Raw genomic sequence first — 57,671 nt, forward strand, 5'->3', positions numbered from 1 at the left:
CTATGATTTCAGTGATATTTTCTTTTTTTGAAGATCCAAAAACCCCAAAAACTTTTCCATTATCAAAAAGTTCTTTTCCTCTACTTATTGCACCACAACCTGTTAAAAAAACTTTTTTACCATTTTTATTAGCTTTATTTATATAATTTCTTACATCACTATCTGCACCATTTGTAACGGTGCAAGAATTTACTACTATTACATCAGCTTTTGTTTCATCATCGCAAATTTCATGATTTTTAAGTGAGTTTTTCATAACTTCACTATCATATATGTTTGTTCTGCAACCAAAAGTTTTAAAGTAAATTTTCAAATTTATTATCCTTTGTTATTAAACTCTTTATTTTTAAGTTCTTCATTTAAAGCTTTTTTTATCATCTCTTTTTTACTTTCTAAAAGATCTTCTTTTCTAAAAAGTAAGGTTTGAGTTGGGTATGCTATTTTAATATCGTCTTCTTTTTCGAAAGCTTCTAAAATTTCACCAGAAATTGTGCTTCTAAGTCCTAAAGTAGCGTAAGAATCGGTCATATACCAAATACTTATTAAAATACCATATGGTTCAAAAAAATGAAATATCCTTGGTTCAACACTTGGACTTTTTATACTATATTGAGTTCTTAATTTATTCATCTGTTTTTTTGCTATATCTGTATAGCCTTTTGAGTATTGTCTAGCTATATTTTTAACTATGTAAGTTGCTTTTTTATAGTTGCTATCAAAAGTAAGAAGTATGTCAATGCCGTCCCAAACTGTTTTCATACCGCTGTGAGTGTAGTTTGATATTAGTTCAGTAAAAATATAATTATTTGGTACAAAAATAATTCTTCCAGCTCTTCTATTTTCTCTTGTAGTCATTGTAACATCTTCATAAATTGTCATTCTAAGAAGTGAAATATCTATGATGTCTCCAACATAAATTTCACCATTTGCCTTTCTTGCTTTTATTCTATCACCAACTCTAAATGTTCCGCCTATCATTATAACGCCCCAACCAAGCATACTCATAAACATATCTTTCATGGCAATCGCAAGACCAGCTGATGCAAAACCTAAAACTGTTACTAAATAAGAAACATTGTCAATATATGCAAAAATTAAAATTAAAATAATTAGTGTAAAATTTAAAAAATTTATAAATTTATTTGCCATATATGATCGTTCGTTATCTTTTATTGATTTTTTAACTATAAATTTAAATATAAAAGATAAAAGAAGTATAAAAATAATCCAACCCGCAATACTAAAAGCTCTTTTAAGTTGAATTTTAATATCGGATCTTACTAAATTTATTCTATCATCAATCCTTTTTCCATAAACATCATATGTTGTTTTTCCAAGACTTTTTGCTGATTTAAACTCAGTTATTGTAAAATTTAATTCACTTAAACTTTTAGTTGTATTTTCATCATTTGGAATATATGAATTTATTGTCATTAAAATATCATTTTTTTCTTTTAGTTTCTCTACTAAAGTTATAATTTGATTAAGTTTAGATTTATACTCGTCTTTTTGTGAATTTAATTGCTTTATATATGAAAGCCCCGATAAAATAGTAAAAGGAGTTGATATTTTTTTGTACTCAGGTATATCTTTTGTTTCAAGAAGCCTAGAAAAAGGCATACTTTCAAATTCGCTTAATAATAAGATTTGCTCATCATAAATTTTAATATCATCAAGTATAGTTTCTCGTTTATCTTTATTTCTTATATTTTTAAGCTGTTTTTCAAGCTCATTTCTCTCTTTTATAAGCTTTTGATAACTTAGATGATTTTGATATTGAGTAAGCCAAATATTATCTTTTATAGTTTCGTTTATGTTTTTTAAATCCTTTTGCAAATTTTCAATGATATTTTTAGTAATATTTGCTTCTTTTGTTTGTGCCAAGTCTAAATTTGTCAAATTTTGATCCAAGTTATTTTCGGTTTTATTTACATCAGCAAAAATAGCTACAAAACTTATGAATAATAAAAATAAAACTCTCATTTGAACTCTTTTAAAACTTCTAAAACAATATCTTTTTCGATATCATCTTTTATAATAAAATTTCCGATACTTTTTGGAAGTATAAATTTTATCTTTCCAATATTAGTCTTTTTATCTAAGAAAAATAAATTATAAAAAAGATTTTCATCTTCTATTTTATAACTAATAGGAAGGTCAAATTTCATCAAGGTTTTTTTAATCAAATTTAATTCATTTATATTAATTAGGTCAAGCTTATAGGCTAAATGATTTGCCATATTCATTCCAATTGCTACAGCTTCACCGTGAAGATATTTTTTATAATTTGTTTCGTTTTCTATAGCGTGAGCAAATGTGTGACCATAATTTAAGACTGCCCTTATGCCACTTTCTTTTTCATCAAGGCTTACAACTTTTGCTTTTATTTCGTTGCATCTTTTAATTATATAGCTTAAGTCCAACTCATCTTTTATAAAAAAATCAAATAAATTTTTATCAAATGTAATAGCCATTTTTATAGCTTCGCTAATTCCAGCACTAAATTCCCTTTTTGGAAGTGTTGATAAATATCTTTCTTCGCAATAAACTGCAATCGGCTGATGAAATGAGCCAATTAGATTTTTACCAAATTTATTATTAATGCCTGTTTTTCCACCAACACTTGCATCAATTTGAGCTAAAAGTGTAGTTGGGATATTTATAAAATTTATTCCTCTTTCGTAAATACTTGCTGCAAAACCAGTTATATCACTTACTACACCTCCACCAAATGATATAAGTGTGCTTTTTCTATCAAGTTTTGCTATAAAGAGTTGTTCTAAAATATCATTTAAAGTTTTAAAATTTTTATATTCTTCACCATCAGGAATTGAAATTATATGCAAGTTGTCGCATTTTATCTTCGGAAGTAAATCTTTTAACCAAAGTCCAGCAACTGTTTGGTTTGTAATGATTGCTACTTTTCCTTTTAAATTTATTTCATCTAGCTCATTTATAAAAATTTTATAACTATTTTCTTTTAAATCTATATTGATTGCCACTTTTTTACCTTTTAAATTTCATAAAAATCTGGGATGAAAAGCTGATAATTTTGACTTATTGCAAAATATAATTCATCTAAATCCTTACTAAAAACAGAGGTTGGTTTCCTATGTAAAACTTTATCATTAAATGGGACAAAATGCAAGAAATTTTCTTCATTTTTTAATTTTAAAAATGGATTTTGCGCATCATCTTCTATTATAAAAAGTTCTTTTTTAAAAAGTTCTGCTAGGTCTTTATATCTAGCTATTAACTCTTGATTTTTTTCTTGTGCATAATAGTGCAAATAAACATCAAGTCCAAGTTGTCCACAAAGATCAAAAACAACACTTGCTTCACTTGCATTGCTTTTATCGCTCATTAAAACAACACCTTTTTTAAGATCTTTTACATCGCCTTTTCCAAGTGTTAAAACAGGAACCTTTAGCTCATACAAGCTTTTTTTATGTTTTTCGAAAAATGCATTATCTGAAATAACCATACCAACTTTATGTTTTACAATATCACTTTTCATAACTTCTGGACTATTTTTTGAATACTCTATTAAAATTTCACAACTTTCATCATCATCAAGTTTTTTTATTTCTTCAAACATTTTCGTTAAAGTAGGGTTTATAACCCTTATATAAAGTTTGTGATTTGTGACAGATTCGTTTAGATATTTTACATTTTTAATTATTTTTTCAAAATCATCTTGGCATAAGTTTATCATATCTACTATCAAGTAGAAATTTATTCCAAAAGGAGATGGAAACTGACCTTTTGACTCTTTTATGGCTTTGTAAACATCTTGCAATACATTTGGCTCGCCTACAACAAGTAGCGTGTCATTTGGAAAAATCATAGTACCAAATTGTGCTGTAATAGCTTTATTATGTCTATAAATCATCGGTATTTTAAACTCTTTTTGAGTACTAAAAAGTCCAATTTTTTTATACGAGAAAGAACTTCCTATTGGAACTTTAACTTCCATTATTTCGCCTTTTCCAAGCCCTATACTGTCAGCTAAAATAGGGTGATCTGGAAGATAGCCAATAAGTCTTGAAGTAAGAATTGATAAAGCATCTATTATTTTAGTGTGATTATCATCATCTATTTCGTCTAAAAGCCCCCATTTATCTAAAAGATAAATTTCTTTATTCTTATCTATTTTTCTTAAATTCTGATATACACTAAAAGTATCAATTTTTTCATCCATTATAACCATAAAAATATCAAATTTTTCATGTATGCCAAGTCTTAATTTTTCAAAGCTTGTTGGATCAAATCTTTGAATTGTTATATTCTCGCCTTTTAGCTTTTGGCTTATTGTAATGTCTTTATAGCTTATTATTGTATATTTATGTTTTAATGTTTTAAGCTCTATGATAGTTTCTAAGAAATATTTAGCTAAAATGCCATCAGCAATGATTAAAATATTTTTCATTCTTTACTCCAAAATTTAAAAGGATATTATAGCAAAATGGAATTTAATATAGATAAAATAGATGGCAATGCAAGGGCTTGCACGATAAAAACAACTCATAGCACTATACAAACTCCTATTTTTATGCCAGTTGGCACTGTTGGAGCAGTAAAAAGTTTAGATGCATTTGATTTAATGCAAACCTTAGATGCTAAAATAATTTTAGCAAATACCTATCATATGTATCTTCGCCCAGGTTCAAAAATAGTAAAAAATTTTGGCGGACTTCATGGTTTTACTAAATTTAATAGAAGTTTTTTAACAGATAGTGGTGGATTTCAAGCTTTTAGTTTAAGTGATATTTCAAAACCAGATGAAAATGGAATTAAGTTTAGATCTCATATTGATGGAAGCAAACACTATTTTACTCCTAAATCGGTTCTTGATACTCAATATGATTTAGGAAGCGATATTATGATGATTTTAGATGATTTAGTAGGACTTCCAGCAACCAAAAAAAGAGTTGATGAGAGTATTAAAAGGACTATTAAATGGGCAAAAGAGGCCATTGATTATCATAAATTAAACCAAAACAAAGGAATTGGTATAGGTCAAAATCTTTTTGGAATCATTCAAGGAGGAACTGATTACGAAGCAAGAAAATTTTGTGCTCAAAAGTTATGTGAAATGGAATTTGATGGACTTGCTATTGGTGGACTTAGCGTTGGAGAAAGCAATGAGGAGATGTATGATACGGTTGAAGGAGTAATGCCATTTATTGATAAAAATAGACCAAGATATTTAATGGGGGTAGGAACGCCTGAGGATTTGATAGAAAACATAGAAAGAGGCGTTGATATGTTTGATTGTGTTATGCCATCAAGAAATGCAAGAAATGGGACTTTATTTACAAGTTTTGGAAAAATAAATATCAAAGGTGCTAAATTTATAAATGACCATGAGCCAATTGATAAAGCATGTAATTGTCATACTTGCAAAAATTATAGTCGTGCATATTTAAACCATCTTTATCGCTCAAAAGAACTTACTTTTTACCGTCTTGCCACGCTTCATAATTTACATTATTATTTAAATTTGGTAAAAGATGCTAGAGAAGCAATTTTAAAAGGAAAATTTAGCGAGTTTAAAAAAGAGTTTTATAGTTTAAGAAGTTAGATTTTTGCATCTAAAGAAATGACTTTGTAAGTTTTATAAATTCTTAAAATTCAAAAATAAAAAATTTAAAATTAGAGTTTTAAAAGACAGAGTTTTTTCTCTGCCTTTTTTTGTTTTAGAAAAAGCCTTTTAAAAGATTTTTAACTCCATCTTTTAGTGAATCTTCTTCTCTGTTTTCATTACTATTTAAATTATTATTAGCATTGTCTTTTTTGCCACCCAAAAGCTTATCAAGCCCCTTATCTATGGCTTTTTCAAGCTTTTGTTCTAAATATTTTGAGCTAACATTTACTTTTGGATCTTTTGTAGTTCCTGTAACATTAGCAGCAATATCTGTTTTTTCCACATTTATTAAAACTGGGATATTTATTTTTGATGTTTTTGTATCAAGAGTTCCTTTTGTTACATTTAAATCCATTTTAGGAGCTTTCATTTGAGATTTAAACTCAACTAAGCCTTGATTTATAACACCTTTTACATAAGAGTCATTAAAAATTTCTTTTGTTATATCTTTTTGGGTTGCTATGCTTATAGCTGTTGTTAACTTACTTGGAGTTAAACGACCATCGTTTATGTCAACATTAAAATCTCCTTTTTGAGCTAATGTGTTATAGTTAAACACCAAATCACCAATCCCCTCATAAAATTCACCAAAATCAAGCATATGAGTTAGTTTTTCAATTTTAAATTTGTCAAAAGTTGCTTTTAAATTTTCATTTGTTAAATTTGCTTTAAAATTTCCATCAAAAAGATTAGAGTTTGCAGTTGCAACTAGATTTTTAGCATCTTTTTTGATTTCACCATTTAAACTAACACTTCCTATCATCTTTTTTCCAGTGGCAAAAGCTAGTTTTGATAAGTCATTTACAAAAGCTTCATAATTTGCATTTAAAGAGTTTTTATTTATATCAAAGCTTCCATTTAGCTTTTTCAAATTTGCTAAGTCTGAGTTGATAACTGCGTTAAAATTTGCTATGGAATTTGCTATGTTTATATCAGAATTTGCATTTAGTTTTATATTTTTTGGAAACTCTTTATTTAGCATTTTGCTTAGTTCTTTATCATTTAATACGCTATTTGATAAATTTATATTAGCAGTTCCGTTTAAATTTTTTATATCAATGCTTGAAAGGTTAATTTTAGCTTTTAAATCTCCACTTGCAAGAGGATTTTGACCGATTAAAGCAAATATATCATTTAGTTTTAAGTTATTAACATCAGCGTTTAAATTTAAACCGTTTGAACTGGCTTTGATTTCTCCACCTAAGGTATTAACATTTAAATTTAGACCTTTTAGGGCATTGTTTTTCATGTTAACATCACCACTAGCTTTTAAATTTCCTTTTAAAGTTTGCTTTGTAAATTCCTTTAATTTGCTTAAATCATCAATACTAGCCTTAAAATCAGCCTTTAAGTCTTTTTCCTTTAAATTATAAATAGCTTTTAAATTATCAATTTTAAATAAATTTGATACTAAATTTGAAACTGAGTTTACAATTCCATTTTCTATTAAAGTTTTTGATGCAATTTCAAAATTATTATTTTGTGGAAAATCTAAATTAGTCATTTTTTTAAGCTCTACTGGATTTATTTTACCATCCATTACATTTAAAATTGCACTTCCTTGAATATTGTTAAAATCATAAACATCATTTATTTTTATTTCACCATTTATTACGCCACTTACAGCTTTTGGCATTGATGCAACTCCCATTAATTCAGCTATTTTAATTGAGTTTATCTTTGCATCTAAAATTTTATCTTGTAAATTTGCATCAACTTCTCCGCCAAACCCAACTAAATTAAACTTTACAAACTCAGGCTTGTTATCAACAACTTTTGTAAAACCATCAACTTTTAAATTTCCATTAAGTTTTTGCTTTGTGAATGGTTCTAAATTTGCCAAATCCAAAATATCAAGGCTAAAATCACTTTCTAAATTTTTGTTATCTAGATTAAATTTAGTCTCTTTTGCTTCTATATTTGCTAATTTTGAGTTTAAATTTGAACTTGCTGTAATGATATTATCTTTTAAAGTAATATCTGAGTTTAGATCTAGTGCGATATTGTTTGGAATTGTGATGTTTTTATCTTTTAAGCCATCTTTATTAATAGCTAAATCATTTGATGTGATATTTGCTTCACCAAAACCGTTTTGTATATTTGCAACTGCGTTTATCTTTCCAGTTAAAAAAACTGGTTGGTTTGCTATCTTCATAGCTTTTTGTACATTTAGCCCTTTTGCATCTAAATCAACATCAAAAGGCTTAAGGTCTTTTAAAACAGCTAAAAATCTAACATCACTATCAAGTATTTTACCAACACCATTTGCGCTAAAATCTTTCATTTTTCCTCTAATTTGACCATTTAAACCCATAGGTTCATCAAGCTTAATTTTAAAGCTATTTAAATTTTGAACATCAACACTGTAGTCTAGGTCAAAACTTTGTGAAAAAAGCGAATATTTACCTTTAACATCAGCACTTATTTCACCATTTATAATAGCACTTATATCAAGGCTTTTAAAATTTAGATCAAATTTTGTAAGTTTTAAATCAAATCCTGATTTATCTTTTACAGTTTTTTCAATATAAGGTTTTACTAAGTTATTGCCAAAACCTGTAAATAATAAGCCGTATAAAACAACTATGATAAGTATTAAAAAAATACCCAAATATTTGAGTAACTTCATACTTTACTCCTTTTTAAAATTAAATATTAAAAATTATATCTTATTTTGGTAAAGAATTAGTTAAGTTGTTTTTATATAAAAAGCTGAGTGTTAAAGACTAAAATATTATGATAAAAATATAGATAAGTATTGACATGTTTTAAAAAATTGATTATAATTTCATCACTTTAAAACTTAGAGTGCTAAAAAATATAACACAAGAAAGGAAAAAAATGAATTTTCAACCATTAGGAAAACGTGTTTTAGTTAAACGCGAAGAGGAGACAAAAACAACTGCTACAGGTATTATTATACCAGATAATGCAAGCAAAGAAAAGCCATCAAGTGGCGAAGTTGTCGCTGTTGGATGCGATGAAGAGTGCAAGGCTATAAAAGTTGGCGATAAAGTTGTTTTTTCTAAATATTCAGGAAGCGAAATTGCTCTTAATGATGAAAAATATTTAGTTTTAAATTTAGAAGATGTTCTTGGAATAATTAAATAGATAAAGGATAAATAATGGCAAAAGATATAATTTACTCAGATGACGCAAGAAACAAACTTTATGAAGGTGTAAAAAAATTAAACGACGCTGTTAAAGTTACAATGGGACCAAGAGGAAGAAATGTTTTAATTCAAAAATCTTTTGGTGCCCCAGCTATTACAAAAGATGGCGTAAGTGTTGCAAAAGAAGTTGAACTAAGTGATACATTAGAAAATATGGGTGCAAGCCTAGTAAAAGAAGTTGCTAATAAAACAAATGATGAAGCAGGTGATGGTACAACAACAGCTACTGTTTTAGCCCATGCAATTTTTAAAGAAGGATTGAGAAATATAACTGCTGGAGCTAATCCAATTGAAGTAAAAAGAGGAATGGATAAAGAAGCTGCTGCAATTATAGAGGAGCTTAAGAAAATTTCAAAACCTGTTAAAGGAAAAAAAGAAATTACTCAAGTTGCAACAATTTCAGCAAATTCAGATGAAAAAATAGGAAATTTAATTGCTGATGCAATGGAAAAAGTTGGAAAAGATGGTGTTATAACCGTTGAAGAAGCAAAATCAATAGATGATGAACTAAGCGTAGTTGAAGGAATGCAATTTGATAGAGGATATTTAAGTCCTTATTTTGTTACAAATGCTGAAAAAATGACAGTTGAGTTAAGCAATCCTTATATTTTATTATTTGATAAAAAAATTACAAATTTAAAAGATTTATTACCAGTTCTTGAAAAAGTTCAACAAAGTGGAAAACCTCTTTTAATTATTGCTGAGGATATTGAAGGTGAAGCTTTAGCTACTTTGGTTGTTAATAAATTAAGAGGTGTGTTAAATATATCAGCTGTTAAAGCTCCTGGATTTGGTGATAGAAGAAAAGCAATGCTTGAAGATATTGCTATTTTAACAGGTGGAAATGTAGTAAGTGAAGAGCTTGGAAGAACACTTGATAGTGTAACTTTAGAAGATTTAGGTGAAGCAGAAAGCATAAATATAGATAAAGATAACACAACTATTGTAAATGGAAAAGGTGATAAAGCTGCAATTGATGCAAGAATCGCTCAAATAAAAGCACAAATAATAGAAACAACAAGCGATTATGATAAAGAAAAGCTTGAAGAAAGGCTTGCTAAATTAAGTGGTGGTGTAGCTGTTATAAAAGTAGGTGCTGCAACTGAAACTGAAATGAAAGAGAAAAAAGATAGGGTTGATGATGCACTAAATGCTACAAAAGCTGCTGCTGAAGAAGGTATAGTAATAGGCGGTGGAGCAGCACTTGTTTGCGCAAGTAAAAAAGTAAATTTAAATCTTTGTGGTGATGAAAAAATTGGAGCTGATATAGTAAGAAGAGCTTTAGTAGCTCCACTTAGACAAATAGCTTCAAATGCTGGATTTGATGCTGGTGTGGTATCACATGAGATTATGAATTCAAAAGACGATGAATCAGGCTTTGATGCAGTTAGCGGAAAATATGTAAATATGTTCGAAGAAGGAATTATTGATCCTGTTAAGGTATCAAGAGTTGCACTTCAAAATGCAGTAAGTGTTGCAAGTATGCTTCTAACAACAGAGGCTACAATTAGTGATATAAAAGAAGATAAACCAGCAATGCCAGATATGAGCGGCATGGGTGGTGGAATGGGAGGAATGGGTGGAATGATGTAGTTTTAACTACTATCAACCAACCTATTTTTCTTATTTGGTGTGAGAGTTTTACTCTTGCACCGCTCTTCTTTTATTTTTTGATGGTTTTATTTTGATTTATTTTACTTCTGATTTACATTTTGGGCATAAAAATATATTAAAGTATTGTCCAAATTTTAGGAATTTTCAAAGCGTTGATGAGATGGATGAGTATCTCGTATATTTATGGAATAAAACTGTAACGCCTGATGATGAAATTTATAATTTAGGTGATTTTTCATTTTACAATAGTGTTGAAAAAATAAAGCAAATTTTAACAAGACTCAATGGCAAACACAGTTTAATCCTTGGAAATCACGATAATTTAATAAATGAAAATAAAGACTTATTTAAAAACAGATATAAAAATGATGGAAATTTGCTTTTAGAAGAAATTTTAAATTATAAAAAATTAAGCATTAAAATTAATGATATTAAAGAAAATTTTATTTTATTTCATTATCCAATTTTAGAATGGGATAAAAAAGATCATGGAAGTGTTTTGCTTTATGGGCATTTACATAATAATTTGGCAAGCATAAAGGGTAGGGCATTAAATGTTGGATATGATTTACACGGCAAAATTTTAAGTGTTTATGATGTAATTGAGTTTGTAAAAGATGTAAAAACTTTAACAAATCACCACTTATCAGGAATGTTTTTAGAAAATCAAAATTTAGAAGATATAAAAAATTTAATTAAAACAATTATAAAAAAGATAAATAAGTAAAACAAAATTACAAATTCACAAAGATATAATGCGTATAAATTTACGCATTATATTATGTATTATTCTAAATTTAAGCTATACTGTTAGTTTTTCAAAAATTTAACTAGGTCTGCTTTGGCATCACCACTTATTAAAGATAGATTGAAATTTTTCACTAAAAAATCAAGTATTTCGTCATTTATAAACTTAGGTAAACTTGGTCCTATATGGATATTTTTAACGCCTAAATACAATAACGCAATTAAAATAATAACTGCTTTTTGTTCCATCCACATCAAAACTATGGAAATTGGAAGATCGTTTATAGCTATTCCTGTCGCCTCGCTTAGTGCTGTTGCGATTTTAACGGCACCGTTGCTGTCGTTGCACTGCCCTAAATCAATATATCTTGGAATTTTTGTGCCTTCTATTAAGCCAAAATCAACATCATTAAATCTAAATTTGCCACAACTTGATGTTAAAATTACGCAGTCTTTTGGCAGACTTAGAGCCAAATCCCTATAGTAATTTCTATCATTTCCAGGTGCATCACATCCTGCAATTACAAAAAATCTTCTAATCTTACCAGAAGTTATAGCTTTTAAAATTTCATCGGACATATTTAAAATGCTCTTATAATGCCCACCAGTTACCAAAGTAGCATCACTTTGAAAGCCACTTATATCATCACATTCTAAAGCTTTATTAATTAGTGGTGTAAAATCATCATTTTCAATATGCCTAATTCCATCTGTTCCAGCGATACTATAACCAAAAAGTCTATCTTTATACTCGCAACTTTTTCTAAGTGGAACTATGCAATTTGTTGTCATCAAAATCGCACCTTTAAACTCATTAAAAAGTTTTGTTTGATCAAACCACGCCTTGCCAATATTCCCCTTTAAATGTGGATATTTTTTAAGTTCTGGATAAGCGTGAGCTGGCAGCATTTCAGAGTGGGTGTAGATATTTATACCTTTATTTTTAGTAGCATCAAGCAATTTTTTTAAGGCAAAAAGGTTGTGTCCGCTTACTAAAATAGCTTTTCCACAAGCTTTGTTTTGTGTGATTTTAACAGGTGATGGAATGCCAAAAGCATTAGTATGAGCTTGGCTTAATATATTCATTATTTTAACTCCTGCCTCACCAACTTTTAAAAGTTGTTTGATATGCTCATCAAAATTAAAATTTGAATTTGTCAAGGTAAAATAAAGCGTATCAGCTATGACTTTATCAACTTCGCTTGTATTTGCACCAAGTTCGTTTGCGTGGTGACGATACGCACTCATTCCTTTTAATCCAAAAATCATCATATCTTGCAAATTTGCTAATGTGCTATTTTTACCACAGGTACCTTTGCTTTGACCTTTTGAGCCACAGCCATTTGGAGCACTCATTTCACATTGATGACAAAACATTTCTAAATCGCTCATCTGTTCTCCTTTTAAATAAAATTAAACAATAATATATTAAAATTTTTGTTAAGTCATTGACTGAAATCAAAAATTTAGTTACAAATAATTTATTTTCTAAAAAGGAGAATTTATGAGAGCTTTTATATGGCTGTTTTGTTTGGTTGCGATTTTATTTAGTTTGGAGATAAAAGATGAAGTGAGTTTTGTTTATAAAAATGATAAAGTTCAAATTTATCTAAATTTAGATGAAAATTCTACAAAAGGTCATATTTTCTACGACAATAAAGAGCATGTTTTTAATGCTGAAAATTTTAATGGTTCGGAAGTAAATTTTATATATGACGATGGTGAAAAAATAAATATAAATTTTGTTTATGATGGATTGATTTTTGAAAAAAGAGGCGATTTACAATCTTTAAAATTATATAAAAAGTTTAATTTTTTAGCCTTAAATTCCATTTTTGACAATGGTAGTAATGTAAAATTTAAATACGGCAAAAATTTATTATTTCAAGGTGATAAAAAAACTATTGAAAATGAGTTAAAAAGCAGTTATAAAGAAGAGCTTGATTATTTTTTAGAATTTGTTAGCGATTTACAAGATGATTTTCCTTTTACCTATGAAACAGAAAAAAAAGTGAGAATTTATTACACTAATGATAATTTTAATGTTTTTGAAAACTTTTTTTATAATCATAATGGTGGTGCTCACGGTATGTATTCACTTGTTTATGAGACATTTTACAGAGGTAAAAAAATTACGCTTGACGAAATTTTAGTAAAAAATGAAAAACTTAGACTTAAAATTTGGGATAAAGTTAAAGAAAACGCTTACATAGAAGAAAATGAATTTGAAATAACTGAAAATTTTAAACTAAATCCTTATGGCATAACTTTTGTCTATGCACCTTATGAAATCGCTCCATACTCTTTTGGAAGCCCTAAGGCATTTTTTACATTTGATGAGATAAGTGAGTTTTTAAAAGATGAGTTTAAAGACACAAATTTGTTTTTATAAATTTATATATTAAACTTTAAATCTAACTATAAAATTTGGGTTGAATTTTACTTAGTTTAACCCAAAACAGCTTTTATGCTTCATTTTAATTTCTGCCCAGCTTAAAATTTACTAAAATTTCATTCTATTTTTGATAAATCGTCAGCTACTTTTGCAGCAAGTCTTAGTTTATCACTACTAAAGTGTGTGTAAATTCTAGAAGTATTTAAACTAGCATGCCCTAAAGCTTCTTGGACTAAAACCAAATCTTTTTGTTTTTTATAAAGCATAGTTGCAAAAGTATGGCGAAGCATATGAGCACCATTTTTAGCTTTTCTAATTCCGGCTTTAAATAAAATTTGCTCTACGATACGGCTGATATATGCCTGAGTTAGTGGTTTTCCTTTCCCATTTACAAATAAATATCCATCTTTATTTAGGTAATTTATTTTTAAGTTTATTAAGTGTTCTTCAATTAGATGTTTTTTTATCATGACAATCCTATATTTATTTCCTTTGCCTCGTATTCGTATCACATATAAATCCCCATCTTCGCTAAAATCTTTTTCTTTTAAATTTATTGCTTCACTTACTCTAATTCCTGTAAAAATTATGATTTTTATAATTAATTTATTTCTATGATCATTTGCCTTAAAATCACTTTTTTCAATTGCCTCTAAAAACTCTTTTACCTCATCTTCACTCATATATTCAGGCAGTTTTTGTCCAGCACTTCCACTTACTCCACCCCAGTTTTTTAGTTCAATTCCGTAGTTGTGAGAAGTCCCGTTTTCTTCATTTTGTTTGTCTAAATATGAAAAAAAGTTAATTACTGCAATCCTATAATTTTTCTTAGTTGCATCACTAAGCCCGCCTGTAACGCTAGCTAAAATTTCACTTAAAAACTCCTCGTTTATCTCTTTTAAACTAGTAATTTCATAATATATTATAGCTTTAGCAACTTTTTTTAATGGATTAAAATATGTATTAATCCCAGTAATTCCAGCATTTCTTGCCTCTTTTACAAGCCCATCAAGTTCTTTAAAATTTTCAACTCCTTTTATAAGGCGTAAATTTACACTATTTAAAGCTTTTGGATCTTTTAATTCTTTATTTGAAAGAGAGCTTAATTTATATCTTACAAATTTGCAAAGCCAAAAAATTAGCGAGTTTTCAACACTGTCTTTATAATCAAGCTTATATTTCAAATTTGGTCCTTTTGAAAAATCTTATATTGAAAATTATACCATTTTTTATTCAAATAAAGTAAAAGGAAGCTCGAGTGTGTTTTTAATAATATTAAGTGGTGAAAGTAGAGCATCTTGTAAAACTTTATTTGAGTAATTAGGACTATCAAGAGTTCCTCTTATCTTAACAACTGTTGAAATAGAACGATCTTTTCCAAGAATTATTTGATTTACTAAAGGAATGTTTGCAATAATTGAGCTTGCATCTTTTAAGTATTTTACCTCAATATCTAAATCAATTTCTTTTGTTTTTAAATTTATTGTTCCAACTCCGCCCATATCAGCAGTTGAACCTTTAAAATCCATAGCTTGTACATAAATAATATTATCTTTTTTTACAAAAATAACTCTGCCTTTTTTTACATTAAAACCTTTGCTATTAAAATCTGGTGTTTTTAACTTTAACAGTGATGGAATGCTATCTAAAAAAGATAAAAGTTGCTGATATAAAACTAAATCTGTTAAATATGTATCATTCATTAAAATTTCACCTCTAAACTCATCAATGCTTTTTCCAAAAACTTTTATATTAAATTCCCCGCCTTCAAAGCTTTTTGATTTCAAAAAATTATTTAAACTTTGAGAACTTAGATTAAGTCCAGTTGCAGATAAAATTTCAGGTGTTATTTGAAGAGTTAGCTTTCCTTGTGGAGCTAAATTTGCATCAAATTTTATATTTTTATTGTCTAAATTTCCTTTGAAGCTACTTAAATTTAAAGTTTTATTTATATCTTTTAAAATAATATCAGAATTATTTCCGCTTATATTTATTTTTGGAAAGTTAGTTTGCGATGAAGCATTTATGTCATATTTTAACTCAAAATCAAGCCTATTTATATCTAAATACATATCTTTTTTGCTTTGTTTAAAATTTAAATAATTTGTATTTGCATAAATTTCACCATTTTTATAATTGATATAAATTTCATCACTATCATATTTACTTCCATCTTTTTTGTATAAAGGTAGATCAAAAATAGTGTTTTTTATATTTATTTTGTAGTCTTTAAAATCTTTTGTATTTACTACTAAATTGCCATTTTTAAAACCTAAATCAGTAAGGATTTTAGAATATTGAATCAAGTCTTTTAAGTTACTAACTTCAATTTCATTTGTTTTATCGAATTTAATTTTTGTATTTAACTTTGGAATTTCAAGTAAAACTGTTGGTTTTGAAAAATCTAATTTTAAATCAGAACTAAAATTTTTTCTTTTAAAAATATCATTTATAAACACCTCTTCAAAATTTGCAGTAAGGTTAGCTTTTGAGACTTTTGTGTCAATTTTACCTTTTAAATTTGAAGCTTTAAAAAGCTCTTTATTAGAAATATTTGAAGCATTTAGGTCAATTTGAGAATTTTTTATTAGAACTTCTAAATTTTGCATATTAAATTTAGCCCCTGATATTAAAATATCACTGTTTTTTAAAACCGAATTTGCCAAAACATCAATTTTATGAGGATGGGCTTGAATATGTAATAAAACCTCTGTTTTACTATTGCCATTTTGCTGTAAAATTGGCAGATTGATATTATAAGCTTTTAATAAATTTAAAACTTCATTATCAACCAAACTATTGGTTTTTATATCGACTATAATTTTTGTTGTTCCATCCATTATATTTAAAATATTAACTTTTGAGCCGTTTAGATCTTTGTTTTGATAAGTGGGTTCAAATAAATCAAAATATAGATTTCCATTTTCAAGCGCTATATCGGCACTTTTAACAACAGCACTTGGAAGTTTTTCATTAAATGTTACATTTAAATCATAAGCCTTTGCAAAACCATTCATTTTATTTAGTTTATAGTCCAAATTTACTATGTCAATCATCCCATTTAGATATTTGATATCATAATATTTTGCTATTACTTTTCCATAAATCCACTCTTTTAAGTGTTGATCCATCCCTGTTTTAAAACCAAGTTCATCCATAAAATTTTTAATGCTAGTTGCGGTTGCACTTTTTATTTCATATTTTAAAAGTCCATTTTTTATACTAAAGTCAAGCTTTCCATTTATTTCATGTGTTAAAAAAAACCCATCAAAACTATATAATTTATTTATTAAATTTATATATCCGTTTCCTGCGATAACTATATTGAAATCTTTAAAGGAAAGCTCATTTATTGCGATATCATAACTATTTTCTTTAGGGATTATTTTTGTATCTATTTTTAAAAAATCAGTATCAAAATAAAAAATATTATCTTTAAAAAGTGCAGTTATATTGTTTTTTCCAATCTCAACATTTTCTAAATTAATCTCTTCAAAAAATCTATTTAAATATACAATATAACTAAAAATTTTATCTAAATCTAAAGCGCTAAACTCTTTTTTTTCATCGTTTTTGTTTAAATTTTTTTTAATCTTTAAGTTTTTTGCATTTATTATAAGCTTTTTATCAAATTTTATATATAATCTTTCGATATGTATATTATCGCGGTCGATATTTCCTATATTTATCCCGTTTTTTAATATGACAAAAAACACTGAAAGGATTATTGCTAAAATGACTACGATCGTTAGAGTAATTTTTGCTATTTTTGATATAATTTTCATCTTTATCCTTGCTATTTTGACAGATTTAACAGCCAAAACCTCCTTTAAAGGTGAAATTTTTATCCCAAAAGGAAGTGCTACCAAAATTATATCAAATCTATCACATCAAAATTTAAATGTAACTAAATTTGATCCTAAAATTTTAGAATTTATTGGAACTGTAAAAAGCGGATATTTAGACCTTGGAGATAAAAATTTAACCAAAATCGATCTTTTTTATAAGTTAACTACCGCAAAGCCTGTTATGAGTGATATCATAATAATACCAGGCGAAACAACTGTGGTTTTTTTAGAAGAAATCTCAAAAAAAGAAAATCTTGATTTTAATAAATTAGAACTTGAATATAATAAAACTACCCCGTTTTATGAGGGTTTTTTAATTCCTGAAACATATCATCTAGCAAAAGGTTATGATGAAAAAGAGTTAATTTCAGTTTTAGTTAAAAACTCACTTAAAATACACAAAAATTTAATTAATAATTATGAAAAAGAGCATTATAAAACCATAGAATCCGATGAATGGAAAAATATATTGGCAAAAGCTTCGGTTATACAAAAAGAAGCAGCAAATAAAGATGAGATGAAAATAGTTAGTTCAGTTATTGATAACCGCCTTGATAAAGGTATGAGGCTTCAAATGGACGGAACTCTTAATTATGGTAAATTTTCACATATAAAAATCACGCCTGATAGGATAAGAAATGATGAGAGTAAATTTAATACTTACTTGAATGACGGGCTTCCACCAATTGTTTGCATGGTTAGCATTGAAGCAATTGATGCAGCTATAAATCCGGTAAAAACTGAATATTTATATTTTATGCGTGATAAAAGAACTAATAAACATATTTTTACAAAAACACATAGTGAGCATTTAAAACAAGTTAATATACAAAGAAATCTAAAGTAATGTTTAAGATAAAATTTATTACAAATTTATTATTTTAACTTTATGATAAATTTGATAAAATGATAATAGAAATAAAAAAGGAGTAAGAATGAGTGATATTGTTTATACCTATACTGATGAAGCACCAGCTTTAGCAACTTTTTCACTATACCCAATAATTAAAAATTTTTTAAGTAAAGCAGGTGTTAGCATAGAAATGGTTGACATTTCTCTTGCAGGGCGAGTTCTAGCAGCTTTTAGCAATGAGTTAAATTTAAATATTAGTGATGATTTAAATTTTTTAGGAAAATTAACAGAAGATAAAAACGCAAATATTATAAAACTTCCAAATATTTCAGCCTCTATTCCACAACTTAATGCTTGTATAAAAGAGCTTCAAGAAAAAGGTTTTAATGTTCCAAATTTTGTAAATGAGCCAAAAAACGATGGAGAAAAAACTATAAAAGAAAAATATTTAAAAGTTTTAGGAAGCGCTGTAAATCCTGTTTTAAGACAAGGAAATAGCATAAGAACAGCTGCAAAAGCAGTAAAAAACTATGCTAAAACTCATCCGCATAATAATGGCATTTGGAATAAAAATGTAAAAACTGAAATTTTTTATATGGATAAAGGAGATTTTTACTCAAATGAAAAATCTACTGTATTTAAAAATGATACAACTTTAACCATTAAATTTACAGCCGATAACAAAAAAGAAAAAATTTTAAAAAATGATTTAAGAATTTCAAAAAATGAAGTAGTTGATGCAACTTTTATGAGTGCAAAAGAACTTGATAAATTTATTGAAAAAAGTTTAGATTATGCTCTACAAAACAATCTTTTATATTCAGTTCATTTAAAAGCTACAATGATGAAAGTAAGTGATCCGGTGATTTTTGGGCATTTTGTAAAGGAGTTTTTTAAAGTAGTTTTTAATGAGTATGGATTTGAGTTTGAAAGACTTGGAATAAACCAAAACAACGGACTAAAAGATCTATTTGAAAGACTTGAAAATTCCAAATTAAAAGATGAAATTTTATCTAAATTTGATGAAATTTGTAAAACTAGACCAAATTTGGCAATGGTTGATAGCGATAAAGGAGTTACAAATTTACATATTCCAAGCGATGTTATAATTGATGCATCAATTCCTGCAATGATACGAAATAGCGGTAAAATGTGGGATAAAAATGGTGAGTTAAAAGAGTGCTTAGCTGTAATTCCTGATAAAACTTATGCTGTAGTTTATGAAAGCATGTTAAATGACTTAAAGAAAAATGGTTCACTTAATCCAAGCATTATAGGAAGTGTTACAAATGTTGGGTTAATGGCTAAAAAAGCTGAAGAATACGGAAGTCATGATAAAACTTTTGTTATAGAAGAAGATGGAAAAATAAAAGTTTTTGATAAAAAAGAGAAATATTTTGAGTTTGAAGTTAAAAAAGGCGATATTTTTAGAATGACAACTGTTAAAGATGAGGCTATAAAAAATTGGATAAAAATAGCTTTTGATTTAGCAAAAGAAAAAGATATTAAACCTATTTTTTGGCTTGATAAAAGCAGAGCTCACGATAATAACTTAATAAAAATTATAAAAAATGAAATTAAATACAATGAAGAGTATGAAATTTTAGCACCAAAAGATGCACTTATAAAAACAAATGAAATTATTAGAAGTGGAAAAGATGCGATTAGTGCAACTGGAAATGTTTTAAGAGATTATTTAACTGACCTTTATCCTATATTAGAGCTTGGCACAAGTGCAAAAATGCTTTCAATAGTTCCACTTTTAAATGGTGGCGGTATGTTTGAAACAGGAGCTGGTGGTTCAGCACCAAAACACGCGGAACAACTTTTGAATGAAAACCACCTTAGATGGGATAGCTTAGGGGAATTTATGGCTTTAGCACAGAGTTTAAAATATTTAGATAAACCAAAAGCCAAAATACTTGGTGCTGCACTTGATGATGCAATTTGTAAATTTTTAGAAAATGACAAATCTCCAAAAAGAAAAGTAGGAGAGCCTGATACTAGAAATAGTCATTTTTATTTAGCTTTATATTTTGCAGATGAGCTTTTAAAAACTGATTTGAAAAAAGAATTTGAAATTTTAGCAAAAGAGTTAAAAGAAAATGAAAAAATAATAAATGATGAACTTTTACAAGTTCAAGGAAAAGGTGCCGACTTAGGAGGATATTATAAATTTGACCCTAAAAAAGCTGAAGAAATTTTAAGACCAAGTAAAACTTTAAATAAAATAATAGGATAATTGTATGAAAGTAGGAATAATCGGAGCTGGGAATATCGGCTCAAATATAGCTTCTTTATTAATTTCTCAAGATTTAGCAAGTGAAATTTTACTAATTGATATAAATGAAAAACTTGCCCTTGGTAAAATGCTTGATTTAAGTACTTTAAGTGTGATTTTAGATAAAAATATCAAAATAAACTCTACACTTGATTATAGTAAATTAAAAGATTTTGATATTGTTGTTATAACAGCTGGAATTACTAGAAAAGAAGGACAAAGCAGAGAAGGGTTGGCTAAAATAAACGCCTCAATAGTAGGGGAAACTTCAAAAAAAATAGCTGAGTTTTCTCCAAATGCTATTATTGTAATTGTTACAAATCCACTTGATTTAATGGTTTATGCATGTTATAAAAATAGCGGCTTTAATAAAAATAAAATCATAGGAATGGCAGGAGAACTAGATAGTGCAAGAGCAAAATTAAATTTAGCAAAGCTTAAAAATATTTCTCCAATTAACGCAAAAATAAATGTTTTTGGAATGCATAATGATGAGATGATAATTCAAACTAGCCAAGATTTAACAAAAGATGAATTTCAAACTGTAAAAGATGGAACGATAAATGCTGGAGCAAATATAACAAAACTATTAGGCACATCCGCATATTATGCGCCAGCAGCAGCTGTTGTTAAGATGATAAAAGCTATTAAAAATGGAGGAAATGTTATTGCTTCTGTTTTGGATGATAATGAGATAAGCTTTGGAAAAGAGATAAAGCTTAGCAAAAAAGGTGTTGAAAAGATAGTAGAAAATGAAGTTTATAAAAGTGTTGATACTTCAAATTTTATAAAATTAAAAAAGAATTTATAAGGGAATTTAATGAATATCCATGAGTATCAGGCAAAAGCACTTTGCAAAGAATTTGGCATAAAAACAGCTGATGGATTACTTGCACTAACAAGTTTAGAAGCAGTTAATAATGCTAAAAAACTAGGTGGTGAAATTTGGGCTATAAAAGCTCAAATTCATGCAGGTGGAAGAGGACTTGGAGGTGGAGTTAAAATTGCTAAAAGCCTAGATGAAGTCGAACAATACGCAAAAAATATGATTGGAATGAGCCTAATCACTCCACAAACTGGAAAAAATGGTAAAGTTGTAAATAAAATATATATTGAAAAAGGCTGTAAAATAAAAAAAGAGTTTTATTTGAGCCTTTCGTTTAATCGTGATTCTCAAAAACTTTGTTTAATAGCAAGTTCAAGTGGTGGAATGAGTATAGAAGAGATATCAAGCTCAAACCCAGAGCTTATAAAAGCTATTTTTATTGATCCACAAATTGGTCTTATGGATTTTCATATTTTAGAGATTTCATCATTTTTAGGTTTTGATAAGGATAAATATACCAAATTTCATGATATTTTAACTAAAATTTATGATCTTTATATGCAAAAAGACACTGTTTTGATAGAAACAAATCCATTAATCCTAGATGAAGATGATGAATTTCTAGTGCTTGATGCAAAAATGAGCTTTGATGATAGTGCACTTTTTAGACATCCTGAAATTTTAGCTTTAAGGGATTTAGATGAAGAAGATAATGCTGAGATAGAAGCTAAAAAACACTCTTTAAGTTATGTAAAACTAGATGGCAATATAGGATGTATGGTAAATGGTGCAGGTTTAGCTATGGGGACAATGGATGCTATTAATTTTGCTGGCGGAAAACCTGCAAATTTTTTAGATGTTGGAGGACTTGCAAGCTCTCATACTGTGGCAAAAGCATTTGAAATTATTCTAAAAGATGAGTTTGTGAAAGTTATTTTTATAAATATTTTTGGAGGCATTGTAAGATGTGATAGGATTGCAAATGGCATAATAGAAGCAATAAATTTAATAAATCCTAAAATTCCAATTGTTATAAGACTTGATGGAACAAACGCAAAAGAAGCAGAGTATATTTTAAAAAAAGCAAATATTTTAAATTTAATTCCTGTAAAAAATTTAGAAGATGGTGCTATTTTGTCTGTAAAACTTTCCAAAGAGTCTAACAAGGATATTAAATGAGTATTTTAATTGATAAATCTACAAAAGTTATTGTTCAAGGCTTTACAGGCAAAGAGGCAACATTTCACTCACAAAAATGCCTTGAATATGGCACTTTAATAGTTGGTGGAGTAACTCCATTTAAAGGTGGAATTACACACCTTGGACTTCCTGTTTTTAACACTGTTAAAGAAGCTGTTGAAAAAACAAATGCTAGTGTTTCGCTTATATTTGTTCCTGCTATGTTTGTGGCTAATGCTATTATAGAAGCTGCAAATGCTGGAATTAAACTATGTATTGTTATCACAGAACACGCCCCATTAAATGATATAATAAAAGCAAAAAATTTTGCAAATAAATGTGGTACCCAAATAATAGGCCCAAACTCACCTGGTATTATAAGTGCGGATGAATGCAAACTTGGAATTATGCCTGGAGATATTTTTAAAAAATCAAATTTAAATATAGGTCTAATCTCAAAGTCAGGAACATTAACCTATGAGGGTGCAAAGCAAATTTTAGACGAGGGATATGGTATCTCAACAGCTATTGGCATAGGTGGAGATAGGGTTATAGGACTTGGATTTAGTGAACTTTTGGAGATGTTTGAAAAAGATGATGATACAAAAGCAATTGTTTTAATAGGTGAAATTGGAGGCATTTTAGAAATAGAAGCTGCAAAAACCATAAAGGATAAAATTTCAAAACCAGTTGTTGCCTTTATAGCTGGTGTTACAGCCCCAAAAGGTAAAAGGATGGGTCATGCAGGTGCTATAGTAAGTGATTATAATTCAACTGCAAAAGGAAAAATGCAATCTTTAGAAAAAGTTGGTGTTCATGTAGTGCAAAGCCCTGCTCATATTGGCAGAAAATTAAAAGAAGTATTAGGCTAAAAAGGAAAAAATATGGAAAATTTAAAAGCTGTTTGGGTTGATGAGAGTAGATGTAAAGCTTGTAATATCTGTGTAAGCTACTGCCCAAGTGGGACTTTGGCTATGAGGTATGAGCCAAAGGCTATTCAAGGTATGATGATAGAAGTATTAAATGACAAAACCTGTATTGGTTGCAGGGATTGTGAAACACATTGTCCTGATTTTGCTATTTTTGTGGCTGATAAAGGTTTTAAATTTGCAAAACTTACACCAGAAGCAAGAGCACTTTCACGAGCTATTAAAGAAAATAATTTTATGAAAATAAAGGATGAATTATGAGTGTGGAAGTTATCTCAACCGGTAATGCTTTAGTGGCAAAAGCTGCAATTGATTGTGGCTGTAAATTCTTTGGTGGATATCCAATAACTCCATCTAGTGAGATAGCTCATGAAATGAGTGTAAGGCTTCCAGAAGTTGGTGGAACTTTTATTCAAATGGAAGATGAAATTTCTGGCATTTCAGTTGCGCTTGGAGCTTCTATGAGTGGAGCAAAAGCAATGACAGCAAGCAGCGGTCCTGGAATTTCTTTAAAATCAGAACAAATTGGTCTTGCATTTATAGCTGAAATTCCTCTTGTTATTGTAAATGTTATGAGAGGAGGTCCATCAACTGGTCTTCCTACTCGAGTTTCTCAAGGTGATATTTTACAATCTAAAAGTCCAACTCATGGAGATTATCAAAGCATAACTTTAATACCAGGAAGCTTAGAAGAAGTCTATACTTTTACAATAAAAGCTTTTAATTTAGCTTCTAAATTTATGACACCTGTTTTTTTACTTCTTGATGAAACACTTGGTCACATGCAAGCAAAGGCTGTTTTGCCAGATATTAAAGATATAAAAATATATAAAAGAGATGAGTTTAAAGGTGAAAAAAACAACTATTTGCCATATAAAGCAGATATTGATAAACCTGCCGTTTTAAATCCTTTCTTTAAAGGTTATCATTATCACATCACAGGACTTCATCACGGAAATACAGGCTTTCCAACTGAAAATGGCGAGATAGTTGATTATAATATTAAAAGACTTTTTAATAAGATAAATTTACATAAAGATGAAATTTGTGAATTTGAAGAGTTTAACTTAGAAAATGCTGAAATTTGCATAATAGCTTATGGAAGTGTAAATTTAGCAGTTAAAAGTGCCATTGAAATTTTAAATAAAGAAGATATTAAGGTTGGGCTGTTTAGACCTTTAACCTTATGGCCAAGTAGTAAGAAAAAAATAAAAGAAATTTGCGATAAATTTAAAAATATCTTAGTAGTTGAGTTAAATTTAGGACAATATTTTGGAGAAATTCAAAAATGTGGTTTAAGAGATGATTTACACACACTTTTTAAAGCAAATGGAAGACCAATTAGTCCAAATGAGATTATTAAAAAAGTAAAAGAAATCAAAGGAGTGAAATAATGGCATTTAATTATGATAAATATCTACGAACCGATAAACTTCCAACTCTTTGGTGTTGGGGATGTGGTGATGGTGTGATTTTAAAGGCTATTATAAGAGCTATTGATGCTATTGGTTGGGATTTAGATGATGTTTGTGTAGTAAGTGGCATAGGATGTAGTGGAAGAATGAGCTCGTATATAAATTGTAACACTGTTCATACAACGCACGGAAGAGCATTAGCTTATGCAACAGGTATAAAACTAGCTAATCCAACTAAAAATGTTATTGTTGTAACAGGAGATGGAGATGGTCTTGCAATTGGTGGAAACCATACAATTCACGCTGCAAGAAGAAATATAGGTATTAAGCATATTTTAATAAATAATTTCATTTATGGTCTTACAAATTCTCAAACATCTCCAACAACACCAAAGGGCTTTTGGACAGTTACTGCACAAAGAGGAAATATAGATCCAAGTTTTAATGCAACTGATTTATTAATTGGAGCAGGGGCGACATTTGTAGCAAGACAGACGATAATAAACGCAGATGTGTTAGTAAAACTTTTAGTAAAAGGCTTTAGTCATGACGGGTATGCTTTTTTTGATATTTTTTCGAATTGTCATATAAATTTAGGTAGAAAAAACAAAATGGCACAAGCTACTGATATGATAAAGTGGATTGAAAACATAACAGTAAATAAAATAAAATATGATAAATTAAGCGATGAAGAAAAAGTAGGGCTTTTCCCACTTGGAGTTTTGCACGAAGATAACTCTCACCTTGAATATACAAAAGCCTATGCTAAGGTTATAGAGGCCGCGCAAAATAAAACTAAAATCGACTTTAAGGAGATAGTATGACAACAAAACTTAGATTTGTAGGAGTTGGTGGACAAGGAGTTATACTAGCAGGTGAGATTTTAGCAGCTGCAAAGATAAAAGCAGGTGGTTTTGGCGTAAAGGCATCAACCTATACTTCTCAAGTTAGGGGTGGTCCTACAAAGGTTGATATTATATTAAGTGATGATGAGATTTTATATCCATATGCTGATGATATAGATTTTATGATAGCAACAGCACAAGTTAGTTTTAATAGTTTTAAAAATGATGTAAAAGAAGGTGGAGTTATTGTAGTTGAGCCAAATTTGGTAAGTCCAAGCAGTGAAGATAGAAAAAAATGGCAAATTTATGAAATTCCTATTATTTCAATTGCAAAAGATGATGTTGGAAATGTAATAACTCAAAGTGTTGTGGCTCTTGGGATTGCGGTTGGCTTTACAAAAGTTATGGATAAAGAACTTGTTAGAAATGAAATGTTAAGAAGCGTGCCTGAAAAAGTAAAAGAAGCAAATATAAAAGCTTATGATTTAGGACTAAAAGCGGCCAATGAGCTATTGAAAAATTAAATAATATTTGATTTAAGTGCTTTAAATTTTAACACTATAGCTCAAAACTTCAATATAAAATGTTGTTTATGTAGGAGAGTTTAGAGATAAATATAACAACCAAACATTTAATTTAGGACTAAATTATAAGTTTTAAAATACTTTAAGGGAAGATTTATCTTCCCTTAAAAACAATATTCATAACTTCTTTAACCAATATCTTTAAAAGTTTCTAATTTATCACTTAATATATTTTTCTTATAAATAATACTAAATATATATAGTTAAATTTATGAAATTTTATACAAATTCACATATAATATGCAAAATTTAAAGATTTTATTTAAGAAAGATATAAGTTTTTTCTTATAATAAAGATGAATTTATGTTTAAAAATAAAATTTAATTTTATTATTTAAGGTAAAATCTTTTAAATTGTTGTAAAATTGTAAAGATTTAAAAACCGAACATATTTTAAGAAAAAGGAGATGTGATGGTAAAGGATAAGTTATTAGAAAAAATAACTTTAAGGCTTAATGAAGTTGAAAAATTGCCTAAAATAAAGGAAGGCTCTATCATACAGACTCTTGAAGAAAATGGTCTTTCAAGAAGAGATTTTATGAAATGGGCTGGAGCTATGACAGCAACTCTTGGTCTTACTAGTGCTTTTATACCTGCAGTTTCTAAGGCAGCTGAGTTAGCAGATAGACTTCCTGTTATTTGGTTACATATGGCTGAATGTACAGGTTGTAGTGAAAGTTTATTAAGAACAGCAACACCAAGTATTGATAGTTTAATATTTGATTATATTTCACTTGAATATCATGAAACTATAATGTCAGCAAGTGGTTGGCAAGCTGAAGAAAATTTAGAGCAAGCCATAGAAAAATACAAAGGTCAATATATTTTGATGGTTGAGGGTGGAATTCCTGCTGGAACAAGTGAGTATTTTTTAACAGTTGGACCACACGGAACAACTGGTGCAGAGCATTGTAGGATAGCTTCTAAAAATGCTGCAGCTATTTTTGCGATTGGAACCTGTTCAAGCTTTGGTGGTATTCAAGCAGCTTATCCTAATCCAACAAACTCTCAAGCACTTAGCAAGATAGTCAATCAACCAGTTATAAATATACCTGGATGTCCTCCAAGTGAGAAAAATATAGTTGGAAATGTATTGAATTATATACTATTTGGAACACTTCCTGCACTTGATTCATATAATAGACCAAAATGGGCATATAGACTTAGAATTCATGATCTTTGTGAAAGAAGAGGAAGATTTGATGCTGGTGAGTTTGTAGAGCACTTTGGTGATCAAGGCGCAAAAGATGGATACTGCTTATATAAAGTAGGTTGTAAAGGACCATACACATTTAACAACTGTTCACAAGAGAGATTTAACTCTCATACTTCTTGGCCGATACAAGCAGGACATGGCTGTATAGGTTGTTCAGAACCTGATTTTTGGGATACAATGGGGCCACTTGAAGAACCTTTAGCAGATAGATTATATAAAAGTGTTTTTGGTGGACTTGGAGCAGATGCAACAGCTGATAAAATAGGAATAGGTGTTTTAGCAGTTGCAGGAGTTGCTATTGCAGCTCACGCAGCAGTTGGTTCATTTAAGAAAAATAAAGGAGAGTAATAATGAGCGAAAGAATAGTAGTAGATCCAATTACTAGAATAGAAGGACATTTAAGAGTCGAAGTTGTTGTTGATGAAAATAATGTGGTAACTGACGCATACTCAGGCTCAACTCTTTGGAGAGGTCTTGAAACTATAGTAAAAGGAAGAGATCCAAGAGATGCAGGACTTTTTATGCAACGAATTTGTGGAGTTTGTACTTACTCTCATTATAAGGCAGGAATTATAGCAGTTGAAGATGCACTTGGCATAAAACCACCACTAAATGCTGTTTTAACAAGAAGTCTAATGACTAACGCTTTGTTTTTTCATGATCATTGTGTGCATTTTTATCAACTACATGCACTTGATTGGGTTGATGTAGTAAGTGCATTAAGTGCTGATGTGTTTAAAGCTAGCGAAGAAGCTTTTAAATACTGTGAAACTCCTTATGCTTGTGGAGCAGATCATTTAAAGAGCGTTCAAGATAGAGTTAAGAAATTTGTAGATAAGGGAAATTTAGGACCATTTGCAAATGCATATTATGGACATCCTACTTACAAATTTACACCTGAACAAAATTTAATTGCATTAAGCCACTATTTAGAGTGTTTGAGAATTCAAAGAACAGCAGCTGAGCTAATGGCAATATTTGGTGCTAAAAATCCACATCCACAAAGTTTAGTAGTAGGTGGAATTACTTCTGTTATGGATATTTTGAGTCCTTCAAGATTAGGTGAATATTTAACCAAATTTAATGAAGTTGCTGATTTTGTAAATAGAGCATATTATGCAGATATAGTAATGGCTGCAAGAGCTTATGGTAATGAACCAAGCGTTATAAATGATGTTGGAACACCAAATTTATGGTCTCATGAAGAGCTTCCTTATAGTAAAAATGAATTTTTATTTGATAGTGGAATTATTTTAAATGGTGATTTATCAAAAGTTTATGAGCTTGATGAAAGCAAAATAACAGAAGAAGCAACTCATGCTTGGTATAAAAACGATGCCCCTCTTCATCCTTATGAAGGTGCTCAAGATCCAAATTATACAGGATTTAAAACTGAAAAAACAATGAATGCTCAAGGTGAGATGGTTGATACAAAAGTATTTGATATAAAAGGTAAATATAGCTGGATTAAAGCTCCAAGATATGATGGAAAACCTATTCAAGTAGGACCTATAGCAAGTATTTGTGTTAGTTATGCAAAAGGGAATAAATTTGTAGTTCCTATCGTTGATCAATTCTTAAAAGATGCAGGACTTCCATTGGAAGCAGTTTTATCAACTCTTGGAAGAACAGCTTGTCGTATGCTTGAAGCTAAAGTCATTGCAACTCATGGACTTAAAGCATTTAATAATTTAGTTGAAAATATTAAATCAGGCGACACAGAAACTTGTGCTAAATACAAAATTGACAATAAAAAAGAATATAAAGGTCGCTATATAGGAAATGCTCCAAGAGGAGCGTTAAGCCATTGGTGTAGAATTGAAAAAGGTGTTATTAAAAACTGGCAAGCGGTTGTTCCATCAACTTGGAATGCATCTCCAAAAGATAAAGATGGTAAAATGGGATCTTATGAAGCTTGCTTAATTGGTCTTAAAATAGCTGATCTAAAACAACCTCTTGAAATTATAAGAAAAATACACTCATACGATCCATGTATTGCGTGTGCAGTTCATGTGATGGATACTAAGGGAAATGAGCTTGGTGCTTATAAGGTAAATCCTAATATTTAAAGGAGAAATAGTATGAAAAAAGAAAATAAAAGAGTGGCTGAGTATGAATTTAGCATAGGATATCGTTTAAGTCACTGGGTTAGATTTTTTGCTATTATGCTTTTAATAATTAGCGGATATTATATATCTTTTGTGTTTCAAAGCCCAATGGTTAGTGATGAACCTGTGCTATTTTTGCAGGCAAAATGGAGATTTGTTCATATAGTTGCTGGATTTGTAATGATAGCTGCTGTTATTTATAAATCTTATATTTTTATATTTGATAAGATGAGCCACATAGAAAGAGTAAGTATAAAAGACTTTTTAAGCCCTAAGGTTTGGTTTGAGCAGATTAAATATTATCTTTATTTAACAGATGAGCATCCACACTTAAAAGGAGTTTATAATCCTTTGCAATTTATTGCTTATATTATGTTTTATGCGGTAGCTTTTATACTAATACTTACAGGACTTATTTTATATATGCATGTTTATCATCATGGTTTTGGTGGAGCAATTTTCGATATTTTAAGACCTGTTGAAGTATGGATGGGTGGACTTGCAAATGTAAGAGCAATTCATCACATATGCATGAATGTCTTGATAATCTTTATAGTTGCTCATATTTATATGGCTGTATTTAACGCTGTTAAGGGTAGAAATGGCGGAATGGACGCTGTAATAAGCGGCTATAAATTTCCAGAAGAAAATCACTAAAATGAAAATTTTAGTTTTAGGAATAGGAAATGTATTGTACTCCGATGAAGGTATCGGAGTACATTTTGTAAAATTACTTGAAAAAAACTATCAATTTATCTCAAATGAACATGAGATAACTTTTATGGATGGTGGAACATTAGCAAATTTTTTGATGTTTATAATGGCAAAATATGACCATATTTTTTTAGTTGATTGTATTGAGGCTGATGATGGCAAAGTAGGCGATGTCTATTTTTTTAGCTATGATGATATGCCAAAAATGATAAAGTGGAGTGGCTCAGCTCATGAAGTTGAAATGCTTCAAACTTTGCAAATGATGGAATTAGCAGGCGATTTACCATCAACTAAAATCTTAGGTGTTATTCCAAAAAGAGTTGAACCTTTAGCTTTTACTATAAGTGATGAACTTAAAAACTCAGTTAAAGTTATGGAAAAAACTTCTTTAAATTACTTTAAAAGTTTAGGTTTTGAAGTAAAAAAAATCAATGATTTAACCATTCAAGATATAGCAAATGAGTTTGATGAGATAGGAAAAAATAAAATATGATAATAGCTTTTAAATTTAACTATACAAATAAAAATAATTTTTTAGCTTATTTTTTAGAATTTTATGCTAAAAAAAGTTCTTTAAGTTATTCAATCACAAAAGAGGGCGATATTTTAACCCTATTTGTAAAAGGAGAAGAAAAAGATCTTTTAAAATTTAGCGATGAAAGTATGATTTTAATACCAAATTCTATTTTTTTACAAAAAAGCGAAGTTGAAGTAGTAGATGAAATGCCAAATACAAACATTGAAATTCCAAATTCAAGCTTTTCGAATTTAACTCCAAGTGTTGTAAAAAACTATGTAAATCACACCGAAAATTTAAAAAATGAATATAATATCTTTAGTGAAATTTCTATTTTAAAAGATAATGAATTTATCAAAATAGACGAAAAAAATTATAAAGAACTTTTAGAATTTTGTTTTTTAAACTTGCTACATAATAAAACACTACTGTTAAAAGATGGAAATAACAATGAATTATATTTTGAAAGCGGTGTAAATTTTAAAGCAAATTATCTAATGCCAACAAGCTTTAAAAGTATAAGTTCGCTTTTTATAGCAGATGAAAAAAGCTTAATCGCATTATCAAGCTATGAAAAACCACTTATAAATTTAAAGATAAATGCAGTTTTTAGAAAAAATCACGAAAATGCTCCTGCTTTCTTTGATATAAAAGCCGCAAGTGATTTTTTTATATTTGCTCTTTTAGATAGGTTATATGAAGAAAATATTAATTTTGTAAGCGTTAAAAGTCAAATTTTAATTAAAGCATCTGTTTTAGATAATGAAATTTTAGTTACTAATAATAATCTTTTTTTAAGTAGCAATGAAAAACTAATCTTGAAAAAAAACAGATACTCTAATTTATCAAAATTTGGACTTATTTGTGATGAATACAACTCTTTTAATGATAAAAATTTAAATATCTATTTAACTAAATTTGGAATGGATAATATAACCCTTTACCAAAACAATAATTCGATAAATTTTTTAAAATTTAGTGAATTTAAAAGCTATGATGAGATAAAAGAGGCTATAACAAAAGATGAAATAGGAAAAAAACTTTTTGAAAATTTCAATAAAAAATATAATTTTCCAAATGGTGAAATCAATAACTCACAAAGTTTTTATGCTATTTTTGACATCTCTTCAAAAATTTTATTTGGTAAAGATGCATCATATCTAATAACAAATGCAAAAGATTTTATTGGAAAAAAAGGTCCGAGTATTGACTACCTTATATCAAATTCTAAATTTGATACTATAAAACTTATAAAAAGTGCAATGAGTTTTAAACTTGCTGGAGTAAGTGATAAAATTCTATCTTTTGGTATAGTTCAAAGTTTGGCTTATTTTTTAAGTGATTTTAGTGATGATTTAGAATTTGACAATGCTTTTTTAACCGGTGATTTATTTGAAGAAAGATTGATTTCAAATTTAATTTTAAATGTTTTTAGTAAAAATAAAAGTGTAAAATTTAGTAAATATTTTGGAGTTTAAATGTGCTATAAATTTAGCATTTTTGGCTTAGTTCAAGGTGTTGGTTTTAGACCTTTTGTTTATTCTTTAGCTTTAAAGCATAAGCTTTTTGGCGAAGTTTATAACGATAGCCAAGGTGTTAAAATTTTTTTGTCAGGCAATGAAAATAGCATTTTAGATTTTGAACATGAGTTAAAAACAAATCTTCCACCACTTGCTAGGATAGATAAGATAATAAAAACTAAAATTTCAGGAATTTCTTACAATGATTTTAAGATAACATCTTCAAAAAATACTTCTAAATTTAGTCCAATTTTGCCTGATTTTGCAATTTGCAATGACTGTAAAAGTGAATTTTATGATAAAAATAGCAGATTTTTTCATTATCCTTTTATAAACTGCACAAATTGTGGACCAAGACAATCTATCATAAAAAAACTTCCTTATGATAGAGCAAATACAACAATGAGCAAATTTAAAATGTGTCAAACTTGCCAAAACGAGTATGAAAATCCACTAAATCGTCGTTTTCACGCTCAACCAATTAGCTGCGAGAAATGCGGTGTAAGCTTAATCTTAAAAGATAATCAAGCCAAAATTTTAGATAAAAATGATTTTGAAAACTTAGCTAAAAAAGTAGCAAATTTGCTAGAAAATGGAGCTATTTTTGCTATAAAAGGTCTTGGCGGATTTCACTTAGTTTGTGACGCATTTAACAAAAACTCCATACAAAAACTAAGAGAGTTAAAACATCGTCCTAAAAAACCGTTTGCTATAATGTGCAAAGATTTAAAAATGGCTTTAGAAATAGCTGAAATTTCGCAAAAAGAAGCAGAAATTTTAGAAAGTGAAATAAAACCAATTGTTATTTTAAAACTTAAAAACTCATCAAAAATTCCATCAAATTTAGCTCCAAATTTGGATAAAATCGGTATTTTTTTAGCCCCAACTGGACTAAATTTACTTATTTTTGAGTATTTTAAAAACCCAATTATCGCAACTAGTGCAAATTTAAGTGGCGAACCTATAATTTCAAATGAAAATAACCTTTATAAAAAACTTGGAAATGTTTTTGATTATGTGCTTGATAATGATAGAGAAATTTTAAATCCAAGCGATGATAGTATAGTACAAATTATAGATGAAAAAGCTTTTTATCTTCGCACAAGTAGGGGTATAAATCCAAAGATTTTTCTAACAAATTTCAAAGTCAAAGGCACATTTTTAGCCATCGGAAGCGAACTAAAAAACCAATTTGTTATATATAAAAACTCTCAAATTTTTATATCTGCATATATTGGAGATCTTAAAAATGTTGCAACATTTGAACGTTTTAAAAAAATGCTTGATCTTTTTATAAAAAGTTATGATTTAAAATTTGATGCAGTTATAGCTGATAAACATCCAAGCTTTTTACACACAAAATATTTTAAAGAAAAAGGTTATAAAATTTATAATATCCAGCATCATTATGCGCATTTGATTTCTAATTTATATGAAAATTTCAGTGATGATTTAACAAAATCAAATAAAAATTCAGATAAACAATATTTGGGATTTTGTTTTGATGGCACAGGATATGGGGATAACGCTAAAATTTGGGGTGGTGAAGTTTTTATTTTTAATGGATATAAATATAGTAGAAAATACCATTTTGATGAGTTTTTACTCCTTGGTGGTGATAAAAGCATAAAAGAAATTTATCGCTTAGCTTATGCAATTTTTAAAAAATATGATATTGATACAAAATTATTAAATATTGAGCCAAAATTAGAAAAAAAGTTAAATTTAATTTACACAAAAGAGATAAACTCATATTATACTTCATCACTTGGCAGAGTTTTTGATGCATTTTATTCGCTTATTTTTGGAGTAAGCAAGATAAGCTATGATGCACAAGCTGGCATGATAATGGAGAAATTTTATGATAAGAGTTGTAAAGAAAGTTATAAATTTGAAATTGAAAATGAAAAAATAATATTTAAAGATGCTTTTTTAAATGCTTTAAAAGAAAGCGATAAAAAAGTTTCTATAAGTAAGTTTATAAATGGCTTAGTGGATTTGATTATTAAAATTTCAATAAAAGAAAAACTTGATGTAATATTAAGTGGTGGAGTTTTTCAAAATAAAATTTTAGTTGAAATTTTAATAGCCAAATTGAAAGAAAATGGGATAAAATACTATTTTAATCAAACTTATCCTACAAATGATAGTGGAATTGCCTTAGGGCAGATGATTTGGTTTTTACTAAATAAAGGAGAAAACTATGTGCAAAGATTGCGGTTGTGAAAGTCACAAACATAACGAAGATACAAAATCAACTGTTGAAGTTGTATCTAAAATTTTATCTAAGAATGACAAAGAAGCAGACCATAACAGAGCTCACCTTGATGAAAAAGGGATATTTTGCATAAATTTAATGAGTAGTCCAGGAGCTGGAAAAACAACACTTTTAGAAAATACAATTAAAAAAAGCAAATTTAAAATAGGTGTTGTTGAAGGAGATTTAGAAACTAACCGTGATGCCGATAGAATCATAAAAGCAGGTGCATCAGCATATCAAATCACAACAGGGCAGGGTTGTCACCTAGATGCAGTTATGGTACATGAAGGACTTCATCACTTGCCACTTGAAAATTTAAATCTAGTTTTTGTAGAAAATGTAGGAAATTTAGTTTGTCCTGCAAGCTATGATGTTGGATCTCACATAAATGTAGTACTTTTAAGCTCACCAGAGGGAAGTGATAAAGTTGAAAAATATCCTGTTATGTTTAGAGCTGCAGATTTAGTTATCATAACAAAATCAAGTGTTAAAAAATATTTTAACTTTGATACAAAAGAGGTTATTAACTCAGTTAGAAAGCTTAATCCAAAAGCTGATATTATTGAACTTGACAGTGTTACTGGTGAGGGCTTTGAAAAATGGCTTGATTATCTGAAATTTAAAATGGAGTTTAGATAATGTGTCTTAGCATACCATCAAAAGTTTTAGAAGTAGATGAAAACAACTTTGCTACAGTTGAAACTTTAGGCGTTAAAAGAGGTGTTAGTTTAGATCTTATTGGCGAGCCTGTAAAACCAGGCGAATATGTTTTAATCCATGTTGGCTTTGCAATGGAAAAAATAGATACAAAAGCAGCTCTTGAAAGTTTGGAGTTTTATAAAAAAATTGCAAAAGAGATGGAAGATGGGACAATTGATCAAAGTGATGGTGATATGGGACTATCAAATATGAAAATAGAGTAAAAAATGGATTTAATAAACGACTTTAGAGATAAAACTCATATTTTAAATTTATCAAAACTAATAATTGAAAATTCAAAAAAACCACTTAATATAATGGAAATTTGTGGTGGGCACACACACTCTATAATGAAATTTGGTATTGATAAATTAGTCGGAGAAAATATAAAATTTATCCACGGCCCTGGATGTCCAGTTTGTGTTATGCCTCGTCATAGTATTGATGAGGCCATAAAGCTTGCCTCTATGAAAGATATCATTTTTACAACATTGGCTGATATGTTAAGAGTGCCAGGAAGTTATACAACTCTTGCCAAACAAAGGGCCAAAGGTCATGATATAAGAGCTTTATATTCTCCACTTGATGTGATAAATATAGCATTAAAAAATCCAGATAAAAATGTGATATTTTTTGCTATTGGTTTTGAAACAACTACACCAATGAGTGCAGTTGTCATAGAAAAAGCAATAAATTTAAATCTTAAAAATCTTTTTTTTCATATAAATCATGTTACCGTTCCAGCACCAGTTAAAGCTCTTTTAGATGATGAAAATGTAAAAATTGATGCATTTTTAGGACCAAGTCATGTAAGTGTTATAATTGGTTCAAAACCATACGAAGATATTGCAAAAACTTATAAAAAACCAATTGCCATAAGTGGATTTGAGCCACTTGATATAATGGATTCTATTTTAAATTTAGTTAAACAATTTAATGAAAATAAATTTGAAGTTTATAACGAATACAACCGAGTTGTTAAGCCAAACGGGAATGAAAAAGCTATAAATTTAATAAATAAATATTTCAAAAAAGTGGATTTTGAGTGGAGAGGACTTGGAGTTATACCAAAAAGTGGACTCGATCTAAAAGATGAGTTTGATTTTTTAAATGCAAGGAAAATTTTTGATTGTAGTGTTGAGAGCAAGTCTGAAAACAGAGCCTGTATTTGTGGTGAAATTTTAAGGGGGTTGAAAAATCCACCTGATTGTAAAGTATTTGGAAAGGTTTGCAATCCACAAAACCCACTTGGTTCTTGTATGGTTTCAAGCGAGGGAGCATGTGCGGCTTATTATAAATATAAAAGAGGGTAAAAAGTGGAAGAGCTAGAAAGAAAACAAATACTAAAAAAAGCCATTTTAAATTATAGGCTTTTTTTTGTTTTAGTTCCAGCTTTTTTATTTTTATTTTTTTTGATATTTGAAATTTTTAGTGAGTATTTTCCTGATATTAAAGAGAAATACCCAGAAGCAAATTTGCTTTTTTTAGCCTATTTTCCTTTGTTTTTTATAGCGTTGTTTTTTTTAAATAGGTATTTAAATTATTTAAAAAAACAAAATATAAAATTTGAAAATTATATAAAAGAAAAACTAGTTTCAAAATTTTTAAAAAACTATACTTATAACCCAGCAGATGGTTTCGGAAGTAATTTTATAAATAGTGTAGAAATTTATGCTCATTATGACTTTGCAACTCATGATTTAGTAAAAGGTTTTCATAAAGATACAAAATTTGAGTTTTGTATAGCAGAAACTTGTGAAAATTATACTAGCGTGGGTGGTGATTTTGGAAAGTTAATAAATGGCTTAAAAAAAATGAAGTATGAATTATCAAAATTTACAGGTGTTATTTTGGGTTTTGTGATAGATAAAAATTTTAAATCAAAAACAATAATTGTTGATAAATCCTACAACACAAAAATAAATGGGAAAAAAGAAATTTTTGATAATAGCACTTTTAATGACGAGTTTAGAATATTTAGCGACGATGCTGTAGAAGCTAGGTATTTGCTTAGTTTTTTGGATATGGAAAAAATAGTAAATTTTCAAAACACAATAGGAGCAGGGCAGGCAAGCTATGCTTTTATAAATGGGAAATTTTATATTTTTTTAAATAATTATCATTTTAGTTATAACCCATCTTTATTTTTTGAAGTAAATGAAAAAGATGCGATAAATTTCGCACAAAATATAAAAAAAGTGATAAGTTTTATAGATTATTTTAAATAGGAGTAAATTTTGAAAGAACAAATTCTTTTAAGTCACGGTGGTGGCGGTGAAGAGATGAATGCTTTGATAAATGATATAATTTTCAAAGCCTTTGATAATGAAATTTTAAAAAGTGCAAACGATGCGGCAATTTTAAAATTTAACTCTTTAAATTTAGCTTTTACAACTGATAGTTTTGTTGTAACACCACTATTTTTTAGTGGTGGAGATATCGGTAAGATAGCTATTTGTGGCACTGTAAATGACCTTGCTATGGTTGGAGCAAAACCACTTTATCTAAGTTGTGGTTTTATAATAGAAGAGGGTTTTAGCATAAAAGACTTCAAGCAAATTTTAAACTCAATGAGCACAACTGCAAAAGAAGCAGGAGTTTTTATAGTTTGTGGTGACACAAAAGTAGTTCCAAAGGGTAAATGCGATGGTATTTTTATAAATACAAGTGGTGTTGGAGAGATCATAAAACCAATTAATACTGCAAATTTAAAAGCACCAGCTAAAATTTTAGTAAGTTCTGATATCGCTAGACATGGAAGTGTGATAATGCAAGCAAGAGATGAGCTTGGTTTTGAAAGTCAGCTTAAAAGTGATTGTAAGCCGCTAAATTTAATAGTTGAAAAAATTCTAAACTCTGGAATTACACCGTTAGCGATGAGAGATGCCACAAGAGGTGGAATAAGTGCGGTTTTAAACGAGTGGGCGAAATTTTGTAAAATTGGCATTAAGATCAAAGAATCGGCGATAAAAATAAGCGATGAAGTTAAAGGGATTTGTGAAATTTTAGGCTTTGAACCGTATGATTTAGCAAATGAGGGAACTTTTGTTTTGGCAGTTTGTGAAAAAGAGGCTCCAAAATGTTTAGAAATTTTACGCGAATTTGATAAAAATGCAAATATCATAGGAGAAGTTATAGAAAATGAAGAAAATAGGGTGATTTTAGAAACACTTTATGGAGTTGAGAGATTTTTAGAACCACCAAAAGGTGAGTTACTTCCTAGAATTTGTTAAATTTGAAATTTTTATTTATAAATTTGCAAAATATATAAGACTTTAAAAGGAAAAATATGCATGAGCTTTCAATAGTAATTGATTTAGTTGCACTTTGCGAAGAAAATTTAAGAAAAAATAATAAGAACAAAATAGAAGAAGTTCATCTTAAAATAGGGCGTTTAAGTGGTGTTGAACCACATCTTTTAAAAAGTGCTTATGAAGTTTATCAAAAAGATACAGTCTGTAAAGATGCAAAACTCATTATAAATTTGCAAGATGTCGTTGTTAAGTGTAATAAATGCGGAAAAGAAAGCGTGCTTAATAAAAATGAGTTTTTATGCCCAAAATGTGGCTCAAATGACCTTGAAGTGCTTGATGGCGAAGATATGTATTTAATGCAGCTGGTTATGTCATAAATAGGACTTAATAGCTTTTTTACTTCTAGGATATTTTTTTAATACAATAAATGATCTTATTTTCATCCTTATAATTTTTTCTTTTTTATTTATAAAATTTTACAACCATTAAATTTATTAATAGGGCAGAGCCCTTATTATATTTTTCTCATATATTAGATTTCATATTAATATTATTGCATTTTTCATCATTTTCTTATTTTTAAAAAATGCTTTATTATACTTTTGCATAAAAATCAACTTGAAAACCAAAATACACATTTTATTGCATTATTATTTATGGATAAGTTTTAAATTTTCAAAAAGTAAAGTATGGAAATGACTATATATCGTTGTTTAGCAAGGTTTTATTTTGCCAGGGGATTTTAATTTATAAAAGTTTGAAAATTACAGTTTTCAATACAAAATATTAAAATTACTTTGTATTTATCTTTTTATCATAGTTTTTTTAGCTTTATATTTAGTATGTTTTTATGTATTTTTTAATTTTGTTTTTAATCCGCTTTAAAACCGTTTTATTTGCATAAGTTATATTATTTATTGTGTTTTTGCTTTTCAGAGAGCTTGATGTAATTATAAAATTAAGTATGTAGAAAAAAAAGATTAAATATTGGTAGCTAAATTTTAAAGTAAATTAATTCTACCAATATTTTTATTACTAAATTAAGCTAAAGAAGTTTTTTTAGAAATTAAATCAGTTATTTGATCTTTTATGGATTGGTAATTATAGCCGTCTTTAAATCCAGCATAAAATCCACCACTTGCATTTACATGCCCTCCTCCACCGACTAAGTCTTTAGCCATTTGACTTACATCCGCATTTCCATTTGCACGAAAGCTCAATGTTTTTTTAGAAGTAACATCTATAAAAAAGTCAATATCAGGATTTTGCACTAAAAAATCATTTCCTATGATTGAAGTATTTCCGATATTATATGTCAGAATGCCTTTTTTATCCAAATATGATATTTCAAATTTTTCTCTATCAGCACTAAGTTTTTCGACTATAAATTTAGATATCAAATTACTAAGTGTGTCATCATTTTGCTTTTTGAAATACTCTTTTTTTATTTTATGTAAAGTCTCATCAAGTGCAATATGACCGTTATCTTGATCGAAAAAAGTCTGTGATTTATCTAAAAGATAAAATATATACTCTCTACTATTTTCATCAAACATTATCTTATTTATCTCTTTTGCTCCACTTACTACACCCATGCAAACCTTACCCATTTCAAACCAATGATTGTCTTTTAGCCAGATATCAACAGCATTGACAACATTTACAAACTTAAAAAGCCTATCATCTTCACCATATAATTTACTAAAAAAATCATAAGTTATAAGAGTTGCACATCTTGAACTATCCATTAAATACCAAGGAAATTTTTTAGAGCACTCAAGTCCAGTTTGATGATGATCAAGTAAAAAAATAGTTGAATTTTTATCTTTTAATGCATTTTCAAATTTTTCGCACTGTTGTAGACTTAAATTTAAATCTGTAATTAAAACAATTGATTTTTCATAAATTTTTTCATTATTTTCATTAACTTTAGCACTGTTTTCTATTAAATTTAAAATCTCTTCAAATTTAGCCTCTATTTCTCTTCCATAGTTGGAATTAAAAAATAAAATATCCTTAAAATAATGTTTTGTAACTAACTGTGCTCCATATCCGTCTAAATCTGTGTGTGATAAATGGTAAATTTTCATATTTTCTCTTTTATTATGTCTTTTAAAAAAATTGTTTCTAAGAAGTCATCTACTTGGTTTTGAAGAGTATTAAAAGTATTCCAAATTTGGCAATTATCACTTTTTTCACACTCATCTTTTGATTTCGAACACTCAAAAACGCTTCCTGCATGCTTCTCGGTTTTGGAAATTATCTCTTTTAGATTAAAATCTTCCTTTGCTAGCATAAAACCACCGTTTGCACCTTTATATGAAACTAAAATTCCAGCTTTTGCTAAATTTTGCAGTATTTTAGCTAAAAAGCTTTTTGAAATATCAAGCTCCTTTGATATAGTATCTACATCTTGTGGGCTATCTTTTTTAGCTATAAATATAAGTGAAAGCAGTGCATACTCGCTGGCTTTTGTAAAAAGCATCCAAACTCCTTAAAAAAATATATTGCTATTTTAGTAAGTTTTAGCTATTAATAAGTTTAAATAAGCAAATTTTAATTATTTTTTATAAAATAAGCTTGATTTTATTTTTTTTAGGTATCATTAAGACTCATTTTAATTTAACCAGTCAGGAGGTCATTATGGCTTTGGATTCGGCAAAGAAATCAGAAATAGTTGCGAAATTCGCTAAAAAAGAGAACGATACAGGTTCAACAGAAGTTCAAATAGCACTTTTAACAGCTAGAATACAAGAACTTACTTCTCACTTACAAGATAATCCTAAGGATTTCTCATCAAGACTTGGTCTTTTGAAAATTGTAAGCAGAAGAAAAAAGCTTATGAAATATCTAAAAGATAAAGATTACGATAGATATACAAAAATTGTATCTGAGCTTGGTTTAAGAGATAGATAAATTTTATAGCCCTATTTTGGGCTATTTTTTAAATTTTAGCATTTCTAATCTTTTTGTATATCTACTTTTAAAGGCCAAAAACCTATCAATAAGCGCCAACTTAAATAATATAAAAAAATGGCTATAAACCAAATTTCAAAACCAAAGCTTACAGGTATAAAATTATCCAAAGCATAAACAATAAATAAAATATTAATAAAAGGCATAATATACCAAATATATAGAAAATATATAATAGAAAGCAGACCTCCTGCTCTTGGCTTGTATTTTGTTTGGCAGTTGTTACAATTTACTTCCACACTTCCAAAAATATACTCTTTCATAGAATTACATTTTTTTATTTTATTTTCACAAACTTCACATTTTTTATAAAAAAATCCCATTTGCCTTTTCCTTAGGCTGCAAATTTATAATTTTGTTTTTTTAATTCTTAATCGCCATAAATGAGGCAAAGTTTCCCCATTTAAAGATAGTTTCTACTACTTTAAATCCAACATCTTTTAATAATTTTTTATTTTCATCTTCGCTAAAAGGTATAAGAACATTTTCTAAAGCTTGTCTTTTTTGAGCAATCTCATATTTTGAATAGCCATTTTTTTCTTTATATTCTTCATAAATTTCTATCATATTTTTAGATAGCTTTTTATCTTCATAAAGAAGCTTTTCACTAAGTATGAAAATTCCGCCCTCTTCTAGTCCATCATATATTTTTTTTATAAAATTTACTCTTTTTAAAGGACGAATAAATTGTAAAGTGTAATTTAAAATAACAGCATTGGCACTATTAAACTCAAAAGTTAATGCATCTGCTTCTATAAAATTAACCTTGCTTCCATACGCCTTTGCTTTATTTTTTGCAATTTCTTGCATAGCTTTTGAATTATCAACTCCACAAAGTCTAAATTTTGGATTTTTTTCAAATAGTTTAAAAAGCAAAGCACCAGTTGAGCAACCAAGATCAATTATAAAAGCTTGATTATCTAGATATTTTACTAGAATTTGAGTTATTAAATTTGATGAAACATCATAAAATGGTACCGATCTACTTATCATATCATCAAACACACTTGCAACATTTTCATCAAATTCAAATTGTTTTAAAATTGGTTGTTTGAAAATTTCATCTTTCATAATTCATCCTTTTTTAAAATATCTTGCACTTTTAATATATCTTTTGTAATTTGAAATTTTAACTCATTTAGATTTTCAAATTTTTTATTATCTCTTATAAAATCTTTAAATTTTATTGTAATTTTACCATTTATTTTGTCTTCACTAAATGGCTCTATTATATGTGTTTCAACACTAAATTTATCATCTGTTGAAAGCCTATTTCCTATAAAAGTAACACTTTTAAAGTCTTTATTATTTAGATTTGTAAAAGTTGCATAAACGCCATTTTTTGGTAAAAAATAGTTACTTGTATCTAAATTTATAGTTGAAAAAAGCTCTTTTTTACCTAAACCTTGACCTTTTATCAAATTTCCTTTTATCTCATAAACTCTATCTAGTAGTAAATTTGCCATTTTTATATTAGCTTTTTTTAAAAATTCCCTTATTTTTTCACTATGAACTGAAATGTTATTAATCTTTTTTTCATTAACTATTACAACTTCACCATCGAAAATATTTTTTAAAAAAATAGCATCCGCGCTTCTGTTTTTTCCAAATTTAAAGTCATATCCAACAACTATTTTTTTTAAATTTACAAACTCATTTTTTAAAAGCTTTATAAACTCTTCTGGACTCAGATTTTTAATATCATTAATGTTTTTATAAAAAATAGGTAAATTTATAAAAGATTCTCTTTTGGGAGTAAGCTTTAATCTATCATTTTCAATGACTAAAATTCCACCATCGTAGCAATATGAAAAAAGAGCTTTGTGACCTAAATGAATACCATCAAAATGTCCAATAGCAAGAGATTTTATTTTTGATTTATCCATTTAATATCTTCAACATTATAGCCATCTTTTTTGGCATTTTCTAAATAAATTGCTTCAATTAATGCTGGAATTTGCTTAGTTCTTGATAATATATAAAGCTTTTTATGATCTTTTCCATAAATTAAAGCATATTTATAAGCATCTATTTTTACTATATAAAGTGGCTCATAAACAAGCCCAAATTTTGAAATTTCAATCATGCTTTTATTATCATCTAAACCAAATCTTGCCTTATATTCATCTTTTACAACTTTGTTATCTTTTGTAGTAGAACTTTTTATAACCTTTATCTCATTATTATATACACTGAAATTTATAGTTGAATTTGTTAAATTTGCATCATTCATAGAAGCTATTTCATACCAAGTTCCACTAAATTTATAGATATCAAAGTCCCCTTTTATAACTCTTTTTGGTGTAGTTAAATTTGCATTATTACAGCCACTTAGTAAAATTAAAGCTGTAAAGCATACTAATAAACCCCTATTTTTTAAAAAGGTAAAAATACTCTTCATTTCCATTTTTTCCTTTTAGTTTTGATTTTTCTTTTTTAAGCATTATCAGTCCTTGTTTTGCAGCATTTAGTTCAAATTTACTCATAGCTTTTAAAATAGCTTTTTCATCTAAAACCCTGCCCTTTTTATCTCTTTTTGCCTCCACACCAACTTCAAATTGTGGTTTAAATAAAATTATAGCAAACTCTGTGAAAAGCTTTGATAGTTTTTCAATTACCAAATTTAATGAAATAAAACTTATATCACAAGTTAAGATATCAAAAATTTCTTTATTTTCAAAGTTTTTTATATCTAAATTTTCATAAACAAAAACTCTTTCATCTTTTTTTAATGTTTCATCTAATTGGTTTGTTCCAACATCAACACCAACAACTTTTTTGACATTATTTTTAAGTAAAATCTGTATAAAACCTCCAGTAGAGCTGCCAACATCAATAACTGTTTTGTTCTTTAAATCTAAATCAGTATCTTTTAGAAACTCTTTAAGCTTAAAGGCTGCACGAGAGACATAAATTTCACTCATTATTTCAACTTTTGCATTATTAATATCTAAGCTGTTTTTTTCTAAAAGCTCACCATTTATTAAAATTTTTTTATCTTTTATAAATTCACTTGCTTTGTTTCTACTTATATTTAAAGCATTTGCTACATATAAATCAGCTCTCATTTTTACTCTTTTAAAACTCACTTTCTAAAAGTTTTAAAAACTCAATCTCATCTATAACTTTAACACCAAGTTTTAATGCGTTTTCTAATTTGCTTCCAGCTTCATTTCCGCAAAGCAAAAAATCAGTTTTTTTAGAAACAGAGTTTGTAACTTTTGCACCATTTTCTAAAAGTAAATCTTTAAAATAATCCCTGCTTTTACTTAAAGTTCCAGTTATCACAACAGTTTTATTATTAAATGCACTATTTTTAGTTTCAAAAACTGATGGTTTAGGATTTATGATATTAGTTAAATTTATAATTTTTTCCATATTTGTTTCTATAAACTCAACCAAACTCTCAGCCATTGCTTCCCCAAAGCCATCAAGATTTAAAAAATCATCTTTTTTAGCATTAATCCACTTTAGTCCAAAACTTTCATCCAATTTTTTTGCTGCAACTTCGCCTATATGTTCAATTCCCAAAGAAGTTATAAATCGATAAAGTGGAGAATTTTTAGAACTATTAATAGCATTTAGTAAATTTGCAATTTTTTTATCTTTAAAGCCTTCTAAATTTTCTAAATCTTCTTTTTTTAGATTATAAATATCTGGAATTTTTGCTATTTTTCCCTCTTCAAAAAGTGTTTTTACGATAGCTTCACCAAGTCCGTCTATATTCATGCACTTTTTAGAAGCAAAATAAATAAGTGAGTTTATAACCCTTGCTTTACAATCAAGATTTTGACACTTTACAAACACACCCTCATCGAGTAGATGCGAGCCACAAACTGGACAAGTTTTAGGGCGTGAAATTTCTATCTGGCTTCCATCTCGCCTGTCTTTATAAACACTTGTTATTTTTGGTATTACATCGCCACTTCTTATAATATTTACAAAATCATTTTTCATAAGTCCTAGGCGTTTTATCTCGTCAAAATTATGAAGAGTTGCATTTTTTACAATAGCACCATCTATTTCAACTGGCTCTAAAACTCCAACTGGAGTTACCACCCCACTTCTTCCAACCTGCAAAGCAATATCTTTTAGTCTTGTTACTTTTTCAACTGCCTTAAATTTATAAGCCACCATGAATTTTGGAAATTTAACAGTATATCCAAGTTCTTGACATTTTGAAAGCAGATTTATTCTTATGACCATTCCATCCATTAAGATCTCTTTATCATCTCTTTTTGCGACTAAATCATCATAAGCTTTAGCAATTTCATTTTTAGTTTTACAAACTCTTATAAAACTATCTTGTAAAAAACCAAGTTTTCTAATGAAGCTCATAATCTCAAAATGAGTTTTAAAACCTAATTCATTATAGCCTGCATCCCAAGGAATAAATTTAAGTTTTCTTTTAGCAACAATACTGCTATCAAGCTGTCTCAAGCTTCCAGCTGCTGCATTTCTAGGATTTGCCAATGGAAGTTCACCGTTTTTTGAGCGTTGTAAATTTAATTCATCAAAATCACTTTTTGATATTACAACTTCACCTCTTATCTCTATTTTTCCTGTGTAGTCAATCTTTAATGGAATGCTTTTTATAACTTTTGCATTTTGCGTTACATCTTCGCCAATTACCCCATCGCCTCTTGTTGCAGCACTTTTTAAAATGCCATTTTCATAGAGTAAATTTAGACTTGCTCCATCAAATTTTGGCTCACAATAAAACTCAAATCCGGATTTTTCACCTCTTTTTAGCCAAGATATTAGTTCATCATCATTAAAAATATCTTCCATAGACCACATTTGATTAATGTGAGCTAGTTTTTCAAACCCATCGCTTATAGCTCCGCCTATTTTTTGTGTTGGAGAGTACTCTAAAATTTCACTTTTGTTTTGTGATTCATACTCTAAGACTTTGTTATAAAGACTATCATATTCCTCATCACTTGCCAAAGGAGCATCTTCTGTGTAGTATGCCCTAGCCCATAAATTAAGTAAATCAATTGCTTTTATATACTCATCTCTTGTCATGTTATCACCAAAATATATTTTTTACCAAATAGATATTTTATTCATCGCTTCATGTAGTTTAAACATTTGAGAATGTTCAAAAACATCATGTGTTCTTATTATGGTTGCACCATTTTCATAAGCCTTTAGATGCAGATATAAACTTCCTGCAAGTCGCTCATCAACTTCGCTTTTAGAATAATAATTTATTACGCTTTTTCTACTTGCCCCTACAAAAAGTGGCAAATTAAAATGTAAAAAATGCTCTAAATGCTTGATTAAAAAAAGATTATCACTTGCACTTTTGCCAAAACCAATACCTGGATCAAGCACAATATCTTTAACACCATAACTATAAATTTCATCTAATTTAACTTTGAAGAATTCATCAATTTCATCTATTACATCATCGTATTTAGGATCTTTTTGCATATTTGTAGGATCGCCTTTCATATGCATTAAAGAGTAAGTTGCGTTATATTTTTTTGCCAATTTACAAAGATTTAAATCCGCACTTATATCATTTATAAAAGTAAAACCGTGATTTAGCGCATATTCAAGGCAGTATTCATCAAAACTATCAAGGCTAAATTTTGCTTTTTCATATAAATTCAATTTATAAATTTCACTAATAATATCTTTTATTCTTCTAAATTCTTCATCTCTTCCACAATATTTACTTCCTGGTCTACTAGAAACTCCCCCTAAATCAATATAGCTTGCACCATCATTAATTTGTTTTTCGATTCTTTGTATTCCAGTTTTTGTATTTACTCTACTTGCTTTATTAAAACTATCTTCATTTATATTTACAACACCCATTATTTTAGGTTTTTTCGGTTTTATAAAATCTTTTTTTATAAATTTAGATAGATTTTTTAAACCAAAATCTTGCAAAGCTTCTTTTTTAGCCAAATTAGCAAGTTGCTTATCATTAGCTATTAAAAGTGCGTTTCCGACACTTTGCCCTAAAATGGCGCTTCTTTGACAAACAAGCTCCGCGCCAATACTTAAAGCATCTTGCTTCAATATATTTGCAGCCGGATCCTTAAGGTCTTTTATAAAAAAAAAGTTTAAGCTTGCCTTTTTTTTCATAAGTTTTTCGCCAATTTTTTCAGGTTTAATAAATTTACAAATTTCATTAAAATTTGTTTTATTATCTATCTTAAAAATCTTCAAATTTATCTCCTAGTATCCATTATCATAAGTAAAAGTGGTGTTAAAACTGATCTTGCTTTAGTATTTAAATTAATTAAAATCATAAGTTTATTTATGTGATTAAGCTCTTTTTCATCAAATTTTATTCCACTTTCAAAACACTCCCTTACAATAGCACAAAATAAATTTTGTAAGGCTATTTTATCAAGAGTACCATCTTTTTCAAGTTCTATTTGTTTATTTAAAAAAATATTTATATCATTTAGACTTAAATTTTTAAAATTTAGTCCTGTTTTAGGCAAAACTTGTTTTATAAAATGATTTTCTATAATAAGCCTTGATCTAATAGTCGGTAAAAATACATTTTTACTATTACTAATTAAAATAAATTGAATATTCTTAGGAGTATTTTCTAAAATTAAAAGAAGTGAATTTTGTGCTTCAGTTTTAAATTTATGTCCTATTAAAACTATAATTTTTTGCTCTTTTTCTGCTATATAGGCTTCATCTTTTGCAGCGTTAGTATCCTCTAGTAAAATTTCACTTTTTTCAAATATTCTTAAATTATTTCTTCCAAATTTATTAATTAAATTTGATTTAATAAGCTCAAAATCTCTACAAATTATGATTTTATTCAAAGTACTATCTCATCAAATAAAGCTGCACTAATACTTGAGTTAAAAAGCTTAAAAAGTTGAATCAATTTAATGTCTAAATTTTCATCTTTACCATCAAGATAAAAAGCATTTTCACTATGCTCGTCAATCAGCCACATATAGCTATTTTCATTACTTTTTGCAATTTGCGAAAAAGATGTTCCGCCACGACCTATATAAAAAAATAGATATCCTTTTGGAAAAGCGAGACTAAGCATATCATCAAGTAGTTCAACACCCTCCTTTGTGTTTATTTCATCCAAATTTGCAAACATTGAACGAAGTGAAAAAAATGGTAAAATTGGTCTTTCATTATCGCTTTTATTAATATTTGTTAAAAAATATCTCTCAAACCAACTTCTTTGCTCGTCACAAAAAACTAAAAAAGCAACCCCATCAAGTAAAAATCTTATTCTTGATGCGGTTAATGGAGACCACTCTTCTCTTCTATCTTCCATCCACGCCGACATCAAGGCGTCTTTTCTAATTTTTGTTAAACTCCACTTATAAAGATCTTGCATTATTTATACAACTCATAAGCTTCGTGAAGTATCCTAACGGCAAGTTCGCCATATTTTGCTTCAACAATTATTGAAATTCTTATCTCACTTGTTGAAATCATCTGTATATTTATACCATTTTTTGCTAAAGTCTCAAAAGCTAGAGCAGCAATTCCACTATGTGATTTCATACCAATTCCAACAACTGAAACTTTCACTATATTGCTATCACTTTCTACACTAAAACTATCATCTAGATTTGATAAAACTTTTAATGTTTGATTAAGTTCATTTTCAGGAACAGTAAAGCCTATGTTTGCAACACCATCGGTTCCTATATTTTGTATTATCATATCAACATTTGTCTCTTGAGTTGAAAGAATTTTAAAAATTTTTGCTGCAACGCCAGGTTTATCATCAACATTTCTAATTGTAACTCTTGCTTGGTTTCTATCAAGTGCAATTCCGCTTATTATAGCACCTTCCATCTTTTTTTCTCCTGTTATAAGTGTTCCATCGTTTTCATTAAAACTACTTCTTGTGACTAAATTTATGTTTAATTTTTTTGCTAACTCAACTGATCTATTTTGTAAAACTTTAGCACCTAAGCTTGCAAGCTCTAGCATCTCATCATATGTTATTTTATCTAGCTTTCTAGCTCTTGGTTCAATTCTTGGATCTGTAGTATAAACACCATCTACATCTGTATAAATTTCACACAAATCAGCTTTTATAGCTCCAGCCACTGCAACAGCTGAAAGATCGCTTCCCCCGCGACCAAGAGTTGTTACATCTCCGTTTTTATCAACTCCTTGAAAGCCAGCTATAACAACTATTTTATCATCTTTTAAAGCTTCATTTATAGAAGTTGGGTCAATTAGTTCAATTTTAGCTTTTGTATGAAAACTATCTGTTTTTAAACCCGCTTGTCTTCCACTAAATGCCACTGCTTTATAGCCTAGTTCTTTAAGTGCAATAGCTAAAAGTGAACTTGTAACTCTTTCTCCAGCACTTAAAAGCATGTCAAGCTCTCTACTACTTGGATTTTTACTAAAATACTCAGCATAATCAATTAATTTATTTGTAACACCACTCATAGCTGAAACAACAACAACAAGGCCATTTCCCTCATCTTTTCTCTTAGCTATTCTCTTAGCTACTAAATCTATTCTTTCAAGTGTTCCAACGCTTGTACCACCATATTTTTGGACTATTAGCATTATATATAACCTTTATCTTTAAAATAGTTTAAAACCTCTAAATAAGACTCTCTTTTAAAAGATCTTACATTCTTATCGATTTCATCAAAACTCACAAAATTATAATCGTTAAATTCTGGAATTTCGGTATTTAGTTTGATTTTAGCATTTTTTTTAAGTCTTACTAAGAAATATTTTTGAATTTGACCGCTATATGGTTTCATTTTTTCTAAAACATCTTCTGGAAAATCATAACTAAGCCATTTTGGATATTCTGCAATAATTTCCACTTTATCAGTTCCTATTTCTTCTTTTAACTCTCTAAAAAGTGCCATTTTAGGAGTTTCACCTTTGTCAATTCCACCTTGTGGAAACTGCCAAGCATCTTTTATATCAACTCTTTTTGCTAGAAAAAATTTCATTTCAAAAGGATATAAAGATGACATTATAATAGCTGCGACATTAGGTCTATAGTTTTTTTCCATTTACAATCCTAAAATTTTTTATAGATTTTAGCTAGTGTTTGTTTAGATTTATGTTAAATTTACTAAATTTACTAAATTTTTATATAATTTTTTTTTAAAAAAATTTGAAAAAGAGTAAATTTTGCACATTTATATACATATTCCATTTTGTGCTAAAAAGTGTCCTTATTGTGCTTTTGGTTCAAGTGATAAAGAATTTGATCTAGTAGATGAATATTTTAATGCTTTAAGTTTTGAGATAAAAAATACACCTTTAAGTAAAATTTCAACAATTTTTGTAGGTGGTGGAACACCAAGTGTTATAAAATCAAGCTATTATGCCAAAATTTTTAAGTTATTTGAGAAGTTCTTGGATGATGATAGTGAAATAACATTTGAAGCAAATCCAAACTCGGCCAATTTTAAATGGCTTAAAGATTTAAAAGACATTGGGGTAAATAGAATAAGCTTTGGAACGCAAAGCTTTAATGAAAAGAAGTTAATTTTTTTAGGTAGAAACCATACAAAATTTGATACTATAAAAGCTGTTGAAAAGGCTAAACTAGCTGGATTTAAGAATATAAATGTAGATTTAATTTATGCAACTAAATTTGATTCTAAAAAACTACTTGAAGATGAAATTTTAAATTTAAAACAACTAGAACTTTCTCATATTAGCGCATATTCTCTTATTTTAGAAAAAAATACTAAATTTGAAGATAAAAAAAGCTATCAAAAAGATAGTATAAACTTAGCAAAATTTTTATTTAAAAAACTTGAAGAGATTGGTTTTAATCAGTATGAAATTTCAAATTTTGGTATAGTTTGTAAACATAATCTTGCTTATTGGCAAGGAAAAAATTATATAGGTTTTGGTGCCTATAGTGTTGGGTTTAAAGACAATAAGAGATTTTATGCTTTAAAAGATACAAAATCATATATAAAAAATCCAAATTTTAGGGATATTGAGAGCTTAAACAATAATGACTTAAAACTTGAAAGACTGTTTTTGGGATTTAGATCAATTGTTGGGGTAAATGAAAATTTGCTAAACAAAACTGAACTTAAAAAAGCTCAAATTTTAGTTGATGAAAATAAACTTTTCTTAAAAAATGGAATTTTTTACAATAAAAATTATTTATTAGCTGATGAAATAGCCCTTTTCATAAATGATAGTTTTACACTAAATTAAAGAAAAACTGATAAAATAACAAATTATTTTTTAAAAGGACTAAATTATGTTTGGAATGAGTTTTCCTGAAATTTTAGTCATTGCCATAATCGCTGTTTTAGCACTTGGTCCGCAAAAACTGCCAAAAGCAATGGTTGAAATCGCCAAATATCTAAAAATTATAAGAAAAACAATAAATGATGCAAAACAAAGTTTTGACCAAGAAGTGAGAATTGCAGAACTTAAAGAAGATGCAAAAAAATATAAAGAAAGTATCGCAAAAACAAAAGATGATATCAAAAAAAAGCTTACTTTTGAAGAGCTTGAAGAGCTTAAAAGTGGTATAAATGAAGTAAAAACAGGGGTTACAACAAGCTTATCTGATATTAAAAATGAAATAGACGAAGTTAAAAAAATGCCAGAAAATATACTTGAAAATAAAACTGAAAATTCAAATGATAATAAAAGTGAAAATTTGGCAAAAAACAATATAGAAGAAAAAAATAGCGATTTAAAAAAGGATGAAAATGTTTGAAGATTTAATCCCGCATTTAGTTGAACTTAGAAAAAGACTATTTATAGCAGCTATGAGCGTTGTAGTAGGCTTTGTAGTATGCTTTTTATTTTGGGAAAATATACTTGATTTTTTACTTGCTCCACTTGAGGGAGTTTTACCTCCTAGTAGCAATGTTATCTTTACTCATCCAGCAGAAGCTTTTTTTACAGCTATGAAAGTATCATTTTTTGCAGGTTTTTTACTCTCTTTGCCAGTTATTTTTTGGCAACTTTGGCTTTTTATAGCTCCAGGTCTTTATGATAATGAAAAAAAATATATACTTCCATTTGTTGCAAGTGCTACTATTATGTTTTTAATCGGTTCATCATTTTGTTATTTTATAGTACTTCCTACAGCATTTGATTTCTTAATAAACTTCGGTGGAGATACTTTTACTGCACTTCCAAGAGTTGGTGAGTATATAGGCTTTTTTATAAAGCTTATTTTAGCTTTTGGAATTAGTTTTGAACTTCCAATTATTACATTTTTTCTAGCTTTAATAGGGCTTATTACAGATAAAGATTTAGCAGGATTTTTTAGATATGCAATAGTTATAATATTTATTTTTGCTGCAGTTATGACACCACCTGATATATTTAGTCAATTTATGCTTGCAGTGCCTTTAATTTTACTTTATGGTGTTTCTATTTTTATAGCAAAAACAGTAAATCCACAAAAACCACTTTTTGAAGATGAAGAAAATGAATAAGCTTGATAATTTAAACTCATATGATTACTATTTACCAAATGAATTGATAGCAACGGCTCCAATAATGCCAAAAGAAGAAGCAAAGCTTTTAGTGTACGATAGAAGAAGTAACTCTATATCGCATCATAAATTTGGTAATTTACCTGAAATTTTACCACAATGTGACATTATTTTTAATGATACAAAAGTTATAAAAGCAAGAATTTACGGTACAAAACAAAGTGGTGGAAAAATAGAGCTTTTAATTAATCGTCCTTTAAGTGATGGAAAATTTAGTGTTTATATAAAAGGCAAGGTTAAACCTTTTGATAAGCTTTATTTTAATGAAAATTTAATCGCAAAAGTGCTTGAAATATTTGATGATGGAAGTAGAATAGTTGAGTTTTATAGTGGTGACAAGATTTTGAATTTGAGTGAAGTTTTTGAAATTTTAAATAAAATTGGTCATATCCCACTTCCGCCATATATAAAAAGAAATGATACCAAAGATGACGAAATTTGGTATCAAAGTGTTTTTGCAAAACACTCAGGAGCTGTTGCAGCCCCTACCGCATCGCTTCATTTTAGTGATGAAATGTTAGAAGTTTTAAGGAAACAACACGAAATTTACTATCTCACTTTACATGTTGGAGCTGGAACTTTTAAAAGTGTTGAATTTGAGGATATAAATAAACATATTATGCATTCAGAATATTTTAATATTCCAAATGATACAGCTGAAATTTTAAAAAGCAATCGCCCTATTTTAGGTGTCGGAACAACAGTAACAAGAGTTGTTGAAGATTACGCTAGAAACCATGTTTTAAATGGAGAATGTAAATTATTTTTAAATTATAAAAATCGCCCAATTAGACAAAACTATCTTTTGACAAATTTTCATTTACCTAAATCGACTTTAATTATGCTTGTAACTGCATTTATAGGATATGAAAAGACTATGGAAATTTATAAAGTTGCAGTAGATGAGAAATATAGATTTTACTCGTATGGTGATGCGATGTTGGTGATTTAAAACCGTGAAAACAAAATTTGGAAATATCTTAAGTAAATACGCAAAATCAAAAAAACCAATACCTGAAAAAAAGATATTTGCATCTTTTTATGCTATTTTAATTTTATCTACAACTGTATTTTTAATACCAAAAAATATACTAGAAAATAGTTATTTTTTAACTAAATTTTGCGAGTTTATGTCACAAATTTTTGCCATTGTTAAAATTTGCATTGAGCAAGGCATTCCTGGAAATTTACTGTTTTTTCTATCATATATGATGCCAATTGCAATAATTTATTGGATATTTTTTTCATACTCTTTTTTTATAAGCTTTTTTAACAAAGATATTCCATTTGGCAAAAGAAATGATGATTTTTCAAAAAGTCCATTTTTCTACACTACTGGACTTATTATCATGATTGGAATACTTGGCTGGGCGGTATATAATGTTTTTAGTGGAGAAATTTTAACTTTTAAAAATAGCAGAAGAAGTCATGGTATAGAATTTATAACAACTTTATCCCACGGAAGTAGATTTGATGCTGGCTTTCTTATGGGTTTAATCTCAGTTTTTCTTTGTATGTTTTCAGTGATTTGCATAGAATTTATAAAATATATTTTTGATTTTGAGATAAAACCAAAAAGAGTTTTGTTAAAATTTTTTATAATATTTATAATTTTAGCTTTGATTTACTGGGCTTTTTTGAGTTAAAATTTGCTAAAAAATATCTTTTATTAAATTAAATCTATTTTTTTGATATTCTTCTAGAATTTTTTATCCTTAAAATATAGCTTAGTTAGTTCAAATTTCATAAAATTATCTACTACTTCATTGTTATTTATAAGTTTCAAATATTCAAACAGCTCTTTTTCTTCATCATCATTTAAAAAATCATTAACACAATTTTTTAATCCTTTTATTTCATTATGATAAACTAAATCTGCTATAGCTCTTGGATAATTTGCTACATACTCCTCTTTGTCTAGCATTTTTACATATCTTTTTTTTATACCGCTATTGCCTAAAATTTCATTAAAACTATATTTTTTTATATCTTGTTTTTTATTAAAATAATATAATGGGTGCCAATCAGCAATAAGTCCGTTTTCACTAGGTATATTTAATGCTTCCCACCCTGAAATGTAATCCATTTTGTTTATATTCCTTTAAATTTATATTTTAAAATGTTTTTATTGTAGTTATTTTACTATTTTTTTTATGAAAAAATATAAGTTATATTATATTCTCCTAAATGTTATTTTTAGTATGATTTTTTAAAATTTCAGCATAAATATCTTGAGTGTTCAAGCAAATATCAATTAAAAATCCTTTTGTAGTTTTATACTCTCTTAAACCTCTATAATAAAAAAGTTTATACTCTTCATCTATAATAAAAAAGGTCTTTTTTTTATAGGGTTATTTTACGATTTTTTTCACAAGCCCATGATGAGATAGTGTTTAAAAGCTATGTATTAAAGTTTATTTTAAAAAAGATTTGGTATAATTTGCAGTGTTTCTTAGGAAGTATTAAACACTTTTAAGAGTTTTTAATACTTCTTTTAGGGAGATTTGCCCCCTTGATTTTTTCAAGGCTCGGGTCCCCAGCCTTAGTGCTGGGATATTATATTTATAACTTTTTCTTTCACTTTTAAAAAATCATCTTTTTTTATAGAGAAATTTGCATTGCTTATAACTCTTTTTGTATCAAATACCCTTATTTGTGATATTAAGCATACTTGATTTTTATTTTCGCTATCTACAAATTTAAAAAACATCCTCCCGGATTTTCCTTTTGTTTTTGAACTTAATGGAATACCTAAAAATGAATTTATATAATTTGGTATATAAAATTTACTTATAACTAAAACAGGTCTTCTAAAGTTTTCACCTTTACCATAAATCTCACTACCTACATTTTGCCCTATACTAACCCAATAAATCTTGCCAACCCCAACGCCTGTATTTCTTGAAGTATTAATCTTTTTTTTAACCTCATTCCACTCATCAAATTTATCCATAAAAAACCTTTTTTTAAATGGTATTTTATCTAAATTTAACATTCAAAAAAACTATGTTAAAAAAATAAGGGAATTTTAACACTTAAAAATACATGCTAAAAAAAAGAATAAAAAAGTATTTAAATTAAAGTATAATTTTAGCAAAAAGGATATTTTATGGATAAACTTTCTTACCCAACCAATGTTAAAATAAGTATATCTTTAAAATCGGACATAAAAGATGAGATTGACAAATACTAAAACGAACTTGGCATTTCAAAAAGTGGCTTTATCACAAATACTTTAAAATACTACCTTGATAGCATTGATTTATTAGTTCTAAAACAAAGGCTGTCTAGTTCTAAAACCATAATTTGTGATGAAATGGAGCGATTTATTGATGAAATGGAGACTTAAATTTTATGAAAGAGTTAAAAAAGATTTTAAGCGTATAGTCAAATTTGAAGCTAAGCTAATAATGGCATCGTTAAAAGAGTTTGGCTCTAATTTTAGTTTAGAGTATAAGAAACAGCTCCTTATAAACCAAACTATAAAAAAGTTAAAAGGTGATGAGTACAAAGATGTTTTTCACCTAAGACTTAGAAGTTATAGAGTTTTTTATAAAAGGATAGATAATTAACTTGTTATTTTAATTTTAAGAGTTGGAGATAGAAAAGATATCTATAAGCGATCTAACACTCAAACAAATAAAGCTCTCCAAAGTTGTTATGAAAATCAGTTGAGTAAAAACAAATTCTTTTTTTACCCCCACTATATAAGTCAAATTTGAACATTTTTTATCCATATGTATAATTGTTTTATGGTACTATATGACAATTAAGCATAAAAATTATATTGGCTTAAATTTATATTAAACTATAACCATTAATTATTTCAAACTATCAAAATATCTTTGTAAAATTACCATTGCTGAAAGACTATCAAGTTTGCCATCTTTTTTCTTATGGTTTACCACACCAAACTCACATGCTTCAATACTTGAAAAGCTCTCATCAAAAAACACAATTTCACCATTAAAATCAAGCAAATTTACAAAATGACTAATTCGTCTTTTCATTTCGTCTTCACTATTTCCACCAAGTGGGATACCAACAACCAGCTTTTTTACATTCCATTCATCGAGTATATATTTCACATCATTTGCTGCTTGATTTCTGTTTTGTCTTAAAACTGCATTTATTGGGACTATAACACCATTTTTATATCCAAGAGCAATACCAATTCTTTTAAGTCCAACATCTATACAAGCAATCATTTTTTAGCCTTTTTAAAAATATATTTTTATTTTGCAAATACTTTTTGTGCCCATTTTTTATAATTGCAAAATTTCTTACCAAATTTAACATAAATTTCATCAAATTTAAATTTAACTTACAAAATTTATAAGCTAATCATTTATACTTTTTAAAATTTCTACACTAAATTAATTTATTAATATCATCTATTAAATTTATCTCGTTTTCCGTCAACAGTTCATTTGTTTCTCTGCTTTTATTTTATTTGCCGTACAAGAAACAAACATATGCTTGAGTAACTATAAAAGACCTTGTTAAGCCTTAAAAAAAGCTATGCTGCTTCCTTTTAAAAACCGATATCCTTTTGCCTATATATTTAATTGATTTAGACAATTTCAAAAAA

Annotated in this window: 57 protein-coding genes (1 of these 57 only partly in view); 33 read left to right on the forward strand and 24 right to left on the reverse strand. The window is 28.1% G+C overall.

Translation table 11 applies throughout. The features are described 5' to 3' along the window. The 4 genes in view from mtaB to O6B72_RS04470 are tightly spaced (at most 11 nt apart) and all read right to left on the reverse strand, a layout consistent with a single transcriptional unit that may run on beyond the window. A protein-coding gene (gene mtaB, locus O6B72_RS04455) for a tRNA (N(6)-L-threonylcarbamoyladenosine(37)-C(2))-methylthiotransferase MtaB (protein WP_269492380.1) crosses the window boundary here: on the reverse strand, window positions 1–319 show its 5' portion. 926 nt of this gene lie to the left of the window's left edge; 319 of the gene's 1,245 nt are visible here — the first part of the coding sequence; the start codon lies at window positions 317–319; its stop codon lies beyond the left edge, outside the window. After that, window positions 319–1,983: a mechanosensitive ion channel family protein gene (locus O6B72_RS04460; protein WP_269492341.1), complete on the reverse strand. Its 1,665-nt coding sequence runs from the start codon at window positions 1,981–1,983 to the stop codon at window positions 319–321. Before O6B72_RS04460 ends, mtaB begins: the two co-directional genes overlap by 1 nt. Further along, entirely contained in the window at window positions 1,980–3,002 is a 1,023-nt protein-coding gene (gene aroB / locus O6B72_RS04465) for a 3-dehydroquinate synthase (RefSeq protein ID WP_269492343.1), read from the reverse strand. The genes O6B72_RS04460 and aroB overlap by 4 nt, the downstream gene beginning before the upstream one ends. Window positions 3,003–3,013: 11 nt before the next feature. Beyond that, window positions 3,014–4,429, reverse strand: coding sequence for a hypothetical protein (locus O6B72_RS04470; protein WP_018713071.1), 1,416 nt, complete (start codon window positions 4,427–4,429; stop codon window positions 3,014–3,016). Between the two features lie 36 nt (window positions 4,430–4,465). Here O6B72_RS04470 and tgt point away from each other — a divergent pair, with 36 nt between their 5' ends. Continuing rightward, complete coding sequence (tgt, locus tag O6B72_RS04475) at window positions 4,466–5,584, forward strand: tRNA guanosine(34) transglycosylase Tgt (RefSeq protein ID WP_269492344.1); 1,119 nt, start codon at window positions 4,466–4,468, stop codon at window positions 5,582–5,584. A gap of 115 nt (window positions 5,585–5,699) precedes the next feature. On the opposite strand, the gene O6B72_RS04480 is transcribed toward tgt, so the two are convergent. Further along, complete coding sequence (locus O6B72_RS04480; RefSeq protein ID WP_269492345.1) at window positions 5,700–8,276, reverse strand: hypothetical protein; 2,577 nt, start codon at window positions 8,274–8,276, stop codon at window positions 5,700–5,702. Window positions 8,277–8,488: 212 nt separating this feature from the next. On the opposite strand from O6B72_RS04480, the gene groES reads away from it, so the two are divergent. The 3 genes from groES (at window position 8,489) to O6B72_RS04495 (ending at window position 11,161) form a co-directional block, all read left to right on the forward strand. Beyond that, window positions 8,489–8,758, forward strand: a complete 270-nt coding sequence (groES, locus tag O6B72_RS04485; protein ID WP_101636668.1) for a co-chaperone GroES — start codon at window positions 8,489–8,491, stop codon at window positions 8,756–8,758. 14 nt (window positions 8,759–8,772) lie between these two features. Then, window positions 8,773–10,413, forward strand: a complete 1,641-nt coding sequence (gene groL / locus O6B72_RS04490) for a chaperonin GroEL (protein WP_269492346.1) — start codon at window positions 8,773–8,775, stop codon at window positions 10,411–10,413. A 91-nt stretch (window positions 10,414–10,504) separates the two neighbouring features. After that, window positions 10,505–11,161, forward strand: coding sequence for a metallophosphoesterase family protein (locus O6B72_RS04495; protein ID WP_269492347.1), 657 nt, complete (start codon window positions 10,505–10,507; stop codon window positions 11,159–11,161). Window positions 11,162–11,244: 83 nt separating this feature from the next. Here the strand turns inward: O6B72_RS04495 and hcp are convergent, their stop codons facing one another. Continuing rightward, window positions 11,245–12,573 (reverse strand): hydroxylamine reductase, encoded by a 1,329-nt coding sequence (gene hcp / locus O6B72_RS04500; protein ID WP_269492348.1) that lies wholly within the window; start codon window positions 12,571–12,573, stop codon window positions 11,245–11,247. A gap of 112 nt (window positions 12,574–12,685) precedes the next feature. On the opposite strand from hcp, the gene O6B72_RS04505 reads away from it, so the two are divergent. Continuing rightward, window positions 12,686–13,573 (forward strand): RsiV family protein, encoded by an 888-nt coding sequence (locus O6B72_RS04505; protein WP_269492349.1) that lies wholly within the window; start codon window positions 12,686–12,688, stop codon window positions 13,571–13,573. A 119-nt stretch (window positions 13,574–13,692) separates the two neighbouring features. Here the strand turns inward: O6B72_RS04505 and O6B72_RS04510 are convergent, their stop codons facing one another. Together O6B72_RS04510 and O6B72_RS04515 are read right to left on the reverse strand one after the other, a co-directional pair. Further along, window positions 13,693–14,760: a tyrosine-type recombinase/integrase gene (locus O6B72_RS04510; protein ID WP_269492350.1), complete on the reverse strand. Its 1,068-nt coding sequence runs from the start codon at window positions 14,758–14,760 to the stop codon at window positions 13,693–13,695. 45 nt (window positions 14,761–14,805) lie between these two features. After that, entirely contained in the window at window positions 14,806–17,361 is a 2,556-nt protein-coding gene (locus O6B72_RS04515; protein ID WP_269492351.1) for a YhdP family protein, read from the reverse strand. Window positions 17,362–17,377: 16 nt separating this feature from the next. Between O6B72_RS04515 and mltG the strand changes: the two genes are divergently transcribed. The 21 genes from mltG to hypA all read left to right on the forward strand — a co-directional run bounded on the left by mltG (window position 17,378) and on the right by hypA (window position 39,001). Next, complete coding sequence (gene mltG, locus O6B72_RS04520; protein WP_269492352.1) at window positions 17,378–18,271, forward strand: endolytic transglycosylase MltG; 894 nt, start codon at window positions 17,378–17,380, stop codon at window positions 18,269–18,271. Between the two features lie 88 nt (window positions 18,272–18,359). Continuing rightward, a complete protein-coding gene (locus tag O6B72_RS04525; RefSeq protein ID WP_050334652.1) occupies window positions 18,360–20,519 on the forward strand; it encodes an NADP-dependent isocitrate dehydrogenase in 2,160 nt (719 codons plus the stop codon). 4 nt (window positions 20,520–20,523) lie between these two features. Continuing rightward, window positions 20,524–21,369 carry a lactate/malate family dehydrogenase gene (locus O6B72_RS04530; RefSeq protein ID WP_269492353.1) on the forward strand — a complete coding sequence of 282 codons (846 nt, stop codon included), beginning with the start codon at window positions 20,524–20,526 and terminating at the stop codon, window positions 21,367–21,369. A gap of 9 nt (window positions 21,370–21,378) precedes the next feature. Beyond that, window positions 21,379–22,563 (forward strand): ADP-forming succinate--CoA ligase subunit beta, encoded by a 1,185-nt coding sequence (gene sucC / locus O6B72_RS04535; protein WP_258298478.1) that lies wholly within the window; start codon window positions 21,379–21,381, stop codon window positions 22,561–22,563. Next, window positions 22,560–23,435 (forward strand): succinate--CoA ligase subunit alpha, encoded by an 876-nt coding sequence (sucD, locus tag O6B72_RS04540; protein ID WP_258298477.1) that lies wholly within the window; start codon window positions 22,560–22,562, stop codon window positions 23,433–23,435. The genes sucC and sucD overlap by 4 nt, the downstream gene beginning before the upstream one ends. Before the next feature lie 12 nt (window positions 23,436–23,447). Then, on the forward strand, window positions 23,448–23,753 hold the full coding sequence (locus tag O6B72_RS04545; protein WP_269492354.1) for a 4Fe-4S dicluster domain-containing protein: 306 nt from the start codon (window positions 23,448–23,450) through the stop codon (window positions 23,751–23,753). After that, complete coding sequence (locus O6B72_RS04550) at window positions 23,750–24,886, forward strand: 2-oxoglutarate synthase subunit alpha (protein WP_101636658.1); 1,137 nt, start codon at window positions 23,750–23,752, stop codon at window positions 24,884–24,886. Before O6B72_RS04545 ends, O6B72_RS04550 begins: the two co-directional genes overlap by 4 nt. Beyond that, the gene (locus O6B72_RS04555) at window positions 24,886–25,731 is read left to right on the forward strand and encodes a 2-oxoglutarate ferredoxin oxidoreductase subunit beta (protein WP_269492355.1); all 846 of its coding nucleotides are present in this window, start codon (window positions 24,886–24,888) and stop codon (window positions 25,729–25,731) included. The genes O6B72_RS04550 and O6B72_RS04555 overlap by 1 nt, the downstream gene beginning before the upstream one ends. Continuing rightward, the gene (locus O6B72_RS04560; RefSeq protein ID WP_024961714.1) at window positions 25,728–26,276 is read left to right on the forward strand and encodes a 2-oxoacid:acceptor oxidoreductase family protein; all 549 of its coding nucleotides are present in this window, start codon (window positions 25,728–25,730) and stop codon (window positions 26,274–26,276) included. The genes O6B72_RS04555 and O6B72_RS04560 overlap by 4 nt, the downstream gene beginning before the upstream one ends. A gap of 472 nt (window positions 26,277–26,748) precedes the next feature. Beyond that, window positions 26,749–27,900 (forward strand): hydrogenase small subunit, encoded by a 1,152-nt coding sequence (locus O6B72_RS04565; RefSeq protein WP_269492356.1) that lies wholly within the window; start codon window positions 26,749–26,751, stop codon window positions 27,898–27,900. Window positions 27,901–27,902: 2 nt separating this feature from the next. Next, complete coding sequence (locus O6B72_RS04570; protein WP_269484717.1) at window positions 27,903–29,621, forward strand: nickel-dependent hydrogenase large subunit; 1,719 nt, start codon at window positions 27,903–27,905, stop codon at window positions 29,619–29,621. 12 nt (window positions 29,622–29,633) lie between these two features. Then, window positions 29,634–30,317, forward strand: a complete 684-nt coding sequence (gene cybH / locus O6B72_RS04575) for a Ni/Fe-hydrogenase, b-type cytochrome subunit (protein ID WP_018713092.1) — start codon at window positions 29,634–29,636, stop codon at window positions 30,315–30,317. Between the two features lies 1 nt (window position 30,318). After that, window positions 30,319–30,867: a HyaD/HybD family hydrogenase maturation endopeptidase gene (locus O6B72_RS04580; RefSeq protein ID WP_101636655.1), complete on the forward strand. Its 549-nt coding sequence runs from the start codon at window positions 30,319–30,321 to the stop codon at window positions 30,865–30,867. Then, a complete protein-coding gene (locus O6B72_RS04585; RefSeq protein ID WP_269484718.1) occupies window positions 30,864–32,369 on the forward strand; it encodes a hypothetical protein in 1,506 nt (501 codons plus the stop codon). Before O6B72_RS04580 ends, O6B72_RS04585 begins: the two co-directional genes overlap by 4 nt. After that, window positions 32,370–34,637 carry a carbamoyltransferase HypF gene (gene hypF / locus O6B72_RS04590; protein WP_269492357.1) on the forward strand — a complete coding sequence of 756 codons (2,268 nt, stop codon included), beginning with the start codon at window positions 32,370–32,372 and terminating at the stop codon, window positions 34,635–34,637. Then, window positions 34,615–35,310: a hydrogenase nickel incorporation protein HypB gene (gene hypB / locus O6B72_RS04595; protein ID WP_016647008.1), complete on the forward strand. Its 696-nt coding sequence runs from the start codon at window positions 34,615–34,617 to the stop codon at window positions 35,308–35,310. The genes hypF and hypB overlap by 23 nt, the downstream gene beginning before the upstream one ends. After that, a complete protein-coding gene (locus O6B72_RS04600) occupies window positions 35,310–35,594 on the forward strand; it encodes a HypC/HybG/HupF family hydrogenase formation chaperone (RefSeq protein WP_016647009.1) in 285 nt (94 codons plus the stop codon). The genes hypB and O6B72_RS04600 overlap by 1 nt, the downstream gene beginning before the upstream one ends. Before the next feature lie 3 nt (window positions 35,595–35,597). Then, entirely contained in the window at window positions 35,598–36,683 is a 1,086-nt protein-coding gene (gene hypD / locus O6B72_RS04605) for a hydrogenase formation protein HypD (RefSeq protein WP_269492358.1), read from the forward strand. 3 nt (window positions 36,684–36,686) lie between these two features. After that, window positions 36,687–37,598 (forward strand): DUF3137 domain-containing protein, encoded by a 912-nt coding sequence (locus tag O6B72_RS04610; RefSeq protein ID WP_018713097.1) that lies wholly within the window; start codon window positions 36,687–36,689, stop codon window positions 37,596–37,598. A 9-nt stretch (window positions 37,599–37,607) separates the two neighbouring features. Then, the gene (gene hypE / locus O6B72_RS04615) at window positions 37,608–38,603 is read left to right on the forward strand and encodes a hydrogenase expression/formation protein HypE (RefSeq protein WP_258298471.1); all 996 of its coding nucleotides are present in this window, start codon (window positions 37,608–37,610) and stop codon (window positions 38,601–38,603) included. Between the two features lie 56 nt (window positions 38,604–38,659). Next, the gene (hypA, locus tag O6B72_RS04620; RefSeq protein ID WP_016647012.1) at window positions 38,660–39,001 is read left to right on the forward strand and encodes a hydrogenase maturation nickel metallochaperone HypA; all 342 of its coding nucleotides are present in this window, start codon (window positions 38,660–38,662) and stop codon (window positions 38,999–39,001) included. A gap of 663 nt (window positions 39,002–39,664) precedes the next feature. On the opposite strand, the gene O6B72_RS04625 is transcribed toward hypA, so the two are convergent. Then, on the reverse strand, window positions 39,665–40,714 hold the full coding sequence (locus tag O6B72_RS04625; protein ID WP_269492359.1) for a DHH family phosphoesterase: 1,050 nt from the start codon (window positions 40,712–40,714) through the stop codon (window positions 39,665–39,667). Beyond that, window positions 40,711–41,109: an Rrf2 family transcriptional regulator gene (locus tag O6B72_RS04630; RefSeq protein WP_018713100.1), complete on the reverse strand. Its 399-nt coding sequence runs from the start codon at window positions 41,107–41,109 to the stop codon at window positions 40,711–40,713. Before O6B72_RS04630 ends, O6B72_RS04625 begins: the two co-directional genes overlap by 4 nt. 158 nt (window positions 41,110–41,267) lie before the next feature. On the opposite strand from O6B72_RS04630, the gene rpsO reads away from it, so the two are divergent. Next, the gene (rpsO, locus tag O6B72_RS04635; RefSeq protein ID WP_016647015.1) at window positions 41,268–41,540 is read left to right on the forward strand and encodes a 30S ribosomal protein S15; all 273 of its coding nucleotides are present in this window, start codon (window positions 41,268–41,270) and stop codon (window positions 41,538–41,540) included. Between the two features lie 44 nt (window positions 41,541–41,584). Here rpsO and O6B72_RS04640 read toward each other — a convergent pair whose 3' ends face one another. The 11 genes from O6B72_RS04640 to O6B72_RS04690 are packed head-to-tail and all read right to left on the reverse strand — an operon-like array spanning window position 41,585 to window position 50,605. Continuing rightward, window positions 41,585–41,923 (reverse strand): hypothetical protein, encoded by a 339-nt coding sequence (locus tag O6B72_RS04640; protein ID WP_016647016.1) that lies wholly within the window; start codon window positions 41,921–41,923, stop codon window positions 41,585–41,587. Between the two features lie 40 nt (window positions 41,924–41,963). Continuing rightward, on the reverse strand, window positions 41,964–42,671 hold the full coding sequence (cmoA, locus tag O6B72_RS04645; RefSeq protein ID WP_269492360.1) for a carboxy-S-adenosyl-L-methionine synthase CmoA: 708 nt from the start codon (window positions 42,669–42,671) through the stop codon (window positions 41,964–41,966). After that, window positions 42,668–43,486: a bifunctional riboflavin kinase/FAD synthetase gene (locus O6B72_RS04650; RefSeq protein WP_269492361.1), complete on the reverse strand. Its 819-nt coding sequence runs from the start codon at window positions 43,484–43,486 to the stop codon at window positions 42,668–42,670. The genes cmoA and O6B72_RS04650 overlap by 4 nt, the downstream gene beginning before the upstream one ends. After that, window positions 43,468–44,001, reverse strand: coding sequence for a lipocalin family protein (locus O6B72_RS04655; RefSeq protein ID WP_016647019.1), 534 nt, complete (start codon window positions 43,999–44,001; stop codon window positions 43,468–43,470). Before O6B72_RS04655 ends, O6B72_RS04650 begins: the two co-directional genes overlap by 19 nt. Then, the gene (gene tlyA, locus O6B72_RS04660; protein WP_269487481.1) at window positions 43,970–44,668 is read right to left on the reverse strand and encodes a 23S rRNA (cytidine-2'-O)-methyltransferase TlyA; all 699 of its coding nucleotides are present in this window, start codon (window positions 44,666–44,668) and stop codon (window positions 43,970–43,972) included. Before tlyA ends, O6B72_RS04655 begins: the two co-directional genes overlap by 32 nt. Before the next feature lie 10 nt (window positions 44,669–44,678). Further along, complete coding sequence (gene ligA / locus O6B72_RS04665; RefSeq protein ID WP_269492362.1) at window positions 44,679–46,628, reverse strand: NAD-dependent DNA ligase LigA; 1,950 nt, start codon at window positions 46,626–46,628, stop codon at window positions 44,679–44,681. A 21-nt stretch (window positions 46,629–46,649) separates the two neighbouring features. Then, a complete protein-coding gene (folP, locus tag O6B72_RS04670; RefSeq protein WP_269492363.1) occupies window positions 46,650–47,786 on the reverse strand; it encodes a dihydropteroate synthase in 1,137 nt (378 codons plus the stop codon). 2 nt (window positions 47,787–47,788) lie between these two features. Then, on the reverse strand, window positions 47,789–48,403 hold the full coding sequence (locus O6B72_RS04675) for a DNA polymerase III subunit delta' (RefSeq protein WP_269487479.1): 615 nt from the start codon (window positions 48,401–48,403) through the stop codon (window positions 47,789–47,791). Beyond that, window positions 48,400–48,942, reverse strand: a complete 543-nt coding sequence (locus O6B72_RS04680; RefSeq protein ID WP_018713111.1) for a HobA family DNA replication regulator — start codon at window positions 48,940–48,942, stop codon at window positions 48,400–48,402. The genes O6B72_RS04675 and O6B72_RS04680 overlap by 4 nt, the downstream gene beginning before the upstream one ends. After that, the gene (locus tag O6B72_RS04685) at window positions 48,942–50,141 is read right to left on the reverse strand and encodes an aspartate kinase (RefSeq protein WP_269486465.1); all 1,200 of its coding nucleotides are present in this window, start codon (window positions 50,139–50,141) and stop codon (window positions 48,942–48,944) included. Before O6B72_RS04685 ends, O6B72_RS04680 begins: the two co-directional genes overlap by 1 nt. Continuing rightward, a complete protein-coding gene (locus O6B72_RS04690; protein ID WP_018713113.1) occupies window positions 50,141–50,605 on the reverse strand; it encodes an RNA pyrophosphohydrolase in 465 nt (154 codons plus the stop codon). Before O6B72_RS04690 ends, O6B72_RS04685 begins: the two co-directional genes overlap by 1 nt. Window positions 50,606–50,726: 121 nt before the next feature. On the opposite strand from O6B72_RS04690, the gene hemW reads away from it, so the two are divergent. The 5 genes from hemW to O6B72_RS04715 are packed head-to-tail and all read left to right on the forward strand — an operon-like array spanning window position 50,727 to window position 54,726. Continuing rightward, window positions 50,727–51,776: a radical SAM family heme chaperone HemW gene (gene hemW / locus O6B72_RS04695; protein WP_050334711.1), complete on the forward strand. Its 1,050-nt coding sequence runs from the start codon at window positions 50,727–50,729 to the stop codon at window positions 51,774–51,776. Window positions 51,777–51,822: 46 nt separating this feature from the next. Further along, window positions 51,823–52,290 carry a Sec-independent protein translocase protein TatB gene (gene tatB, locus O6B72_RS04700; RefSeq protein ID WP_269492364.1) on the forward strand — a complete coding sequence of 156 codons (468 nt, stop codon included), beginning with the start codon at window positions 51,823–51,825 and terminating at the stop codon, window positions 52,288–52,290. Beyond that, entirely contained in the window at window positions 52,283–53,020 is a 738-nt protein-coding gene (gene tatC, locus O6B72_RS04705; protein ID WP_018713116.1) for a twin-arginine translocase subunit TatC, read from the forward strand. The genes tatB and tatC overlap by 8 nt, the downstream gene beginning before the upstream one ends. Next, on the forward strand, window positions 53,013–54,032 hold the full coding sequence (gene queA / locus O6B72_RS04710) for a tRNA preQ1(34) S-adenosylmethionine ribosyltransferase-isomerase QueA (protein WP_269492366.1): 1,020 nt from the start codon (window positions 53,013–53,015) through the stop codon (window positions 54,030–54,032). The genes tatC and queA overlap by 8 nt, the downstream gene beginning before the upstream one ends. 4 nt (window positions 54,033–54,036) lie before the next feature. Continuing rightward, a complete protein-coding gene (locus O6B72_RS04715; protein WP_269492367.1) occupies window positions 54,037–54,726 on the forward strand; it encodes a hypothetical protein in 690 nt (229 codons plus the stop codon). A gap of 53 nt (window positions 54,727–54,779) precedes the next feature. Here the strand turns inward: O6B72_RS04715 and O6B72_RS04720 are convergent, their stop codons facing one another. Then, window positions 54,780–55,166 (reverse strand): hypothetical protein, encoded by a 387-nt coding sequence (locus tag O6B72_RS04720; RefSeq protein WP_269492368.1) that lies wholly within the window; start codon window positions 55,164–55,166, stop codon window positions 54,780–54,782. A 456-nt stretch (window positions 55,167–55,622) separates the two neighbouring features. Continuing rightward, window positions 55,623–56,033, reverse strand: coding sequence for a type II toxin-antitoxin system PemK/MazF family toxin (locus tag O6B72_RS04725; protein ID WP_269492370.1), 411 nt, complete (start codon window positions 56,031–56,033; stop codon window positions 55,623–55,625). Between the two features lie 379 nt (window positions 56,034–56,412). On the opposite strand from O6B72_RS04725, the gene O6B72_RS04730 reads away from it, so the two are divergent. Next, window positions 56,413–56,652, forward strand: a complete 240-nt coding sequence (locus O6B72_RS04730) for a type II toxin-antitoxin system RelE family toxin (protein WP_269492372.1) — start codon at window positions 56,413–56,415, stop codon at window positions 56,650–56,652. A gap of 249 nt (window positions 56,653–56,901) precedes the next feature. Here O6B72_RS04730 and ruvX read toward each other — a convergent pair whose 3' ends face one another. Then, window positions 56,902–57,288: a Holliday junction resolvase RuvX gene (gene ruvX / locus O6B72_RS04735; protein ID WP_269492373.1), complete on the reverse strand. Its 387-nt coding sequence runs from the start codon at window positions 57,286–57,288 to the stop codon at window positions 56,902–56,904. Between the last annotated feature and the right edge of the window lie 383 nt (window positions 57,289–57,671).

Source organism: Campylobacter ureolyticus, from assembly GCF_027277485.1.
In the GTDB taxonomy this organism is placed as follows: domain Bacteria; phylum Campylobacterota; class Campylobacteria; order Campylobacterales; family Campylobacteraceae; genus Campylobacter_B; species Campylobacter_B ureolyticus_B.

What these genes read in the sequence shown, in the direction of transcription:
- O6B72_RS04460 (WP_269492341.1), bottom strand. Translation starts at nt 1,983, where the DNA reads ATGAGAGTTTTATTTTTATTATTCATAAGTTTTGTAGCTATTTTTGCT.
- O6B72_RS04470 (WP_018713071.1), bottom strand. Translation starts at nt 4,429, where the DNA reads ATGAAAAATATTTTAATCATTGCTGATGGCATTTTAGCTAAATATTTC.
- tgt (WP_269492344.1), top strand. Translation starts at nt 4,466, where the DNA reads ATGGAATTTAATATAGATAAAATAGATGGCAATGCAAGGGCTTGCACG.
- O6B72_RS04480 (WP_269492345.1), bottom strand. Translation starts at nt 8,276, where the DNA reads ATGAAGTTACTCAAATATTTGGGTATTTTTTTAATACTTATCATAGTT.
- groES (WP_101636668.1), top strand. Translation starts at nt 8,489, where the DNA reads ATGAATTTTCAACCATTAGGAAAACGTGTTTTAGTTAAACGCGAAGAG.
- groL (WP_269492346.1), top strand. Translation starts at nt 8,773, where the DNA reads ATGGCAAAAGATATAATTTACTCAGATGACGCAAGAAACAAACTTTAT.
- hcp (WP_269492348.1), bottom strand. Translation starts at nt 12,573, where the DNA reads ATGAGCGATTTAGAAATGTTTTGTCATCAATGTGAAATGAGTGCTCCA.
- O6B72_RS04505 (WP_269492349.1), top strand. Translation starts at nt 12,686, where the DNA reads ATGAGAGCTTTTATATGGCTGTTTTGTTTGGTTGCGATTTTATTTAGT.
- O6B72_RS04515 (WP_269492351.1), bottom strand. Translation starts at nt 17,361, where the DNA reads ATGAAAATTATATCAAAAATAGCAAAAATTACTCTAACGATCGTAGTC.
- O6B72_RS04525 (WP_050334652.1), top strand. Translation starts at nt 18,360, where the DNA reads ATGAGTGATATTGTTTATACCTATACTGATGAAGCACCAGCTTTAGCA.
- O6B72_RS04530 (WP_269492353.1), top strand. Translation starts at nt 20,524, where the DNA reads ATGAAAGTAGGAATAATCGGAGCTGGGAATATCGGCTCAAATATAGCT.
- sucC (WP_258298478.1), top strand. Translation starts at nt 21,379, where the DNA reads ATGAATATCCATGAGTATCAGGCAAAAGCACTTTGCAAAGAATTTGGC.
- sucD (WP_258298477.1), top strand. Translation starts at nt 22,560, where the DNA reads ATGAGTATTTTAATTGATAAATCTACAAAAGTTATTGTTCAAGGCTTT.
- O6B72_RS04545 (WP_269492354.1), top strand. Translation starts at nt 23,448, where the DNA reads ATGGAAAATTTAAAAGCTGTTTGGGTTGATGAGAGTAGATGTAAAGCT.
- O6B72_RS04550 (WP_101636658.1), top strand. Translation starts at nt 23,750, where the DNA reads ATGAGTGTGGAAGTTATCTCAACCGGTAATGCTTTAGTGGCAAAAGCT.
- O6B72_RS04555 (WP_269492355.1), top strand. Translation starts at nt 24,886, where the DNA reads ATGGCATTTAATTATGATAAATATCTACGAACCGATAAACTTCCAACT.
- O6B72_RS04560 (WP_024961714.1), top strand. Translation starts at nt 25,728, where the DNA reads ATGACAACAAAACTTAGATTTGTAGGAGTTGGTGGACAAGGAGTTATA.
- O6B72_RS04565 (WP_269492356.1), top strand. Translation starts at nt 26,749, where the DNA reads ATGGTAAAGGATAAGTTATTAGAAAAAATAACTTTAAGGCTTAATGAA.
- O6B72_RS04570 (WP_269484717.1), top strand. Translation starts at nt 27,903, where the DNA reads ATGAGCGAAAGAATAGTAGTAGATCCAATTACTAGAATAGAAGGACAT.
- cybH (WP_018713092.1), top strand. Translation starts at nt 29,634, where the DNA reads ATGAAAAAAGAAAATAAAAGAGTGGCTGAGTATGAATTTAGCATAGGA.
- O6B72_RS04580 (WP_101636655.1), top strand. Translation starts at nt 30,319, where the DNA reads ATGAAAATTTTAGTTTTAGGAATAGGAAATGTATTGTACTCCGATGAA.
- O6B72_RS04585 (WP_269484718.1), top strand. Translation starts at nt 30,864, where the DNA reads ATGATAATAGCTTTTAAATTTAACTATACAAATAAAAATAATTTTTTA.
- hypF (WP_269492357.1), top strand. Translation starts at nt 32,370, where the DNA reads ATGTGCTATAAATTTAGCATTTTTGGCTTAGTTCAAGGTGTTGGTTTT.
- hypB (WP_016647008.1), top strand. Translation starts at nt 34,615, where the DNA reads ATGTGCAAAGATTGCGGTTGTGAAAGTCACAAACATAACGAAGATACA.
- O6B72_RS04600 (WP_016647009.1), top strand. Translation starts at nt 35,310, where the DNA reads ATGTGTCTTAGCATACCATCAAAAGTTTTAGAAGTAGATGAAAACAAC.
- hypD (WP_269492358.1), top strand. Translation starts at nt 35,598, where the DNA reads ATGGATTTAATAAACGACTTTAGAGATAAAACTCATATTTTAAATTTA.
- hypA (WP_016647012.1), top strand. Translation starts at nt 38,660, where the DNA reads ATGCATGAGCTTTCAATAGTAATTGATTTAGTTGCACTTTGCGAAGAA.
- O6B72_RS04625 (WP_269492359.1), bottom strand. Translation starts at nt 40,714, where the DNA reads ATGAAAATTTACCATTTATCACACACAGATTTAGACGGATATGGAGCA.
- O6B72_RS04630 (WP_018713100.1), bottom strand. Translation starts at nt 41,109, where the DNA reads ATGCTTTTTACAAAAGCCAGCGAGTATGCACTGCTTTCACTTATATTT.
- rpsO (WP_016647015.1), top strand. Translation starts at nt 41,268, where the DNA reads ATGGCTTTGGATTCGGCAAAGAAATCAGAAATAGTTGCGAAATTCGCT.
- O6B72_RS04640 (WP_016647016.1), bottom strand. Translation starts at nt 41,923, where the DNA reads ATGGGATTTTTTTATAAAAAATGTGAAGTTTGTGAAAATAAAATAAAA.
- cmoA (WP_269492360.1), bottom strand. Translation starts at nt 42,671, where the DNA reads ATGAAAGATGAAATTTTCAAACAACCAATTTTAAAACAATTTGAATTT.
- O6B72_RS04650 (WP_269492361.1), bottom strand. Translation starts at nt 43,486, where the DNA reads ATGGATAAATCAAAAATAAAATCTCTTGCTATTGGACATTTTGATGGT.
- O6B72_RS04655 (WP_016647019.1), bottom strand. Translation starts at nt 44,001, where the DNA reads ATGAAGAGTATTTTTACCTTTTTAAAAAATAGGGGTTTATTAGTATGC.
- tlyA (WP_269487481.1), bottom strand. Translation starts at nt 44,668, where the DNA reads ATGAGAGCTGATTTATATGTAGCAAATGCTTTAAATATAAGTAGAAAC.
- ligA (WP_269492362.1), bottom strand. Translation starts at nt 46,628, where the DNA reads ATGACAAGAGATGAGTATATAAAAGCAATTGATTTACTTAATTTATGG.
- O6B72_RS04680 (WP_018713111.1), bottom strand. Translation starts at nt 48,942, where the DNA reads ATGCAAGATCTTTATAAGTGGAGTTTAACAAAAATTAGAAAAGACGCC.
- O6B72_RS04685 (WP_269486465.1), bottom strand. Translation starts at nt 50,141, where the DNA reads ATGCTAATAGTCCAAAAATATGGTGGTACAAGCGTTGGAACACTTGAA.
- O6B72_RS04690 (WP_018713113.1), bottom strand. Translation starts at nt 50,605, where the DNA reads ATGGAAAAAAACTATAGACCTAATGTCGCAGCTATTATAATGTCATCT.
- tatB (WP_269492364.1), top strand. Translation starts at nt 51,823, where the DNA reads ATGTTTGGAATGAGTTTTCCTGAAATTTTAGTCATTGCCATAATCGCT.
- tatC (WP_018713116.1), top strand. Translation starts at nt 52,283, where the DNA reads ATGTTTGAAGATTTAATCCCGCATTTAGTTGAACTTAGAAAAAGACTA.
- queA (WP_269492366.1), top strand. Translation starts at nt 53,013, where the DNA reads ATGAATAAGCTTGATAATTTAAACTCATATGATTACTATTTACCAAAT.
- O6B72_RS04720 (WP_269492368.1), bottom strand. Translation starts at nt 55,166, where the DNA reads ATGGATTACATTTCAGGGTGGGAAGCATTAAATATACCTAGTGAAAAC.
- O6B72_RS04725 (WP_269492370.1), bottom strand. Translation starts at nt 56,033, where the DNA reads ATGGATAAATTTGATGAGTGGAATGAGGTTAAAAAAAAGATTAATACT.
- O6B72_RS04730 (WP_269492372.1), top strand. Translation starts at nt 56,413, where the DNA reads ATGAAATGGAGACTTAAATTTTATGAAAGAGTTAAAAAAGATTTTAAG.
- ruvX (WP_269492373.1), bottom strand. Translation starts at nt 57,288, where the DNA reads ATGATTGCTTGTATAGATGTTGGACTTAAAAGAATTGGTATTGCTCTT.